This is a genomic window from Xanthomonas sp. 60, from assembly GCF_011761925.1.
In genome coordinates this window covers 1-57137 of sequence record NZ_JAASQW010000004.1, presented here as the reverse complement: position 1 = coordinate 57137, position 57137 = coordinate 1, and the positions used below count along the sequence as shown (strand labels likewise).

Sequence of the window (57137 nt, the reverse complement as noted above, 5' to 3'; positions counted from 1 at the left end):
GCCGCCACGGGCGGCCCGCGCTATGATCGGCGCTTCCTGCCGATTGCCCGCCGCCCCGATGACCACCTCCCGCCCGCTCCTGCTGACCGCCCTCGCCCTGATGCTGCCGATGGATGCAGTGCTGGCGCGCGGAAGCATCGACCTGCCGGCGTTGATCGAGTGCCGTGGCAGCGTGGCCGACCACGCCGCGCTGGCCGCCGCGCTGGCGACCCCGCTGGACGCCGTGGCCCACGGCCTGCAGCCGCTGCCGCAGGCCAACCCGTTCATGACCGAATACCGTCCGGCCCGCACGCTCACCGTGTTCGGCCAGCCGGCCGAGCAGATCGCGGTCGCCGGGGCCAGCATCATGGCCGTGCTGGATCTTCCCGATCCGCGTCCCCTGGCTGCCACGCTGAAGCTGGACGCGGCGGTGGACCAGCCGGACAAGTTCATGGCCGGCCGGGAGCTGGTCAGCCGTGACGTGACCGATCCGGTCACCGGCGAGGCGCAGATCGAATCGATCATCCTCAGCCTGTCCACGGTGCAATCGCACCCGGGCAAGACCCTGGCCGGCTGTACCTACAGCCTGGACCTGCCTGCGGAGACGGACCAGGGCGCCGCGCCGGCGCCTGCCGCGGGTGTGCCCTGACGCGGGATGAACGGTCCTGCGGGCGCGCGGAACATCCTGCTAGACTTGCGGCAACGCCCGGGTTCCGGGTGCCTTTCCCGCAGAGATGTCAGAAGACGACAGTACAAGCTCCCTCACGGAGCAGAATGAGAAGAAGCGCAGCTGGCTTGAACGCCTCACGGCTGCGTTTTCCGGTGAGCCGCATACCCGCGACGAGCTCGTGGCCGTCCTGCGTACCGCAGAAGAAGAAGGGCTGATCGCCGCCGATACGCTGAAGATGATGGAAGGGGCGATCTCGGTCGCCGAGCTCACTGTGGGCGATGTGATGATTTCGCGCTCGCAGATGGTGTCGCTGCCGGTCGAGGCGCCCTTCGTCGATCTGATGCAGCAGGTGGTCGAATCGGGTCACTCGCGCTTCCCGGTGCACGGCGAAAACAAGGATGACGTGCTCGGCATCCTGCTGGCCAAGGACCTGCTGCGCGGTGTCGTGGCCGACAACGGTCCCGGCACGGTGCGCGAACTGCTGCGCCCGGCGGTGCTGATTCCGGAAGCGAAGAAGCTCAACGTGCTGCTGAAGGAGTTCCGGCTCTCGCGCAACCACATGGCCATCGTGGTGGACGAATACGGCGGCGTGGCCGGGCTGGTGACGATCGAGGACGTGCTGGAACAGATCGTCGGGGAGATCGACGACGAGCATGACGAGGCCGAAGATCCCGCGGCCGGGATCGCGATCCAGGCCGACGGCCGCTACGTGGTCGATGCGCTGACGGCGATCGAAGACTTCAACGAGCGCTTCGGCGCGACGTTCCCGGACGACGATTACGACACCATCGGCGGCCTGGTCACCGAGGCCATCGGCCACCTGCCGGAGATCGGCGACGAGCTGGCCCTGGACCGCTTCATGTTCCGCGTTGCGCGGGCCGATGCGCGCCGCGTGCAGGCGTTCCACGTCACCGTGCTGCCACCCGACGAGCAGGAAACCGTTTGAACGACCGGATCGACGCCGGGCCTGCGCGCTGGCTGCGCAGGTACCTGGCAGGCCTGCTGCTGACGGCCCTGCTTGTCCTTGGGCTTCCCGTGCGTGCCCAGACGCCTGCACCGCAGGACCCCGCGCAGGCCACGGGCAGTGCGCCGCGCGTGGGCGTGCTCACCATGCAGCCCGGCACGGTGTTCTTCGAGCGGTTTGGCCACGACGCCCTGGTCGTGGTCGACCCCAGCGGTGAGGCCATCTCCTACAACTTCGGTTACTTCGATCCGGGCGAGCCGGACTTCATCAGCCGCTTCGCCCGCGGCGAGATGATGTATTACCTGATGGCGCTGCCGCTGCAGCAGGATCTTTCCTACTACGACGACGTGGGCCGGGGCGCGAGCATCCAGTGGCTGGACCTGGCGCCCGCCCAGGCGCAGGCCCTCGCCAACGACCTGGCCGAGCGCGCCCGTCCCGAGAACGCGCGCTACCGGTACGACTACTACACCGCCAACTGCGCCACGATGGTGCGCGACACGCTGGACAAGGCCATGGGCGGCGGCCTCCACGCCCAGCTCTCCGGTCGCTCGCGCGGCAACACCTACCGCAGTGAATCGGTGCGGCTGGCCTCGCCGGCCCTCTGGATGTGGCTGGGCTTCGACCTGGGCCTGGGCCCCTTCGCCGACCAGCCGCTGTCGCGCTGGCAGGAAGCCTTCGTCCCGATGCGCCTGGCCGACGCCCTGCGCCAGGTCCGCAACAGCGAGGGTCGTCCGCTGGTACAGCGCGAGCAGCAGCTGCTGCCGCACCGCATCGAGCCGGAACCGGCCGAGACCGCGCGCCACTGGTGGCCGTGGCTGCTGGTCGGGCTCGTGCTGGGCGCCGGTATCCTGGGCGCTCGCCGCCGGCCGCGCCTGCTGGCCGCACTGGCGCTTCCGCTGTGGGTGGGGGCCACCGTGGCCGGCAGCCTGCTGGTGTTCCTCTGGGGCTTCAGCGACCACTACGCCGCGTGGGGCAACCGCAACCTGCTGCAGGTCTCGCCGCTATGCGTGCTGCTGCTGCCGGGGGCCATCGCCCTGCTCCGCCGCCGCACGCCGGGGCGCCTGTTCCGCCTCACGCTGTGGCTGGTGGCGGCCAGCTCCCTGCTCGGCCTGGTGGTGCACTGGCTGAGCCTGCAGCCGCAGTACAACGTGCAGTGGATCGTACTGCTGCTGCCGGTCCATGCGGCGTTGGCGTGGGTGCTGGGACGCCGATCCATCTTGTCGCCGACGGTGCGCTGACGCACGATGGCGGACATGTCAGCACCCGATCCACAGATCCGTCCGCCGCTGGAGCCGGCAGGCCCCGCGCCGCTTCCCGGCAACCCCGACTGCGTCATCAACTGTGTCCATTACGACGACCAGGGAAAACGCCACGACATCGAACTCGATGCCATCAGCGAGGTCATCGCCAGCGGCAACGGCTTCGTGTGGGTGGGGCTGTACGATCCCGCCGACGCGGTGCTGCTGAAACTGCAGGAAGAATTCGGGCTGCATGACCTGGCGATCGAAGATGCCCGCAATGCCCATCAGCGGCCCAAGGCCGAAACCTACGGCAACTCGCTGTTCGTGGTGGTCACCACCGCCCAGCGCGTGGACGAGCGCATCCAGTACGGCGAGACGCACGCCTTCCTGGGCCCGCGCTTCCTGGTGACCGTGCGGCATGGTGCCTCGCTCTCGTATGCGCCGGTGCGCGCCCGCGTGGAGCGCGAACCCCACCTGCTGAAGATGGGGCCTTCGTACTGCCTCTACGCAGTGATGGACTTCGTGGTGGACAATTACCTGCCCATCACCAACGGCTTCCGCGATGGCCTGGACCTGCTCGAGCAGGACATCTTCTCCGACAGCTACAAGCGCAGCACCGTGGTGCACCTGTACGAACTCAAGCGTGAGCTCAACAAGATGCGCATGGTGGTGGCGCCCTTGCAGGACGTGCTGTCGCAGCTGCGCCGCCATCCGGCCGAAACCGGCCTGATCCCGGACGAGGTGAAGCTCTATGTCCGGGACGTGCATGACCATGCCGTGCGCATCAGCGATGTCATCGATACGCTGCGGGAAATGCTGGGTACCGCGCTGAGCGTGAACCTGTCGCTGGTCACGCTGGCGCAGGGCGAGACGGTCAAGCGCCTGGGCGCCTGGGCCGCCCTGCTGGCGGCGCCTACGCTGATCACCAGCTGGTATGGCATGAACTTCACGCACATGCCCGAGCTGGACAAGCCGTGGTCCTACCCGCTGATGATCGTGGGCGTGGCGGCGGTCTGCGTCGGCCTGTACCGGCTGTTCAAGCGCGTGCGCTGGCTGTAGACCGCCGGTGCGCGGGCGCCAGGCCACGGCCCGGCGCCGCTGCGCCCGGCCTGCTCAGGCCACGTAGATCGTCTTGATGTTCATGAACTCATGGATACCGTGTTCGGCCAGCTCGCGGCCGAAGCCGGAGTCCTTGCTGCCGCCGAAGGGCAGCCGCGCATCGCTCTTGACAATGGCATTGACGAAGGCCGCGCCGCACTCCATCTGCTGGGCGAACGCTTCACCGCGCGCCGCATCGCCGGTCCACACGCTGCCGCCCAGGCCGAAACGGGTATCGTTGGCCACGCGCAGGGCCTCGGCTTCGTCACGCACGCGGATCACCGACGCCACCGGCCCGAACAGTTCCTCGTCGTAGGCGGGCATGCCCGGCGCGACGTGGTCCAGTACGGTGGCCGGATAACCGGCGTAGGTCCCTTCCACCGGCACACCACCGGTCAGGACGCGGGCGCCCTTGGCGACACTGTCCTGCACCTGTTTGTGCAGCTCGTCACGCAGGTCCGCCCGTGCCATCGGCGCCAGCGTGGTCGCTTCATCGGACGGGTCCCCATAGCGGCGCTGCGCGGCAGCTTCGACGAACCGCTCGGTGAAGGCATCGGCGATCGCGTCCACCACGATGAACCGCTTGGCCGCGATGCAGGTCTGGCCACTGTTGTCGAAGCGCGATCTCACCGCCGCCTCCACGGTCTTGTCCAGATCCGCGTCATCCAGCACCACGAACGCATCGCTGCCGCCAAGCTCCATCACGCATTTCTTCAGCTGCTCGCCCGCGTTGGACGCGATCGAACGCCCGGCACGTTCGCTGCCGGTGAGCGTGACCGCCTTGACCCGGCGATCGCGCAGCACGTCTGCGGCCTGATCGTTGTCGATGTGCAGCACGTCGAATACCCCCTCGGGCACGCCGCCGCCCCGCACCACCGTGCGGATCAGATCGGCGCACTGCGGCACGTTGCTCGCGTGCTTGAGCAGGGCCACGTTACCGGCCATGAAGGTGGGGGCCAGGAAGCGGAAGACCTGCCAGATCGGGAAGTTCCAGGGCATCACCGCGAAAATGCAGCCGATCGGTTCGAAGCGGACGTAGCTTTTCCGTGCCTCGGTTTCGATGGGCTGCGCTTGCAGGTAATCGGCGGCGTGATCGGCGTAGTACTCGCAGACCTCCGCACACTTTTCGACCTCGGCCACGGCTTCGGTCTTGAGCTTGCCCATCTCGGTGGTCATCGCCCGCTGCAGTGCATCGCGGTGCTCGCGCAGTGAGGCGGCCACCTGGCGCAGGACCCGCCCACGCTCCTGCAGCGAGCTGCGCGACCAGGCAGGGAAGGCATCCGCCGCGGCCTTGAGCCGCGTCTCGATGCCTGGACCGTCGAGCAGTTCGTGACGATACGTCACGTCACCGGTGGCCGGATTGATGATTTCGATGGTCATGGGGGTCTCCTTCAGTCAGACCCTCATTCTGCGCCCGGGATCGTGAGCCGCACGTGGCTGCGGGCCGCCGCACGGGTCCACCGTGCCCCGGGGCCAGTCACGTCAGCCGGCTTCCTGCCGGGCCAGTTGACGGTCGCGCTGCCGTCGTTTCTCCGCGCGCGAGGTGATCGACCAGCCCACCACGGCGGCCACCGCCACGGCACTGACCATCAGCGTGGCCAAGGCATTGATCTTGGGGCTGATGCCCATCCGCACCGACGCGAACACCTTCATCGGCAGGGTGGTGGAGCTGGGACCGGCCACGAAGCTGGCGATCACCACGTCGTCCAGCGACAGCGTGAACGCCAGCAGCCAGCCGGCCATCAGCGCAGGAGCGATGATCGGCAGGGTGATCTTCAGGAACACCGTCAGGCGGGTGGCGCCAAGGTCCATTGCCGCCTCTTCCAGGGAACCGTCCAGTTCCTGCAGCCGCGAGGACAGCACCACGGTGACGAAGGACAGGGTGAAGGTCACATGCGCGATCCAGATCGCCGTGGCACCGCGCGCCGGGAACCCCGGGATGCTGCCCATCGCCACCAGCAGCGTCATCAGCGCGAACCCTAGGATGACATCCGGCATGACCAGCGGCGCGGTGATGAGCGCACCGAACGGAGACTTGCCGCGGAAGCGGCCGAAGCGGGTCATGACCATCGCCGCCATGGTGCCCAGCACGGTGGAGGCGCAGGCGGTCCAGAACGCAACCCTCAGGCTCATCCACAGCGCATCCATCAACGAACGGTCGTTGAACAGTTCGCCATACCAGCGGGTGGAGAAACCGGCCCATACCGTGGCCAGCCGCGAGCTGTTGAACGAGAACAGCATGAGCAGCAGGATCGGCAGGTAGAGAAAGGCAAAGCCCAGTGCCAGTGCCCCCCAGCCCAGCCAGCGGTAACCGCGCATCGTGCTCATGCCCCCTTCCCTTCCAGTACGCGCTGCTGCGAACGGTTGAACAGCACGATCGGCAACAGCAGCAACAGCAGCATCACCACGGCCACGGCCGAGGCCACCGGCCAGTTGCGGTTGTTGAAGAACTCGCCCCAGAGCACCCGCCCGATCATCAGCGTGTCCGGACCGCCAAGCATTTCCGGAATCACGAACTCGCCCACCGCCGGGATCATCACCAGCATGCAGCCGGCGATGACGCCCGCCCTGGACAGCGGCAGCGTGATGCGCACGAACGCCTGCCAGGGCTTGGCGCCGAGATCGTAAGCAGCCTCCAGCAGGCGGTTGTCATGCTTGACCAGGTTGGCGTACAGCGGCAGCACCATGAAGGGCAGATAGCAGTACACGATGCCGATGTAGGCCGCGACGGGGGTATACAGGATCTGCAGCGGCTGGTCGATCAGGCCGACCTTCAGCAGGAGCTGGTTGAGCAGACCGTTACGGTCCAGTATGCCGATCCACGCGTACACGCGGATCAGGAAGGAGGTCCACGACGGCAGCACGACCAGCATCATCATGATGTTGCGCGTGGACGGCGCCATCTTCGCGATGGCATAGGCCATCGGGTAGCCGATCACCAACGTCAGCAGGGTGGAAATGGCGGCGATCTTGAACGAGCTGGCGTAGGCCAACAGGTACTGTGGGTCCCGCACCAGCTGCAGGTAGTTCTCGAGGTTGAGCCGGAGCGAGAAAGCGCCCTGTTCGTACTGCAGCAGCCAGGTATACGGAGGCGAACCGACCTGGGTATGCGCGAAGGAGATCATCAGGATGATCACGAACGGCACCGCGAAGAACAGCAGCAGCCACAGGTAGGGAACGCCCACCACCAGGCTGCGCAGGCCCGGCCAGCCGCGCTTGGACGCTGCGGCCTTCATGAGGTGAGCACCACGCCATCATTGTCGCGCCAATGCACCCACACCGTGTCGCCCCAGGTCAGCGCGTCGCTGGCCCAGCGCTGCGAATTGGCGAAGTTGGCCATGATCGTGGCGCCGCTGGGCAGGCGCACGTGATAGACCGAGTGGCTGCCGAAGTAGGCGATATCCTCGATCACCCCCTGCGCCTTGTTGGTGGGCGCTTCGGGCTCGTCCTTGCCGATCATGATCTTTTCCGGACGCACCGCGAAGGCGACCGGTTGGCCCTCGTAGCAGGTGATGCCGTGGCCGATGTAGATCGGGGCCGGGAACGCCGGCGTGCGCACGGTGACGTACTCCGGAAGATCCTCGTCGATCACCCCCTCGAAGCAGTTCACCGAGCCGATGAAGCTGGCCACGAAGCGGTTGGCCGGCTGCTCATAGACGTCCTCCGGCTTGCCGACCTGCTGGATCCAGCCGGCATCCATGACCGCCACGCGCGTGGCCATGGTCATCGCCTCCTCCTGGTCATGGGTGACCATCACGCAGGTCACGCCGGAGGTTTCGATGATGTTGACCAGTTCGAGCTGCATCTGCGAGCGCAGTTTCTTGTCCAGTGCGCCCATCGGCTCATCCAGCAGCAGCAGCTTCGGACCTTTGGCCAGTGACCGGGCCAGCGCCACGCGCTGCTGCTGGCCACCGGAGAGCTGGTGCGGGCGACGCTTGGCCAGGTGCGTCATATGCACCAGGTCGAGCATCTCCCCGACACGGCGGCGGATGGCATCGCCGGCCAGGCCGTCCTGCTTGAGTCCGAAGGCGATGTTCTGCTCCACGCTCATGTGCGGGAACAGCGCATAGGATTGGAACATCATGTTGACCGGGCGCTTGTAGGGCGGCAGCGCGTCCAGGCGCTGGCCGTCGAGCACGATGCTGCCCCGGGTCGGCGCTTCGAACCCGCCAAGGCAGCGCAGCAGGGTCGATTTGCCGCTGCCCGAGCCCCCGAGCAGCGCGAAGATTTCGCCCTTCTGCACGTCCAGGCTCACATCGTCCACGGCAACGAAGCCATCGAACTCCTTGCGCAGCTCGCGGATGGACAGGTAGCCGGCGGGGTCGGTCGAGGGTGCGGCGACAGGGGCTTCCGGCAGGACTTCAACGGGCATCGGGCGGCTCCGGGCACGGGCGGTGGTCAGCAACCGTCATTGTAGAGGCCGGGGCGCCACGGCGATATGACGGGGCCGGTCGCGGTACGCCCTGCCGGCCCGGAGGCCGGCGCTACTGGATCTCGGGGGCGTCCTGCCAGCCCAGGCCGAGGCTCTTGTGCAGGCCGACATACCGTACCAGCAGCTGCAGTTGTGCCTGCGCGGCGGCGTCCTGCGCCTGCAGCCGCTGGCGCTGCACATCCAGCAGGTCGATCTGCGAGGCGGCCCCCGCCTGGCGCCGCTGCGCCATCAACGTTGCCGCCCGCTCGGCCGAAGCCTGCGCTTCGGCGGCCGCCTGGACCTGATGGCGCGCCGCGCCGAAACGCGACAACGCCGTATTGGCGTCCTGCAGCGCGGCCAGCACCGTGCCCTCATAGGCCGCCAGCCGTGCCTCGTTGCCCGCCCTGGCCTGCGCCACGCGCGCCTTGTTGACCCCGAAATCAAAGATCGACCAGCGCAGGAAGGGCGCCACGATGGTGGCCGCCGAATCACGTCCCAGATCCGAAAGCGAGCCGGCGCCAGCGCCGATGCTGCCGAACAGCGTCACCTGGGGAAAGTAGGCGGACAGGGCCTGGCCGATCTGCGCCGAGGAGGCCGCGAGCTCGCGTTCGGCCTTGCGCACGTCCGGGCGGCGGCGGATCACGGCGGCGGCATCGTCCACGGCGACCACCTGCGGCAGCGCAGGCAGCGGCTGCATGGACTGCAGGCGCGCATCCAGCGCACCGGGCTCGCGCCCGACCATCAGCGCCAGCACATCGCGGGCTTCATCGGCCTGCGCCTGGAGCGGTGGAAGTGCGGCACGCTGCTGTTGCAGCTGCGCCTGCGCACGCTCGACCTGCAGCTCTGAATCGGCCCCGCGCGCGCGCCGCTGACGGGTCAGCTGCAGCGCCTGATCCGCTGCGCGCAGATTGTCCTCGGCCAGGGCGATGCGCTGCTGGGCGCTGCGGTAACCGAGATACACCTGGGTCAACTCGGCGGCCAGCTGTACCTGCGCGTCTGCCAGCGCGGCGGCATCTGCTTCGGCCTCCGCGGCGGCCTGCTCGGACGCGCGGCGGCGCCGCCCGAACAGGTCCAGCTCCCAGCTTGCATCGAACGCGGCCACGTACAGCTCGGTGTCCAGGTCCACATCGGCGAACTGCTGGCGCAGCTGCGCGGCTTCCTGCGGACGGCCGTTGGCCTCGGCCGCACCGGCGATGCCCTCGCCCAGCTCGCGCACGCTGTCGCCCAGCGTGTCTGGTGGCTGCAGATTCACATAGCCGGCGGCCGCGCCGACGCTGGGCAGCTGCTCCGCCTTCCGCTGCCGCTGCAGCGCGCGCGAGGCCAGCACGCGGGCCTGGGCCGCACGCAGGTTGGGACTGCTGCGCAGTGCCTGTTCGACCAGGTCATCCAGCAGTGGATCCTTGAGCGTGCGCCACCACTGGCTGGGCGGTGCGGCGGGGGTGACGCCCGCCTGGCCTGCACGCACCAGGGCGGGTTGCGCCGTCGCCTCCTGCGCCACGTCGGGACGCACGTAGTCCGGGCCGAGCATGCACCCGGCCAGCAGCAGCGGCAGCGCCGCCGGCAACGGCCAGCGCGGAAAACAGGAAACAGCAGTTCGATTCGGCTTCATCAGTGCATCGCCAGCGGGACGCCCTTGGGCAGGGGTTTGAGCAGGAATACCAGCGGCAGCGTGAGCACCACGATGCCGCCGAAAATCCAGAACAGGTCGTTGTAGGCCATCACCATGGCCTGCATCTGCACGGTCTGCGCAAGCACGGCCATGCCCTGCGCAGGATCACCGAGCTGCTGGCCGTAGGCCTGCAGGGCGTCCTGCGCATAGGTGGAATTGGCGGTCACGCTGCTGCCGATCGCATCCACATGCAGCGTGGTGCGGCGCTCCTGGAAGGTCGAGATGATCGCCAGGCCGATCGAGCCGCCCAGGTTGCGCGCAGCATTGAACAGGCCCGAGGCATCGCTGGTGAACTCGCGCGGCACCGACGTGATGGCGGCCTGGTTGAGCGCCATCATCGCCAGCGCCAGTCCACAGCCCTGCAGCAGCTGGCCGACGACGAAATGCGGCCCCACGCTGTCCGGACTCAGCCCGAGGTTGACGAAGCAGGCCGCAGCGAAACACAGCATGCCGGCGAACACCATGATGCGCACATCCACCGTCTCCAGCATCTTCGGCATCAGCGGCATCAGCAGGATCGTCGGCAGGCCCGCCAGCAGCAGCACGTAGCCGGCCTGTTCGGTGTTGTAGCCGGCGATGATCGCCAGGAACTGCGGGATCATGTACATCACCCCGAACAGGATCATGCCCACCGCCATCACCATCACAAACACCGCGCCGAAACTGCGCTGGAACAGGATCTTCAGGCGGATCACCGGGTCGCGGCTGGTGAACTGCGAAAGCGCCAGCAGCGCAAAACCCACCAGCGACACCAGGCTCAGGATGATGATCAGGCTGGATTCGAACCAGCGCTCGCGCTGGCCGTCCTCCAGCACGACGGTCAGCGCCGACAGGCCGGCGGTCATGCCGACGATGCCCAGCCAGTCCGCGCGCAGCAGGCCGCCCCAGTCCGACGTTTCATGCGGCAGGCCGAGCAGGAGCAGGCCGACCAGACCAGCACAGATGGGCACGTTGATGAAGAACGCATAGTGCCAACTGACATTCTCGGTCAGCCAGCCACCCAGCAGTGGCCCGATCACCGGACCGAGGATGACCGTCATGCCGAACAGCGCCGTGCCCAGCGGCTGCTGCTGCGGAGGCAGCCGCGTGCCGACGATGGTCAGCGCGGTGGGGATCAGCGCGCCGCCGGCAAAGCCTTGGCCGATGCGGCCGGCGATCATCATCGGCAGCGTTTCGGCGAACCCGCACAGCACCGAAAACGCGGTGAACAAGGTGGCGCAGATCAACAGGAACGTGCGCAGGCCCAGCGTGCGCACGAACCACCCGGTGAGCGGAATCATCACGATCTCCGAGACCAGGAACGCCGTGGAGATCCATGTTCCCTCGGTGCCACTGGCGCCGACCTCGCCCTGGATGGTGGGCAACGCGGCATTGACGATGGAGATGTCCAGCGTCGCCATGAACGAACCGATGGTGCCTGCCGCCACCGCCAGCCAGGCACTGGCGTCGGCCTTTGCGGCAGCGGGTGCGGCCGGACGGTCGTTCATCGCGCCGCTGCGGCCTTGGCTTCGTCCTTGGTGCGGTCACGCGCCTGCTTGGCGCTGCGGGTATCGACGGTGACATCCACCGACATGCCCGGCACCAGCACGTTGCGTGCCTCCGGTCCGGCCTCCACGCGGATGCGCACCGGGACCCGCTGCACGACCTTGGTGAAATTGCCGGTGGCGTTCTGCGGCGGCAACAGGGCGAACTGGGATCCGGTACCTGGCGAAATGCTTTCCACCACGCCCTGCAGGGTGGTGCCCGGCAGCGCATCCACCTTGATCTCCGCCGGCTGTCCGGGCCGCATCAGCCCGACCTGGGTCTCCTTGAAATTGGCGCTCAGGTACAGCGCCGACACCGGCACGATGGTCATGGTGCGCGTGCCGGCGGCGATGAACTGGCCCACCTGCACGGTCTTGTTGCCCACGCGGCCGTCGATGCGTGCGCGCAGCTCGGTATCCTCGAACGCCACGCCGGCCTGCGTGGCATCGGCCTGGGCCTGCTTCAGTCCGGCCTGCGCCTGTTCGAGCTGTGCCTGGCTCGCCTCGATCTGGCTCTGCGCTCCCTCGATCTGTGCCTTGGCCGCCTCGTACTGGGCCTGGGCACGTTCAAGTTCGTGGCGCAGACTCTCCACATGTTCATGGGTGTCGGCGCCGCTGGCCGCCAAAGGCGTGAAGCGCGCCACTTCAGCGCGCGCGAAACGCAGCGAGGCGGTGGCCGCGGCAAGTTGACTGCGGGCCTGCACCAGGCTCGACTGCTGCCCCTGCACGCCCGCGCGCGCAGCGGCGATGTCGGCCTCGCGCACGGCGATCACCGCTTCGGCCTGGTCCAGCGTGGCGCGGTAGGTGCGTGGATCGATGCGCAGCAGCGGCTCGCCGGCCTTGACCCACTGGTTGTCCTGCACCAGCACCTCGGTCACATACCCGTTGATGCGCGGCGCCACGGCCACCGCATCGGCCTGCAGATAGGCGTTGTTGGTGTCCTGCAGGTAGCGCCCCACCAGCAGGTGGTAGACCAGCCACGCGATCAGGATCACCAGCACCGCTACGCCGATGATTGTCAGCGTCCAGCGCACCTTGGGATTCTTCAGCGGCGAGGGCTTCTTCGCCTCGCTGCCCTTTTCATCGTCCCGGCCGGGGCCGTTGTCCGTACCCGGCTCGCGGGTCGATCCGGGGGTTTCGTCGGTGCATTGCTTGGGGTCGGTCATCGTCGGGTCGCGGCGGTTTCAGGTGCCATACGCCAAGGTAGGGCACGCCGCGCGCAGACGGAGTGAAAACACGCCGTACACGCGGCGGCAACAGAGTCACCGCCGCATGCCGTGGATCAACGACCGGTCTTGATCTCGGTCCAGAGCCGGGTATAGAGCTTGTCGGTCTCCGGGCTGTTGATCGAATAGGTGAACATCTTTTCGGCCACGTCCGCCGGCGGATAGATCGTCGGGTCATTGCGGATCGCTTCGTCCACCAGCGGCGTGGCCTCGCTCACCGGGTTGGCGTAGTGGATGAAGTTGGTATTGGCGGCCGCCACCTTCGGTTCCAGCAGGTAATTGATGAACGCGTAGGCCTGCTCCGGGTGCTTGGCATCCTTGGGAATGGCCAGCATGTCGAACCACTGCGGCGCGCCCTCGCGCGGGATGGAATAGGCCACCTGGACACCGTTGCCGGCCTCCTCGGCACGATCACGGGCCTGGATGATGTCACCCGACCAGCCCACCACCAGGCAGGTCCCGCCGTTGGCGAGCGAGCCGACATACTGCGAAGAGTGGAAGTTCTGCACGTACGGGCGGATGGACTTGAGCAGCTCCGCGGCCTTCTGCAGGTCGGCCGGGTTGTTGCTGTGCGGATCGAGCCGGAGGTAATGCAGGGCCACCGGGATCATGTCCGCCGGCGTATCGAGCAGGGTCACGCCGCAGTCCTTCATCTTGGCGATGTTTTCCGGCTTGAACACCAGGTCCCAGCTGTTGGCGATCTCCGCGCTGCCACCAAAGCGCGCCTTGACCATCTCCACGTTGTAGCCGATGCCCGTGGTGCCGACCATGTACGGCACGCCGAACTTGTTGCCTGGATCCTGCCCGGCGATGCGCTCCATCACCTTCGGGTCGAGCTTGGCGAGGTTGGGGATCTTCGTCTTGTCCAGCGGCAGGAACACGCCGGCCTGGATCTGCCGCCCGAAGAAGTTCAGCGTGGGCACCACCACGTCGTAACCGCTGTTGCCGGCCAGCAGCTTGGTTTCCACCATTTCGTCGCTGTCGAAGACATCGTAGGTGACCTTGATGCCGGTCTGCTTCTCGAAGTCCGGAATGGTCGACTCGGCGATATAGTCGCTGTAGTTGTAGACATTCAGGACCTTGCCGTCCTGTGCCTGTTCACTGCCGCCGCCACAGGCAGCGAGCAGGACGGTGGACAGGCCGAGCGTGAGGGTGCGCAGCTTCATCGGGGTGGGCTCCGGATAACGAGGGGGGGGACCGGTGTGACCGGCGATGGGTGCCAGCCTACCCCCCATGGGGGCAATCATCCAGTGGAGGCGCCGTGCACCGGGCGTGGCAACTCAGACGTTGAGCAGCAGGAACTCGCGTTCCCAGGAACTGATCACGCGGAAGAAGGTTTCATACTCTTTGCGCTTGACCGAGATGTAGGCGCGGCAGAACCGTTCGCCCAGCAGCGCCTGCAGCTCGGCGCTCACCGACAGGCCGTCAAGGGCCTCACCCAGCGAGCGCGGCAGCGTGTAGCCAAGCTCCTTGGCGCTGCCGGTCACCGGGGCATCCGGCGCCAGCCGCTCGCGGATGCCGAGCAGGCCGCATGCCAGCGTGGCCGCCATGGCCAGGTAGGGGTTGGCGTCGGAGCCGGCGAAGCGGTTCTCCACGCGCATGTTTTCCGGCGTGTCCAGCGGCACGCGCAGGCCACAGGTGCGGTTGTCGAAGCCCCAGTGCACATTGCTCGGCGAGACCTCGCCGAAGATCAGCCGGCGGTAGGAATTCACGTTCGGGGCGAAGAACGCCATCGCCTGGGGAATGTACTTCTGCAGGCCGCCCAGGTAATTGCCGAAGACCGGGCTGAACTCCCCTTCGCCCTGCCCCTCGCCGGCGAACACGTTGCTGCCATCGCTGACCCGGATCAGGCTCTGGTGGATATGCATGGCACTGCCCGGCTCGTTTTCCATCGGCTTGGCCAGGAATGTGGCGTAGACCCCATGGCGCATGGCCGCCTCGCGCATGGTGCGCTTGAACAGGAACACCTGGTCGGCCAGGTCCATGGCATTGGCATGGGAGAAATTGACCTCCAGCTGGGCCGCGCCGGATTCGTGGATCAAGGTGTCCACGTCGAGCTTCATGGCATCGGCGTAGTCGTACATCAGGTCGAGAATCGGATCGAACTCGTTGACCGCATCGATGGAATAGGACTGCCGGGCCGTTTCCGGGCGGCCCGAGCGACCGGCTGGCGGCAGCAGGGGGAAATCCGGATCGGTGTTCTTCTGCACCAGGAAGAACTCCAGTTCCGGAGCCACCACCGGGCGCAGCCCCAGCTCGGCATAGGCATCGAGCACGCGGCGCAGCACGTTGCGCGGCGCCAGCTCGTGCGGCTCGCCGGTCTTGGTGTAGCAGTCGTGGATGACCTGGGCGGTGGGATCGGCGGCCCACGGCACCATGCGCACCGTTTCCGGATCCGGGCGCAGCATCATGTCCGAATCCGAGGGCGAGGTCAGGTCGTAGTAGTCGTCCGGAAACTCGCCGGTCACCGTGGTGGCGAAGATGCCCTCGGGCAACCGGGTTCCATAATCGTGCGAGAACTTGTCCGCCGGGATGATCTTGCCGCGGGCATTGCCGGTGATGTCCGGCACCAGGCATTCCACCTCGGTGATGCGCCGGTCCTTGAGCCAGCGCAGCAGGCTGCTCTCAGGTTCCGATTCCGGCTTGACGGTCTTCGTCCGTGTTCGAGAACTCATGGTGTTTCCTGTGCGTAGCCGTGGTGCCGCGGGCACGCCGCCGGACGCGCGGAAGAAGGGTTGGACGGTGGAGGCGCCCTCGCCGGCGGACGGCGGTACGTCCCCACGTTACCGCCTTTGTGTTGCGCGCTTCAACCGCGCCGCAGTCACGCCGCTGCCGCCATGTTTGCGCCACACTCTGTGCATGGCCCTCCCGCATCCGCCGCGCGACGACCGCGCCCCCCTCCACTGGTATGCCGCCAGCCTTCCCGCCCGACCGCACCAGCCTGCCCTGGACGGCGACAAGCGGGTCGACGTCGCGGTGCTGGGTGCCGGTTACACCGGCCTGTCAGCGGCGCTGGAACTGGCCAGCCGAGGGCTGAGCGTGGTGGTACTGGAAGCGGATGAAGTCGGCAGCGGGGCCTCGGGGCGCAACGGCGGGCAGGTCCTGTCCGGATACGGCTGCGAAGTGGACGTGCTGGAGTCACTGGTCGGGGCGCCCACGGCGCGCGAGTTGTTCGATCTTTCGCTGCACGGCGTGCGGCTGGTGCGCGAGCGCATCGCGCGGCACGGCATCGACTGCCACTGGCGGGACGGGCATGCCACCGTGCCGGTGCGGCCGCGCACCACCCGCACGCTGCGGGCCACCACCGAGCTGCTGCAGCAGCGCTATGACCACCCGGTGCAATGGTGGGACGTGGAGACACTGCGCGCCCAGCTCGACAGCCCGCGCTACCTCGGCGCCATGTTCGACCCCCTGAGCGGGCACCTGCAGCCGTTGGCCTTCGTGCGCGGCCTGGCCGACGCCGCGCTGGCGGCCGGCGCGGTGCTGCACGAACGCACGCCGGTGATCGCGCTGCTGCGCGAGCCCCGGCCCGCATTGCGTACGGCCACCGGCACGGTGCAGGCCGACCACGTGATCCTCGCCGGCAACGCGCTGCTGGCGGGCATCGCGCCCACGATCGAGCGCCGCATCATGCCGGTGGGCACCTACATGAGCGCCACCCCCGTGCTGGGTGCGCAGCGTGCGCAAAGCCTGATCCGCAACGGCATGGCCGTGGCCGACAACGACTGGGTGCTGGACTACTTCCGGCTCAGCCATGACCACCGGCTGTTGTTCGGGGGCGGCGCCAGCTACTCCGCCCTGCCTCCCCGCGGCCTGCAGCGCACGATGCGCCGCCGGATGTGGCAGGTCTTCCCGCAGCTGCGCGGCGTGGACCTGGACCATGTCTGGGGCGGTTACGTGGACATCACCCCTTCGCGCGCGCCGCACTGGGGCCGGCTCACGCCCACGATCTATTACGCGCAGGGCTTTTCGGGCCATGGCGTGGCAGCGGCCAACCTGGCCGGACAGGTGCTGGCACAGGCGATCGCCGGCCAGGCCGGTCGGCTGGACCTGTTCGAACGCCTGCCAAGGCAGGATTTCCCCGGCGGCCCGCTGCTGCGCCGCCCTCTGCTCGTCGCAATGATGTCAGCTGTCAAGCTTCTGAATCTCATTTGGTGATGGACCTCAAGTTTTTTTCCGGCACGCCGATATCAATGCCGACTCATCCTGTTCCGAGCGCCAGCCTGATGCCCGCTTTGCTGCAGCACGCGCCCGACAAGGGCCCCGGTGTCGAACCCCTTCCCCAGCGGATCCTGCTGGTGGAGAACTCCCGCGCGTTCACTTCGATGCTGCGCGAGGCCATCATCCAGCGGCTGGAGCTGCCGGTCGTGGTGGCCTCCACGCTGGCCGAGGCCGGCGCCCTGCTGGACGAGGAGGACGGTTGGTTCCTGGTGCTGACCGGGCTGGTGCTGGCCGATGGCGACCGCGACACCGTGGTGGAATTCTTCGTCTCCCGCGGACTGCCGACGGTGGTGGTCAGCGGCGTGTATGACGAGCACCTGCGCAAGCGCGTGCTCGAACGCACCATCATCGATTACGTCCTGAAAAACACCCCCGGGAGCCTGGACTACCTGGTCTGGCTGGTGCAGCGGCTGGACCGCAACCGCCGCATCGCCGCGGTGGTGGTGGATGACTCGCCGTCGGCGCGTGGCTATGCGGCCGCCCTGCTGCGCATGTACGGGCACACGGTCTACGAGGCCGCCGACGGCGCGGCAGGCCTTGCGGCCATCGACGCCAACCCGGCGATCCGACTGGCCGTGGTCGACCAGGAAATGCCCGGCATGCAGGGCGTGGAATTCACCCGGCGGCTGCGCATGCACCGCTCGCGCGATACCGTCTCGGTGATCGGGCTGTCCGGCAACACCGACCCCTCGCTGATCCCGCGTTTCCTGAAGAACGGGGCCAACGACTTCCTGCGCAAGCCGTTCTCGCGCGAGGAGTTCTTCTGCCGCGTCTCGCAGAACGTGGACCAGCTCGAACTGATCGGCACCCTGCAGGACCTGGCCACCCGGGACTTCCTCACCGGCCTGCCCAACCGCCGTTATTTCCTTGACCAGAGCCAGCGCAATCTCGTCGAACTGGATGACTGGGTGGCCGTGGCGATGATCGACATCGACCATTTCAAGCACATCAACGACACCTGGGGCCATGACGGCGGGGACGATGCACTGCGTGCGTGTGCCGCCGCAGTGGCCGCTCATGCCCGCGAAGGCGACCTGATCGCACGCTTCGGCGGCGAAGAGTTCTGCCTGCTGGTGCCGGGGCTCGCTCCGGCACAGGCCCTGGCCTATTTCGAGACACTGCGCGGGGCGATCGAAGCCCTGCGGGTACAGCTTTCCGGCACCGAACTGCGCATGACCGTGAGCATCGGCGTATGCACGCTGCGGGCGCGCGGCGACTCGCTGCACGCCCTCATCAGCGAGGCCGATCGCCAGCTCTACCTGGCCAAGGCGGGCGGCCGCAACCGTGTCAGCAGCGCCGAAGGCATGCCGGCGCGCGTACCACCCGAGGTGGTTTGATCCTGATCAACGCCCCTGCGCCGCGACAGTCGCAGAATCGGCGCGTCCGTAACGGGGAACGCGCACATGGCAGTACTGGTCTGGCAGGACGACCTCAACACCGGCATCGATGTCATCGACCGCCAGCACCTTCGCATCGTGGAGATGCTCAACCATCTCCACGTCACGCAGAAGCGCATGGAGCGGCTGGCCGTGGCGGAGGTGATCGACGAACTGGTGGACTACACGCTCTCCCATTTCGCCTTCGAAGAAGAGTTGATGGAAGAGGCCGGCTACCCCTTCTGCGCCGCGCACAAGCGCGTGCACGAAGTGTTCGGCAAGCGGGTGGCCGAGTACCGGTTGCGCTTCCAGGCCGGCGAAGAGGTCACCGACGAACTGCGTACCATGCTCTCGCGCTGGCTGTTCAACCATATCCGTGGCGATGACCAGGCCTATGCCCCACAGGTGAAGCAGCACCTCAACGCCTTCACCCGCGAGCACCAGGGCGGCAGCTGGCTGGGCCGCGCGCTCAAGCGTTTCTTCCGCTGATCCGTTTCACCGCGTGCGCGTGTCTCAGCGCACGCGGCGCTGCAGTGCAAGCAGCGCGCACAGTGTCACCAGCGCAACCACGCACAGGTAGTAGCCCACCGCCACCAGGCCGAAGCGCTCGGCCAGCCAGGTGGCCAGGTAGGGCGCCGGCGCCGCCCCCAGGATCCCGGCCAGGTTGAATGACAGCGACGCCCCGGTGTACCGGACCTCCACGGGGTAGATCTCCGCCAGGAAAGTGCCGCAGGGGCCGTAGCTCAGGCCCATCAGGAACGATCCCAGCGAGAGCAAGCCGAGGACCATCCAGGGGCTGCCGGCCTGGAACATCGGGGCCAGCAGCACCCCGAAACCGAGGATGAGACCACTCGCTACGATCATCGTGCGACGCGTGCCCCAGCGATCGCCGCAGCGCGCGGAGATCGGGATGCCCGCCGCGACGAACAGGATGCCGACCATCTGCAGCAACAGGAACTGCTCGCGGCTGTAGCCCAGCGCCGCCGTACCGTGGCCGAGCGCGAAGACGGTTATCAGGTAGAACAGCACGAAGGTGGCAAACGCACCGAGCATGCCCAGCAGCATCGCGACGCCGTGGTGCCGCAACACGGTCCACATCGGCAGCTTCACCCGCGCGTGGGCCTCCAGCGCCTTCTGGAAATCCGGCGTCTCGTGGATGTTCAGCCGGACCCACAGGCCCAGCCCGACCAGCAGCGCACTGGCCACGAACGGGATGCGCCAGCCCCACTGCAGAAACTCGTCCGGCGACATCAGGCGACCCAGCGCCAGGAAGATGCCGGCCGACAGCAGGAAGCCCAGCGGTGCGCCGAGCTGTGGAAACATGCCGTACCAGGCACGTTTGCCGGGCGGTGCGTTTTCGGTGGCCAGCAGCACCGCCCCGCCCCATTCCCCACCCAGCCCGAGCCCCTGACCGAAGCGGCACAGCGCCAGCAGCGCCGGCGCCCACAGGCCGATCTGCGCATGCGTGGGCAGCAGTCCGATCAGCACCGTGGACAGCCCCATGGTGAGCAGTGCCGCGACCAGCGTGACCTTGCGTCCGATGCGGTCACCGAAATGCCCGAACACCGCCGAGCCGACCGGCCGTGCGATGAACGCCACCGCGAAGGTGGCCAGCGACTGCAGCAGGGCGGCCTTGTCACTGCTCTCCGGGAAGAACAGGTGGGGGAACACCAGCACCGCGGCCGTGGCGTAGATGTAGAAATCGAAGAACTCGATGGTGGTGCCGATCAGGCTGGCAAGCAGAACGCGACGCGGCGAGTTGACGGGTGCGGGGGCTGAGGTAGCAGTGGCAGCGGAGGACATCGATGGGCCGGAAAGCGAAGTGCGGCCAGGATTCTGCCACGCGGCGGGGGCTGGGGGAGGCATTGGTTTCAGGGGAGACTGACGATGCGTCCTATCCGACAAACAGGGCCCACAATGTCGCGCAACAGTGGGTCCAGCACGACCGGCTACAATCACCGGTTCCGCGCCACGACCTCCCCGTACCCATGAACATCGTCGTCAAAGAAGAACTCAAGGCCTACATCGACCCGCTGACGGCGGACGAGTACGAAGCGCTGGAGCGCAGCATCCTCAGCGAGGGATGCCGCGACGCGCTGGTGCTGTGGGGCGAGGTGCTGGTCGACGGCCACAACCGCTACGGCATCTGCCAGAAGCACGGGCTGCCGTTCAATACGGTGCAGAACACCCGCTTCCAGAGCATGGACGACGTGCACCTGTGGATGATCGAACAGCATCTGGGGCGGCGCAGCGTTTCGGACTTCCAGCGCGGCGTACTGGCACTTCGCAAGCGCGAGATCCTCGGCGAGCGCAAGCGGCTGGAACAGGCTCAGCTGCAGCGCGAGAGCGATGGCGTGGCCGAAGATGCGGCCGCTGACGATGACAGCCCGCCGTGGGCGCCTGCGGCCATGCCGAGCCGTGCCGAGCTGGCGCGCGAGGCCAAGCTGAGCAGCAGCCAGATCGGCATGATCGAACGCATCCACGCACAGGCCGCTCCTGAGATCGTGGAAGCGGTGAAGACCGGCCAGCTTTCGATCAGTGCGGCTGCAGCGGTGTCGTCGCTGCCGGAGGACGAGCAGCGGGCGGCGGCGGCGGGCGGCAAGGACGAGTTGAAACAGGCGGCCAAGCGCGTACGCGAATCCAGGCGCAAGCCGCGCCCGGCCAAGGACGAAGCGGCCTCCGCACTGTCCGAGGCTGTTGAAGGGGAAACGTTGGACGCGCAGGACGCGCAGGTGCTGGAGGCGCTTGAGCAGCTTGGCGAAGGCGCGCCGGCACTGCGCGCGCGCGTGGTGGCGCTCACGCGTGAAAACGTCCTGCTGCGCGAGCAGCTGGCGCAACTGCGGCGGGAGCTGGCTGAACGTTGACGGGTGCCCGCGGTACGTCGTCACCTGCCCGCGCGCGGACCCCCGCCTGCTGACATGGCCTGCGCGGCGGGCCCGCGTAGACTGTCTGCATGGACCTGTCCTCCTCCGATTCCCCGAACGATCCGCGCCCGGCCCAGCTCCGGCGCCTGAAAGCCATTGCCCTCGGCCTGCTGCTGTTGATGCTGGCCGGCTTTGTGGTCAGCCACTGGCAGGGCGAGCGTGGCCCCTGGGCGTGGGTGTCCGCCTTCTGCGAAGCCGCCGCCGTGGGCGCCATGGCGGACTGGTTCGCGGTGGTGGCGCTGTTCCGCCGGCCGATGGGCCTGCCGATTCCACATACCGCCATCATCCCCCGCGGCAAGGATCGCATCGCCGACAGCCTCGCCTTCTTCGTGCGTGACCAGTTCCTGGAACCGCAAGCCTTGATGGACAAGCTCAAGGTCTTCGATCCGGCGTCGCGGCTGGGCAGCTGGCTGGCTGACCCGGAACGCGCGCGCCTGCTCGCCGACATGGCGCGCGGCTGGGCCGTGCAGGCACTCGATTTCTTCGACGAGGCGGCGGTCAAACGCCAGCTGCATGGCTTCGTGGTGCAGCAGCTGCGGCAATGGAATGCCGCCGGAACGCTCGGCGAACTGCTGCGCCTGCTCACCGAGGATGGCCGCCACCAGCGGGTGCTTGACGAAGGCCTGCAGCGGCTGGGGCAGTGGCTGGAGCAGCCGCAGGTCAAGGCGCGTGCCTCCACGCTGATCGTGCGCTACATCCAGCGTGAGTGGCCGAAGCTGTCCAGTACGGTGAGCTGGATCAAGCCGATCGACGAGATCGGCGACAGCCTCGCCGAACGCTTGGCGGGTGCGCTGCTGGAGGAACTGCAACAGGTCCTGGCCGAGCCCGAGCACCCGCTGCGCCAGGACTACGAGCGCTGGCTGGCCGACTACGTGGCGCGCCTGCGCGAAGACCCTGCGCTGGCCGAACGCATCGAGCAGCTCAAGCAGAACCTGATCGACCACCCGGCCCTGCAGACCTACGTGCAGGGGCTGTGGTCGCGCATCCATTCCAGCCTGCGCGAAGACCTCTCGAAAACCGATTCCGCACTTGCCGGCCATCTGCAGCGCGGCTTCGCGGCACTGGGCCGCAGCCTGTCCTCGGACCCCGCACTGCGCGAGGCCCTCAACCAGCACCTGCTGGAGGGTGCGCAACGCCTGACCCTGCGCCTGCGCGACGGGGTGACCACGCATATCGCCAGCACGGTCAAGGGGTGGGACGAGAAGCACCTGGTGGAGCAGCTGGAACTCAGCGTCGGACGCGATCTGCAGTTCATCCGTTTCAACGGCACGCTGGTGGGCGGACTGATCGGCGTAGCGCTGCACGCGGCAACGACGTGGCTGCATTTCTGAGTGATGCCAACGGCATTCCGCTCCGTCTCCAATTGCCGGGATTGATTGATCGACTGAGCAGCAGATCTGCTCGATTGCGATGGCATCGTTCGATGCCGAGGGATCTGTGACCCGCGCACCACGCGGCACCCGCTGCTGTCTCTAGCATCGTCGTGCACGTCACATCCCGTGGCAGTGACGTGCCTTCAGCGTATGCGCGAACGTGCAGGACGCGCGCTTGAAGTGGCGCAGGGAGGTTGGGCGCAGACATGCCGCTTATCTGGGGATTTACCATGAAGCGCTTCGATAGACGAGTGCTGTGCACGCTGCTGGCCGGGCTGCTGGCCGCCCATGCCGGGATCGCAACCGCAAGTGACCCTCCGTTGCAGGGCCAGGACCTTGTGTACGGCTACGACGAGATGTTCGAATTCGACACCGCACGCTGGCTGCAGGCACATGCCCCGCACCTCCAGGAGCATGCCGAGGTCATCTCGCACTGGGCTGGCTTCAGCGGTATCAGCCCAAGGGTCCTGCTGGCCCTCATGCAGGCACAGAGCAGGGTGCTGGATGCCACCCCGCCGCCCGGGGCGCTGGAGCACCCGTTCGGTACCCTCGTGCCTGCCAGCGGTTTCGACGCGCAGGTGCGGGAAACAGCGCAATCGCTGCGCGACGCGCTGTACGACGGCGCCGATCCGGGCACACGAGGCCCCGTCCGCCTGACGGCGGGCAACCCGCTCGAGCTGTTGGCCGCCTCCGATGCAGGCAAGGTCGCGCCCGCTTCGGCGTCGATCAACGAGCAGTTCCAGACGACCTACCGGGCTTTGTTCGGCGCACCACGCAAAGCCACCACCCGCCCGCCCAGGGCCACCCCGCAGGCCATGGTTCCGCCTCGTGACCTGCTGGAATTCCCCTACCCGCGCAGTACGCGCTGGCACGTCGGCGGGGCGCACACCAACAGCGGCAGCGGCAGCTTCCCGATGTCCTCGCTGGACATGTCGGTGGGCGGCTGGTGGGGCAGCAACCAGAGCGGCAACTGGGTGTCGGCATCGGCGGCCGGGCGGTTCGTCAGGCATTCCTCGTGCATGGCCGAGGTGGTGCACGCCGGCGGCTGGTCCACGACCTACTACCACATGGCGAACCTGCGCTTCGCCACGGGCGCGGAGGTGGCTTCGAACGCCGCCATCGGCAATCCCGCCAACAGCCTGTCGCAGGCACTCTGCAATGGCGGCATGTCCACCGGCCCTCACCAGCACTGGTCGCTGAAGTCCAACGGCAGTCAGCACCACCTCAACGGTGTGACACTTTCGGGCTACCTGATCACCGCGACGGGCTCCAGTTACGACACCAACTGCGCGCGCTTCAACCTGCAGGACCGGGACGGCACCCGATACTGCTCGGGGAGTTACACCAACTTCGGACCGGGCCAACCCTGAGTCTGGCGCGTGCTGGCGGGTCGCGGGTGTTCAACCGCGGCCCGCTGGCCACGGGCGAAGGTCAATCCCCTTGCTGCATCAAATGCGAATACTTATCATTGCCTGACAGCGTGGCACCAGCCAATTGCGTCGTAGTGAGACGCCCCCGCCAATGCCAACGCACCGATCGCACGCCGCCATCGGGCGCGCCGTAGGCCGCCTCCGCTGTCCAACGCACGCCGCGTTGGCCCCTTCCGATCACTTCCCGCAGGAATGCCGTGGATCGCCCGTTCGCCACCGACTCCAGGTTTCACTCGTCCTTGCCTCGCCGCGCGCGGATTGCCGCGTACTTCGCCCGCCCGGGCTGGACAGTCTTCGTCCGCAGCATGGCCGCCATCTTCGGCGGTTACGCGCTGGCGTCAGTCAGTGCTGTTTTCCTGGCGGTGGCACTGCCCGGCGAACGCGGGCAGGCGGTGCTGACCGGCATGCTGGTAGCGATCGTGGTGGCCGCATGCGCCGCGCTGTGGGCGTTCGCCACGCGTTCGGCACTGCGCGCCTGGCTGGGCATCGCGTTGCCGGCACTGGCGCTGGCCGCAGGTGCGCGTGCGCTGGGCGCCTGGTCATGAAGCAGGGATTCCGCCAGTCGATGGCGTGGCTGCACACGTGGACGGGCCTGCTGGTGGGCTGGTTGCTGCTGCTGATCTTCATGGCTGGCACGGCCAGTTACTACCGTGAAGAGATCAGCCGCTGGATGCGCCCCGAGCTTCCGGCGTCACGGGTCAGCACGGAGGTGGCCGCCCAGCGCGCGGTGCAGTTCCTGCAGGCCAATGCCGCCCACGCCGAAACCTGGTTCGTCACCCTGCCCGATGCACGCAATCCGGCGATCCGCCTGTTCTGGCGCAACCCCGAATCAATGATCAAACCGCCGGTGGAAGGCGAGCGCCGGCGGCGCGGCGGTGGCCGGTTCGGTGAGGCCACGGTGGACCCCAACACGGGCAAGGCCCTGGAGGCCCGCCAGACGCGGGGCGGTGACTTCTTCTACCGGCTGCATTTCGACCTGCACTACATCCCGGTGATGTGGGCGCGCTACCTGGTGGGCTTCTGCGCGATGTTCATGCTGGTGGCGATCATCACCGGCGTGATCACGCACAAGAAGATCTTCAAGGACTTCTTCACCTTCCGTCCGGAGAAGGGACTGCGTTCGTGGCTGGATTTCCACAACGTAAGCGCAGTGATGGCCTTGCCCTACCATGCAATGATCACCTATACCGGGATCGTGACGCTGATGGTGATGTACATGCCGTGGGGCATGAAGGCCGCCTATCCGCAGGATGAGGGCGCGTTCTACAGCGAGGCCTTTGGCGGCCTGCCAGAGATCACCACCAAGGCCGGCCAGCGCGCGGCGTCGTTGCCGATCCAGCAACTGCTCGACAGTGCCCGCCTGCAGTGGAACGGCGCGGAAGTGGCCGGCTTCAGCGTGGCCCATCCGGGCGCGGACAACGCGGTGATCGACATCCGCCAGCGCGATGGTCGGCGCCTGTCCAGCGACACGCCGGCCCTGCGCTACGACATGGTGCAGGGCACGCTGCTGCAGCGCAGTGCCGACGCCGGCGCCGCGACCGCCACGCGCGGGGTGATGTACGGGCTGCACCTGGCCCACTTCGCGGACTGGGGCCTGCGGGCGCTGTTCTTCCTCTCCGGCCTGGTGGGCTGCCTGATGGTGGCCAGCGGCGTGGTGCTGTGGGCGGTGAAGGAACGCCCGAAGCACGTCAGACAGGGCCGCATCGGGTTCGGCCTGCGGCTTGTCGATGCACTGAACATCGGCACGGTGGCAGGACTGCCGATCGCGTTCGCCGCCTATTTCTGGGGCAACCGGCTGCTGCCGGTGGGCATGGCAGGACGTGCTGACACCGAAGTGTCCGTGTTCTTCTACGCCTGGGCAGCGGCGCTGGTGACCGCGTTCGTCTGGCCGCGCCGTGCGATGTGGACCGTCCAGCTTTACCTGGGTGCGGCGATGTTCGCGCTGGTGCCGGTGGTCAACGCCGTGACGACCTTTTCCCACCTGGGCATCACCCTGCGCACCGGCGACTGGGTGCTGGCCGGCTTCGACCTGGCCATGCTTGCCTTCGGTGCGATGCTTGCACTGTGCGGTTGGCGCATGCAGCGCTGGCAGCCGCCGCTGAGCGCGGCGGAAAAGAAGAAGCGTGCCGCCGCGATGGCGCATGCGGTGCAGACCGCGGAGGCCGGCGCATGATGCTGCTTGCACTCGGGCTGTGTTTCAGCGCCTTTGTGGCGCTGTCACTGGCGACGGAAAAACATCCCTTGGCGATGCAGGGGCGAGCGCTCATCGCCACGGTGGATCGCAGGGCCTGGCGCTGGGTCGGATGGGCGCTGCTGGGGGTCGCGTTCGCGCTCTCCGTCAACGCGCGCGGGTGGGCGCTAGGGCCGGTTCTGTGGCTCGGTGCGATGACGTTGGCGGGCATCGCGCTGGCATTCGGCCTGTACCCGTACCGGCCGCACTGGATCGTGCCGGCGGCGTGTCTTGTTCCGCTGGCGGGGGCTGCCGGGCTGTTGCTGTAGCGGCCGGCCCGCCCCCCCTCGCGTCACCCCTGCAGCGCGCGCAGCTCCCACGCGCGGTGGATCCGGGCATTGCGCTCGAAGTCCGGTCCAATCGTGCGCGGGCTGATTTCACGGCACTGGGCGAATTCGGCGATTGCATTCTCTTCCAGCTTGAAGCGTCGGAAGTTGTTGGAGAAATACATGACCCCGCCCGGCGCAAGCCGCGCTACGCCCGCCCGCAGCAGCCGCACGTGCTCACGCTGCACGTCGAAATCTTCCGCACGGGCCGAGTTGGAAAACGTCGGCGGATCACAGAAGATCACATCGAAGCGTTCTTGGTCCGCCTCCAGCCAGGCCAACGCATCGGCCTGCACCAACAGATGCTGGTGACCGCCCTGGCCGTTCAGCGCAAGATTGTCGTAACACCATTGCAGGTAGGTGCCGGAAAGATCCACGCTGGTGGTGCTCGCCGCGCCCGCCACGGCCGCCTGCACACTGGCCACGCCGGTGTAGCAGAACAGGTTGAGGAAGTGCTTGCCCCGCACCTGTCCGGCCATTTCCCGCCGCAGCGGGCGATGATCGAGGAACAGGCCGGTGTCGAGGTAATCGAACAGGTTCACCCGCAGCAGCGCGCCGTTTTCGCGCACTACCAGGAACTCGTCGCGCCGCTCGAAGCGGCCGTACTTGCTGCCGCCCTTGCCACGCTCGCGTGATTTGAGCGCGACCTGTTCCGGCGGCAGCTGGAAGACCTCGCGCGCGGCGGTCAGCAGTTCGTTGCGGCGCCGGCGCACGTCGTTCTCGGGGATGGTGGCCGGCGCGGCGTATTCCTGCACATGCAGGAACGTGCGGCGCTGCCCGCCTTCTTCCTCGTAAACGTCGATGGCGGCCGCATACTCGGGCAGGTCGGCATCGTAGGCGCGGAAGCAGCTCACGCCTTCGCGCGCGCGCCAGTTCTTGAACTTGCGGAGGTTCTTCCGGATCCGGTTGGCGACCATCTGCGCGCCTTCGCTCAGTTCGCGCGGCACAGCGGGGTCACGCCGCGGCACGGCCACCGGATCGCAGATGATCAGCGCGCACTCCAGTGCACCGTTGAACATCGTGTATTTTTTGCCGGCGCGCAGGCCGGTGGCGTACGCCAGGTCATCGTTGCCGCACAGCAGGCTGGCCCGCCACTGCGGCACCGCCTTCTGCAGCGCATCGCCGAGCCGGCGGTACAGCGCCGGGTCCGCTGCCAGGCGCTCGTCGTAGGGCGGATTGCAGACCACCGCGCCGATCTCCTGCGGCGGCGACGCCAGATCCACCACATCGGCGCGGGTGAAGCGGATGGCGTGCGCCACACCGGCCACTTCCGCGTTCTCGCGTGCGGCCTGGATCGCCACCGGGTCGATGTCACTGCCGTGCACCACCGGCTTCAACGCGGCCAGGCCGGCCGCCTCGCGCTCGCGCGCCTCGGCCATCAGCGCCTTCCATACGGCCTTGTCCAGGCCCAGCCAGCGGCTCGGCGGCAGGCTGCCGTGGCGCATCAGGCCCGGGGCAACGTCAGCCGCCATCAGGGCGCCCTCGATCAACAGCGTGCCACTGCCGCACATCGGGTCCAGCAGCCCTCCCCCCGCGGCGTGCAGGCGCGGCCACTGCGCGCGGATCAGCAGAGCCGCGGCCAGATTTTCCTTCAACGGCGCGTCATGCGCCGCGCCACGCCAGCCTCGGCGGTGCAGCGGGCCACCCCCGAGATCGATGGAAATCGTCGCTCGTCCCTTGCGCAGCGACAGATTCACGCGCAGATCGGGCAGATCGGTGTTCACCGAGGGCCGTTCAAGACCTTCATCACGCATGCGGTCGACGATGGCGTCCTTGATCCGCTGCGCTGCGAAGCGCGCGTGGGTAATGGCATCGCCAGACACGTGGGCGTCCACGGCCAGCGTCATCTCCGGAAGCAGGTGTTCGTGCCACGGCAATGCGCGCACGCCGTCGTACAGCGCCTGCTCGTCCGGGCAGTCGAACTCGGCGATCGGCCAGAGCACGCGGCTGGCCAGGCGCGACCACATGACCGCACGCTGGGCCTGCGCGAGCGTGCCTTCTGCATTGACGCCGGCAATGGTGGCCGTGGCTTTGTCCACGCCGAGGGCCAGCAGTTCATCGACAAGCAGGTATTCCAGGCCTTTGGCGCAGGAGACGAAGAAATTCACAGGATCGGTTCGCAGTAGGCGGCCGCTCGCGCGGCGCAGGGAAGATCGGGGCCAGCGGCGGCCGGCGCCATGCCAAGGGCACGGGCGCCCATTGTAGTCGTTGCCGGGGATCGCCGTCGGCGCCCTGCGGCGGACCGTTTCACAGGCGGCGCAGCAGCGTCTCGAAGGCGGCGGCGGACTCGGCCACGTGGCGTTCCAGGCGGTGCCCGTCGTCGACCAGCAGCAGGGTCGCTGCACGCTGCTGCGCCCAGGCGATGACCTCGGCGGCCGGGATCAGCTCATCGCCCCACGCGTGCACGATGCTGGTCGGCACCGCGGCCGCCTCCAGCGCAGGCATCGGCCCCATGTGTGTGGGCGGCACCATCAGGAACAGTCCGCGCACCGGCACCTGCAGTGAGGCGATGGCCGAAACATAGGCCCCCAGACTGGACCCGGCCAGCACCACCGGGCCGCGCGCGGCCGCCGCAGCGGCCTGGTCGATCAGCCGCTGCAGGCGCGCCGGCACATCGCCGACACGGCTGATGTCGCGGCGTGCGTCGAGGTCGGTGTAATCAGGGCGTTCGTGGGTCCAGCCCAGCCGCTCGGCGACATCGGCCAGGGCGGTGACCTTGACCGCATCGGGTCCGCTTTCAAAGCCATGGGAGAGGATGCAGTGGCCGGTGCTCATGCGCATACCGGCGGCAGGTCGTGATCAGCGCTCATCGCGCAATGCTAGCATCGCCGCATGCCCGACTTGACGCTCCCCCTGCTCCTGCCCGACCTGCAGATCCAACCGCTGCCGTACCACGATCTGCTCGAAACTCGTCCGCCGCAGTGCCTGCGCCGAGTGGTGATCCATTGCACCGAACTGCCGGATCTGGCAATGGCGCGGGCCTATGGCGAGCAGGTCCGCTATCCCACAGGCACGGGTAACAGCGGTCACTTCTACATCGATCGCGATGGCAGTGTGCTGCAGTACGTCGCACCGGACCGCATCGCGCATCATGTGCGGGGCCTCAATGCTGAGTCGATAGGCATCGAGCTGGTCAACCGCGGACGCTGGCCCGAGTGGTTCGACAGCCGGCATCAGGCAATGGACGAGGCCTATTCCCACGTGCAGCTGCAGGCCCTCGAGCGCCTGCTCCTGGCGTTGTGCGACCGCTATCCGTCGCTGCGCGAGATCGCCGGGCATGACCAGCTTGATCGCGAACGGCTGCCGGCCAGCGACGATCCTTCGCGGCTGGTGCAGCGCAAGCGCGATCCCGGCCCGCTGTTTCCCTGGCCGCGCATCCTCGCAGCAGTGCCATTGCAGCCGTTGACGGATGCCTGAGCGGCTGGCGCAGTAGCCGATGTCAGGCGCTGGCCGTGGCCACCGGACGCGACGGATCGGTGATCCAGCCACTCCATGAATCGGCGTAGACCCGCGCGCCGTGCAGGCCGGCATGCTCCAGCGCCAGCAGCAGGTGGCAGGCGGTGACGCCCGAACCGCACATCACCACCACGCGGTCAGGCGCGTTCGCACCCATGGCCGCCAGCAGCTCGGCGCGAAGCTCTCCGGCCGGTCTCAGCCGCCCCTCTGCGACATTGAGGGCGAAGGGCCGGTTGACCGCGCCGGGCACGTGGCCGGCTACCGGGTCCAGCGGCTCGACCTCGCCGCCGAATCGCTCCGGTGCGCGGGCGTCGAGCAGCCAGCCCGGCGCGTGTTTCAGCCGCGCGGCGATCTCCTCGACGCCGACGATCTGACGCATGTCCAGGCTGCCGGGATAAGGCGGCAGCGGGTCGACATCGGTGATGTCACCGGTCAACGGCAGGCCGTCCTGCTGCCAGGCGGCGACCCCACCGTCCAGCACCGCCACGCTGGCGTGCCCCATCAACCGCAGCAACCACCACAGCCGGGCGGCGGCCATGCTGCCGTCGCCTTCGTCATAGACCACGACCTGGGTCTGCGGGCCGATGCCCAGACGGCCCAGCGTTGCCGCGAAGGCGGCGCTGTCCGGCACCGGATGGCGGCCATGCCCTTGGCGCTGCAGGTCGGAAAGATCATCATTGAGATCGGCGAAGACCGCACCGGGCAGGTGGCCGGCCAGGAACAGTGCGCGGCCGGCACGGCTGTCACTGAGCGCGAAACGGGCGTCCACCACGCGCAGCGAGGATGTGGCGCGGGCATCGACGATGCGCAGCTGCGCGGCATCCAGTGCGTCGGCGAGGGTAGCCACATCGACCAGCGTGGTCCACGGACGTTCAACAAGGTTCATTGCAGTTTCTCCAGGCGGCGCCGCAGGTTGTAGAGGATGGCCGCCGTGGCGCCCCAGATGCGCTGGCCCGGCCAGCTGTATTCCAGCACATGACGCACCCTGCCCCGATGGACCAGCTCCACCTGGCGCAGGTTTTCCGGTGCGAGCAGGTAATCCAGCGGCACCTCGAAGACATCGGCCACCTCGTCCGGGGACGGAATGGGGGTGAAGCGCGGATCGACGACAGCGACCACGGGAGTGACCCGGTAGCCGGTGATGGTCACCAGCGGATCAAGGTAGCCGAGGACATCGGCCTGTGCGCGCTGCAGCGCGATTTCTTCCTCGCTCTCGCGCAGCGCCGCGGCCGCCGCATCGGCATCGTCCGGCTCGGTGCGCCCGCCCGGGAAGCCGACCTGTCCCCCGTGCGTGCGCAGCGCTTCGGTGCGCCGGGTCAGGATGACCTGCAGGCCGTCCGCGCGCGGGACCAGACCCACCAGCACGGCCGCTTCGACCAGTCCGCCAGCGGGCAGCAGATCACTCAGCTCGCTGCGGTTCCAGCCATCACCTTCCGGCGCAAGGGCCGGCGGATGCAGGGCGTCCAGCAGCCGCGCATGGCGCGCTGGCGGTGACTGCAGATTGCGGCGCAGCTGCTCGCGCAGGGGCAACGCCCGCTGCATCAGGTGCTCGCGCTCACGCTCGCTCATGCGTGGCCACCGTGCGATTTCATCGATGTGGCGCAGGCATCCGACGCAGCAGCGACGGCTGTCGAGTTCACAGATACCACTGCAGGGACTGGGCACGCCACGCGCCGTTTCTTCCATCAGATGCACTGCCCCACAGTAACCCGAACCGCTGCGCCTTGACACAGGGTATGTCGTTTGCGCACGTCGCGGCGGCAGTCCCCCGCGTGGGCGACACGCAGCGGGAAAAAGGAAGGCGCGCCGGTGGAGACCACCGGCGCGCCCTGGTGCTGTGCCTTGCGGGCGTCCAGCCTTTATTACTTGACGCTGACCAGCTTGATCTCGAACTGCACGGCCACGTTCGGCGGGAACGGGGTACGCGGATCGGCACCGTAGGCCTGCTCCGGCGGCAGGGTGACTTCCCACTTCGAGCCGGCCGGCATCTGCAGCAGGGTGTCACGCATCGCCTTCATTTCAACCTGGCTCAGCGGCATGGCAGGAATCTGCTGCGCCGGACGGGCTTCGGTCGGGCGCTGGCCGTACGGGAACGGACCGGCCACTTCCAGCTGCACGGTGCTGGAAGCGGTGGGCTTGGCACCCGAGCCGGCTTCGATCACGCGGTACTGCACGCCGCTGGCCAGCGTCTGCACGCCGGACTTGGCCTTGTTCTGGTTCAGGAACTGGGTGCTCTTGGTCTTGTTTTCGCCCGCCGCCTTGTCGTACTCGGCCTTGGCGGCCTGGGCACGGCCCTGCTCGCGCTTCTGGAAGGCTTCGACGGCCGGACGCAGCTGCTCGGCGGTAATCGCCGGCTGCTTCTTGGCGTAGGCATCCTGCAGGCCCTTGACCACCGAGTTGATGTCCAACTGCTCACCGCGACCGGTCAACTCTGCAAGGTTGTTGCCGTAGTCGTAGCCGAAGTAGTAACTCAGCTTGCCCTTCTCGGACGCGATGTCCTGGGCGAACGCATTGCCCGTCAGGGCCAAGGCCGCGACGGCGACCGCGATAGAACGCAACTTCATCAAACTATTCTCCAGGGGTGGTAACTCAGAGCGGGATGTACAAAGCCATTCGCCGCCCTGAGGCGACGGGTTAGGATAGCCGCCGCAACGGTGAATCGCCACTAACGACGCAGGTTTGACCTGACTGCGTTTCAAGAGTTCAACGTCACTTTTTTTTAACGTATTGGAGTTTGTGTGGGCCACGCCTTGGTGCAACTGTGGTTTTGGGCGCAACGACGCCGGGTCTGGCCGGTCCGGACGGGGCGGTGTGAGGAGACAAGAACCTGTGGAGTGGTCCCGGGGGGCGCACGGCGGTGTCCGCCGCCACAGCGGTGGATGCGACAGACGAGAGGGGTAATTCGTACTGGAGGTCCGGTTTCTGCTAGCGCCGCAATCCCGTGGTGTGCCCGGCTGCGCGGCAAGGGCTGAGCATGGCGCGCCTTCCGGATCCCACCCTGCTGCATGCCCGCCTGCTGGCCGACGACCTGGACGGCGCGCTGCAGGCCGGCCTGATGGACTTTCCCACCGACGCTGACGGCGCGGCGACGCCGGAGCAGGCCGCGCGGATCCTGGCCGCGCAGACGCAGCTGCGTCGCGCCTGGGAGGCGCGGGAGCGGTACCGTGCGCGAACCGTGCGCCTGGCCCGACGCGCTGCCGAGCGCGATGCACGACGCACCCCGCCACCTGCGCCGGATGGCAAGGCCGCTCTGCCCTCGGCCGCCGCTGCCATCCTGGCCCGGGCCAAGGCCCGCGCCGCCGGGCGGGTTGACTGATGGCCCGCGTTGCCGCCACGCCCGGGCCGGTCCGGCGCTCGACGAAAATGCCACGCGCCGACGTCGTGGAGATGTTCTCGCGCCTGCGCGAACTCAACCCGCATCCGAAGACCGAGCTGGAATACAGCTCGCCATTCGAGCTGCTGATTGCCGTCGCCCTGTCGGCGCAGGCGACCGACGTCAGCGTCAACAAGGCCACCCGCCGCCTGTTCCCGGTCGCCAATACACCGGCTGCCCTGCTGGCGCTCGGTGAAGAGGGGCTCAAGCCCTACATTTCCACCATCGGCCTGTTCAACGCCAAGGCGAAGAATGTCATCGCCGCCTGTGCGCTGCTGCTCGAGAAACATGGCGGTGAGGTGCCACGCGACCGGCAATCGCTGGAGGCACTGCCGGGCGTGGGCAGAAAGACCGCCAACGTGGTCCTCAACACCGCCTTCGGTGAACCGGCCATGGCGGTGGACACGCATATCTTCCGCGTTTCCAACCGCACCGGCCTGGCGCCGGGAAAAGACGTGCGCGCGGTGGAGGATGCGCTGCTCAAAGCGGTACCGTCCGAGTTCCTGCTCGACGCCCACCACTGGCTGATCCTGCATGGTCGCTATGTCTGCAAGGCGCGCCGGCCGGAGTGCCCGAACTGCGTGATCCGCGATCTGTGCCGGTTCAAGGACAAGACGCCGGCCCCCTGATCCGCCCCGGACGGTCTGCAACGCCGGCGCAACGCACGCGTCACATGGGGCGCCTTCCGGCGCGCAGCCCTTGCCGCTGCGCGATCCCGGGCGGGCGCACATGGCAGGCAATTTGTCACATTTACGCAATCTTCACGTTCTAGCCTGCGCGCATCTTCCCACCTGCCTGCAAGGCTCATCCATGAAACTGCATCATCACCTTCTGACTGCTGCTGTGGTCGCTGCGCTGTATGTGCCGACCGCCCACGCCGAAGTCGCCCTTGATGTCTTCGGCGGTTCGGAGATCACCTTCGAAGGCCTGGTGCAGGCCGACGGCAACTGGTTCGACAACGATGTCGCCGACCTCAACGGTGGCGATGCCGCCAACGGCAAGAACAGCGAGTTCGAGATGCGCCGCGCCGAACTGGTGCTGAAGGGCAAGGGCCCGGGCAACATCGAGTGGGTGGCCGGTTATGACGCCAAGGCTGACAAGTACCTGGACGTCAATGCGCGCTACAAGCTGATGGGCAACGCCGCGCACTTCGTGCAGGTCGGCCAGTTCAAGCAGCCCAACAGCCTGGAAGAACTGTCCAGCACCAAGAACAACGACTTCATCGCCAAGGCGGCCGTCACCAACACCTATGCCGTCGCACGTCGTCTCGGCGGTGCCTACAGCTACGGCCAGGACAACTGGTCCCTGACCGCCAGCGCCTTCGGTCGCGAGCTGACCCGCAACCTCGCCCACGGCAGCGGCTACGGTGCGCGCGGCACGTTCGCGCCCATCAATGAGAAAGGCCAGGTGCTGCATTTCGGCCTCAGCTACGTGGACTACGATACCGACGCGGACAGCCTGCGCGTGCGCGCCCGTCCCAATGCGGACCTGGCCACGGTGCGCCTGGTCGACAGCGGCAACCTGATCGACACCGACCGCGTGCGTACCATCGGCGCCGAGGCCATGTACTTCCAGGGTCCGTTCAAGGCCCAGGCCGAGTACTACACCAGCCGTGCCAAGCGCTATGACCACAGCAACTACAGCAGCGACGGCTACTACGTCAGCGGCGTGTGGAACGTGACTGGTGAGACTTGGAGCTACAAGGGCGGCACCCCGGGCACCGGCCTGCCGGACAACCCCGCCGGTGGCCAGTGGCAGCTCGGCGTGCGCTACGACCACATGGATCTGAACGATGGCAACCTCGCCGCCAATCCGGTGGCCGGTCGTCCGCCGATCGTCGATGGCGTGCTGGGCGGCAAGATGGATGTGTGGACCGTCGGTGCCAACTGGTACCTGCGTTCGAACTTCAAGCTGATGCTCAACTACGTGATGGTTGACAGCCAGAAGTACAGCTCGAGCACCCGTACCTTCGTCAACGACGATCCGAACATCCTCGAAGCCCGCGCGCAGTTCTTCTGGTAAGCACCGACGGCACGCGCACGCGCGGCAGGGCCACGGCCGTGCCGCCGCGCTGCGCGGCCCCCGCTGGCATCCCCCACCCATGTCACACCTGCGTCATATGACAGACCTGTCCGTGTCACGGATTGGTTATGGAATAGGCGCCGAAACGACAGGCAGCCGCCTGTCACCCTACCGAGGAGTTTCTCCTGTGATCCACGCCTTCAAATCGCGCGCCGCTGTCGCCCTCCTGGCTGCATCGTCCGTATTCGCCGCCAACGCCGCCGATGTGACCGGCGCCGGCGCCTCCTTCATCTACCCGGTGATGTCCAAGTGGTCCTCGGACTACAGCACCGCCACCGGCAAGCGGGTGAACTACCAGTCGATCGGCTCCGGCGGCGGTATCGCGCAGATCAAGGCGGCGACCGTTGATTTCGGCTCCTCCGACGCCCCGCTCAAGCCGGAAGAGCTGGCCGCGGCCGGCCTGGCCCAGTTCCCGTCGGTGATCGGCGGCGTGGTGCCGGTGGTCAATGTTGCCGGCGTGGCGCCGGGTGCGCTGAAGCTGGACGGCCCGACGCTGGCCAACATCTTCCTGGGCAAGGTCAAGATGTGGAACGACCCGGCCATCGTCGCGCTCAACGCCGGCCTGACCCTGCCGGCGCAGAAGATCACCATCGTGCACCGCTCGGACGGCTCGGGCACCACCTTCAACTTCGTCAACTACCTGTCCAAGGTGAGCCCGGAGTGGAAGAGCGCGGTCGGTGAAGGCACCTCGGTGCAGTGGCCGGCCGGCATCGGCGGCAAGGGCAACGAAGGCGTCGCCGCCTACGTCAAGCAGATCAAGGGCGGCATCGGCTACGTCGAACTGTCCTATGCCCTGCAGAACCGCATGGCGCATGCATCGCTGAAGAACGCCGCCGGTCAGTTCGTGCAACCCTCCGATGCGTCCTTCGCCGCCGCTGCGGCCAGCGCCAACTGGGGTGCCACCAAGGACTTCTACCTGGTCATGACCAATGCCCCGGGCGCGCAGTCCTGGCCGATCACCGCCACCAACTTCATCCTGATGCGCAAGCAGCCCAAGAGCGCTGCCAGCGCCAAGGCCGCCCAGGACTTCTTCCGCTGGGTCTACCGCAACGGCGACGCACAGGCCAAGCAGCTCGATTACGTCCCGCTGCCGGACACCCTGGTGCAGCAGATCGAAACCTACTGGACCCAGAACCTGAAGTACTGATCCACCGCAGGCAAAGGGGCCGGCGGGGACTCTCTCCCTCCGCCGGCCCCACCCGGGCGCGCGACCTCACGGTCCCGCGCCCTTTTTTTTGCCCCGGATGCGATGAGCGTTTTATTGAAGCCGCAAGGCCCTTGCATGGTTACTCATGAGACGCCCCGTCTGGGGTGCTCCCGGGAGAAATCATCATGCAGGAACTGGAGTTCTTCGATCTGAGCGAGCGCATCTCCACGATCACCGAGGAAGATGAGATCCACCATGCTGGATGAGCTTCAGAGCGTGCGTGCCTGCCTGGGTCCACGCCCATTCCATGCGCTGGTATTCGACACCTGCCACCGCCGCATTCCACATTTTGTATCGGAGGTCGCACCCTTCGTCCGCTCGCCGCGCCTGGCGCTGATCGCCCGCTTTCATGATGCGTCAACGGCGTCCAATGCGCCGATCTGATGCTGCAGGCGTTGCCGCCGCCCTTACCGTGGTCGTCATATGGGCGGCAAGTTTCTCCTTCGCCCGCCAGGCGATTGAACATCTTGGTCCATGGGTGTTCAGGCTGTACAGCATTGGGCTTGCAATCATCCCCCTGTTGACATTCTTGAAACCCGCCCTCACTTCGCTGCGGGCGCTGGAGGCCGATCCGGCGCGCCGGATCCTTCTCTCCACGTGGATCACCGGGACCCTCGTCGCGACAGCCAACATGGTCGCACTGGCGTGGTACCCCGCCACCACCGTTCTCGCGCTGATGTACACCATGCCGGCCTTCACGAGCCTGCTGGATATGCGACGGTCAGGCGTGTGGTCGCTGCGCTCGGCGGCCGCACCCGCTGCGGCATTGCTCGGGGTGATCATGGTCGCCTCCAGCGGTGGGCCATTGCACGGTGCAGGCACCGTGCTGGTGTTGGTCAATGCGCTGCTATGGGCGACAGGTACCCGACTCGCGGGCACAGCCTCCGCCCTGATGCCACCGCAACAGATCGCCGCATTGCAGATCTTCATTGCACTGATGTGCGCCGTTCCCCTGGCGATTCCCGATCTGCTGACAGGGACACGCGTGCGACCTTCGGGCATGGACCTGGCAGGGATCGCGTGGGCCGGACTGCTGAACGGTGCGTTGGTATTCTGGCTCTGGTACACGGCGATCGCCCGGCTGGGCGCAGTCAGGGCGGCGTGGTTCACCCTGTTGGTCCCGCTGCTGGGCAGCGCCATTGCGACGGGCCTTTTCGGCGAGGTCATGGATGGGCCCCAGCGATCAGGTCTTGCCCTCATCTGCGCGGGCATCGTGATCCATCTGGTCGACAGACGGCGCCGTGGCCAGGACGCATGAAAATACTTGGACCGGCATTCCATCTTTCTCATTTGACCTTGAGAAAGATGATCCCTGTCATCTGAGTCATCAGGCTGTAACAAAAACATCATTTCATAGCGGCAACCGCTGGCTCGGCCAGCACAATCCGCTATGGAGTGACGCATGAAACTGCAGACGGCCGGCCTGGCCACCCTTTCGCTGGCCCTTGCCCTCGCCCTGTCCGCGTGTGGCGGCAGCGGCGAGCAGACCGCGCAGCAGCCTGCCGGCAACGGCCAGACCGCCGCCCCGGCGGCGGGCGCGCAGACCTCCGCCGAAGTTTCCGGTGCTGGCGCGTCCTTCATCTTCCCCCTGGTCTCCAAATGGTCGGCCGATTACAACGCCGCCACAGGCGCCAAGATAAACTACCAGTCGATCGGCTCGGGCGGCGGCATCGCCCAGATCAAGGCCGGCACGGTGGACTTCGGTTCCTCCGACAAGCCGCTGAGCAGCGAAGAGCTTGCCCAGGCCGGCCTGGCCCAGTTCCCCTCGGCCATCGGCGGCGTGGTGCCGGTGGTCAACATCGACGGCCTGGCGCCGGGCCAGCTGCGCCTGAGCGGCACCGTGCTGGCGGACATCTTCCTGCGCAAGATCACCACCTGGAACGACCCGGCCATCGTGGCGGCAAACCCGGGCGTGGCCCTGCCCGACGGCAAGATCACCCTCGTCCACCGCTCCGACGGCTCCGGCACCACGTTCAACTTCACCAATTATCTCTCCAAGGTCAGCGCGGACTGGAAGAGCAAGGTCGGCGAAGGCACCTCCGTGCAGTGGGTCGACGGCGTGGGTGGCAAGGGCAACGAGGGCGTGGCCTCGTACGTGAAGCAGATGAAGGGATCCATCGGCTACGTCGAACTGGCCTACGCGCTGCAGAACAGCATGCCCTACACCGCCCTGCAGAACGCGGCAGGCACCTGGGTGCAGCCCAACGCGGAGAGCTTCGCTGCCGCCGCCGCCAGCGCCGACTGGGCCAGCGCCAAGGATTTCAACCTGGTGATCACCAACGCGCCCGGTGAGCAGGCGTGGCCGATCACCGCCACCAACTTCATGCTGATGCAGAAGCAGCCCAAGGATGCCAAGCGCAACCAGGATGCGCTGGCCTTCTTCAAGTGGGCCTTCGAAAGCGGCCAGGCCCAGGCCAACGAGCTGCACTACGTTCCGCTGCCGGCCGAGCTGGTGACGCAGATCGAAGCGTACTGGGCCACTGAACTGAAGTGATGCACGCAGGGCGCCCACCCCGTGTGGGCGCCTCTTCCGCACGACCGCGTCACCCTGCCCTCCACATGGCTGCGCCGCCCATCCCATGAATGCCATCGCCCCGCCTGTAGCCGAACTTTCCACGCGCGACCTGCGTGATGCCCGCAACGACCGTATTTTCCGCTGGGTGCTGGTCAGCACTGTTGTCTTCGTCCTCGTCGCCCTCGCCTGCGCGGCGCTGTCCATGCTGTGGGGTGGACGCCACGCGCTGGAAACGCAGGGCCTGAGCTTCTTCTACTCGGCTGACTGGAACCCGGTCGAGAACAAGTACGGTGCGCTGGTGCCCATCTACGGCACGCTGGTGACCGCGCTGATCGCGATGGTGATCGCGGTGCCGGTCAGCTTCGGCATCGCCTTCTTCCTCACCGAGGTCGCACCGCGCTGGCTGCGCGGCCCGGTCGGCACGGCCATCGAGCTGCTGGCGGGCATTCCCTCGATCATCTACGGCATGTGGGGCCTGTTCGTGCTGGTGCCGATGATGACCGAGTACGTCACCCCGTTCCTCAACGACACGCTGGGGCAATGGCCGGTGATCGGTCCGGTGTTCCAGGGCCCGCCCCTGGGCATCGGCATGCTCACCGCCGGCTTCGTGCTGGCCATCATGGTGATTCCGTTCATCTCCTCGGTGATGCGCGAAGTGTTCCTGACCGTCCCCACCCGCCTGAAGGAGTCCGCCTATGCGCTGGGATCCACCAAGTGGGAAGTGAGCTGGGACATCGTGCTGCCGTACACCCGCTCGGCGGTGATCGGCGGCATCTTCCTGGGCCTCGGCCGTGCCCTGGGCGAGACCATGGCAGTGGCCTTCGTGATCGGCAACAGCGTGCGCCTGACGCCTTCACTGCTGGAACCGGGCACCACCATCGCCGCGCTGATCGCCAACGACTTCGGTGAGGCCACCGAAACCTATCGCTCGGCGCTGCTGCTGCTCGGCTTCGTGCTGTTCATCGTCACCTTCGTGGTGCTTGCGATCGCCCGCCTCATGCTGATGCGCCTGTCCCGCAAGGAGGGCAACTGATGTCCAGCTCCGTCAATCCGCTGTACCTGCGCCGTCGCATCGGCAACGTGATCGCCATCCTGCTCTCCTGCGTCACCGCGCTGTTCGGCCTGTTCTTCCTCGGCTGGATCCTCTGGACACTGTTCGCCAAGGGCCTGCCGGGCATCAACTGGGCGCTTTTCACCCAGATGACCCCGCCGCCGATGCAGGAAGGTGGCCTGGCCAACGCGTTCTACGGCAGCGCGGTGATGTGCGCCATCGCCATTGCCATCGGCACCCCGCTGGGCGTGCTCGCCGGCACTTGGCTGGCCGAGTACGGCAACTTCCGCAAGGCAGGTACCGTAGTGCGCTTCGTCAACGACATCCTGCTGTCGGCACCCTCCATCGTGCTCGGTCTGTTCATCTACACGTTGTTCGTGATGCAGACCGGTGGCCGCTTCTCCGCCTTCGCTGGCGCGTTGGCCCTGTCGTTCATCGTACTGCCCGTCGTCGTGCGCACCACCGATGAAATGCTGCGGCTGGTGCCCTCGCAGATGCGCGAAGCGGCGCTGTCGCTCGGCATTCCACAGTGGAAGGTGACCGTGCAGGTCCTGTACCGCAGCGCCTCGGCGGGTATCGTGACCGGCATCCTGCTGGCGCTGGCGCGCATCTCCGGCGAGACCGCGCCGCTGCTGTTCACCGCTTTCGGCAACCAGTACTGGAGCAGCAACGTGTTCCAGCCGATGGCCTCGGTGCCGGTGGTGATGAACCAGTTCGCCGGCAGCCCGTATGAATCCTGGCAGGTCCTGGCCTGGGCAGGCGCCCTCGTGCTCACCCTCTTCGTGCTGCTCATCAGCCTCGGCGCGCGCGGCATCCTGCTGCGCAACCGTATCTCCCATGACTGACCTTTCCGCGGACCCTGCCATGAACGATCTTTCCAACGCCGTGCCGATGCAGCGCATCGTGGTGCCGTCTTCGCATGAATCGCTGTCCACGCCGGCGCCGGTCAAGCTGGCGGCGCGCGGACTGGACTTCTACTACGACAAATTCCATGCGCTCAAAGGCATCGAGCTGGAGATCCCGGAGAAGCGCGTCACGGCGCTGATCGGGCCCTCCGGGTGCGGAAAGTCCACCCTGCTGCGCATCTTCAACCGCATCTACGCGCTGTATCCCAAGATGGAAGCGCGCGGCGAAGTACTGCTCGACGGCGAGAACATCCTGTCACCGAAGTACCCGATGAACCGCCTGCGCAGCAAGGTCGGCATGGTGTTCCAGAAGCCGGTCCCGTTCCCGATGACCATCTTCGAGAACGTGGCCTACGGCATCCGCCACCACGAGCGCCTGTCCAAGGCGGACATGAACGACCGGGTCGAGCACGCCCTGCGCCAGGGCGCGCTGTGGGACGAAGTGAAGGACAAGCTCAACCAGAGCGCACTGGGCCTGTCCGGCGGACAGCAGCAGCGCCTGTGCATCGCCCGCGCCGTGGCCCTTCGCCCGGACGTGCTGCTGCTGGATGAGCCGACCTCGGCGCTCGATCCCATCTCCACGAGCCGCATCGAGCAGCTGGTGGAAGAGCTCAAGCATGACTACACGATCGTGATCGTCACCCACAACATGCAGCAGGCTGCACGTGTGTCCGATTACACCGCCTTCATGTACCTGGGCGACCTGATCGAGCATGACCGCACTGAAGTGATCTTCTCCCAGCCCTCGAAGCAGCAGACCGAGGATTACATCACCGGTCGTTTCGGCTGATGCCGGACCACGAACTCCTGGAACAGACAGCATGAGCATTCCCAACGACCACATCGTCAAGAGCTACGACGAAGAACAGCAGCGCCTGGTGGCTGAAATCGTGCGCATGGGTGAGATGGCCGTGGCCCAGCTCGAGGCGTCGATGGATGTCATCGAACGCCGCGATGAGAACGCCGCTCAACGCATCATCGCCAACGACGAGGCGATCGACGCGCTGGAGCAGCAGATCAGCCACGACGTGATGCGTCTTTCGCTGCGCGGACCGATGGCGCGCGACCTGCGTGAGATCCTTGCCGGCCTGCGTATTCCCGCCGACATCGAACGCATCGGCGATTACGCCGCCAACGTGGCCAAGCGCTCCATCGCGCTGTCCAAGGTGCCGCCGTTGCCGCAGATCCAGGGCATGCGCGCACTTGGACGGCTCGCCGCGCAACAGGTGCGCCGTGCCATCGAGGCTTACCGCGACAACGATGTCGAGGCCGCGCTGGCGCTGCGCGAGGACGATGCCCGGCTGGACGCGCAGTACACCGCGCTGTTCCGCGAGCTGCTCACCTACATGATGGAAGACCCGCGCAACATCACCCCGTGCACCCATCTGCTGTTCATGGCCAAGAACCTGGAACGCGTCGGCGATCACGCCACCAACATCGCCGAGAACGTGTGGTTCCTGGTGCACGGCGAGCAGCCGCTCCCGCCGCGTGAAAAGCGCGACGAGACCTCAAGCACCGACCACGTCTGAGTCCGCCCTGCCCCGGCCACCGCCCCGGGCGGTGGCCGTCCTCGAGGGGACGCGCCCGCTCCGGAGGCCCTCCTCGCCTCGGCGTTGACGCTTTCAACGTAGCCCTTCGACGTGAAAAGACAGAACAGCCGCGTGCGCGCTTGCGTGCCGCGGCTGTTGTGCTGTGCGGGACCGGCCTGGCGTGAACGTTGCCCGCGGCCATCTGCGCCACACGCAGACCCCGCGCCTGTCGTATCTGGCAACACCGGGCTGAACGTCCACCGGCCAGCCGCCCACGCAGACAGCGAACACGCGGATTTTCCGGCAGCTCGGGACGGCCGCTGCCCGAACTCTCCGCGCCGACGCACGCGCCCATGTAACCAAGGGCTTCTGCCTTCCAGTATCCGTCCCGCACTCGGTACGCCATCAGTAAACAGGCCAACGTTCTGACGAAATGTTGAAGTCTTGGGGAGGATTCCGAGAGATGCCGATCGGCAACCTCTCTCCACCACGCCGAGTGCATGGTTCCCACCCACTGGAAAGGAAACAACGCGATGAACATCTCCAACAAGCACCTGAATCTTCTCGCCACCGGCGCCCTGGTCGTTGGACTGGGCATGGCCAGCGCGGCCTCTGCACTGGGCAACCACGAACTGGGCCACGGCTACCAGGTCGCGGTGGCCTCCGTCGACAGTCACAAGGCGGCTGAAGGCAAGTGTGGTGAAGGCAAGTGCGGCGCCAGCAAGGGCAAGCAGGCCGAAGGCAAGTGCGGGGAGGGCAAGTGTGGGGCGACCAAGGGCAAGCAGGCCGAAGGCAAGTGCGGCGAAGGCAAGTGCGGCGCTGACAAAGGCAAGGGCGCTGCCAAGGCCGCTGGAAAGCACTGACGTGTCCCGCGACGCCTCTATCGCCCGGCTGCCGCTGCCCCACGCGGCAGCCGGGCTTGGCCTCCGCCGCTCGCTGCTGGACGCGCTGTTGCAGGCGCCTGCAGGGGACTTCGATTTCCTTGAGTGCGCGCCGGAGAACTGGATCCACGTCGGCGGTCGGCCCGGCGAGCAGCTCGCCGAGCTGAGTCACCGCCACCGCCTGACCTGCCATGGCCTGTCCCTTTCGCTGGGCAGTACCGCGCCACTGGACACCGTACTTGTCGGCCAGATCGGCCGGTTCCTCGATACCCACCACGTGCCGCTGTACAGCGAGCACCTGAGCTACTGCAGCGATGAAGGGCATCTCTACGACCTGCTTCCCCTGCCTTTCACCGAAGAAGCGGTCCGCCATACGGCAGCGCGCATCCGTCAGGTGCAGGACATCCTGCAGCGGCGCATCGCGGTGGAGAACATCTCCTATTACGTGTCTCCCGCCCCGTGCATGGACGAGTTGACGTTCGTCCGCGCCGTGCTCGCCGAAGCGGACTGCGACCTGTTGCTTGACGTCAACAATGTGTTCGTCAATGCCTTCAACCACGGTTACGACGCCGACGCGTTCATTGCGGGCCTGCCCGCCGAACGCATCGCCTGCCTGCACGTGGCCGGTCACCATGACGAATCCGCTTCACTGAAGATCGACACGCACGGTGCGGACGTCAACGATCCGGTGTGGCAGCTGCTTGAACGCACCTACCAGCGCTTCGGTGCGCGCCCCACGCTGCTGGAGCGTGACTTCAACATTCCGCCCTATTCCCAGCTGCGCGAGGAACTGCAGACCGTGCAGCGGCTGCTCGCCCTGCACACGGGAGCCGCCCATGCATGAACCCGTCGCCCCGCTGCAAGCGATGCAGCACGCCTTCACCCATTACCTGAGGGATCCTGCAGCACAGGCCCCGTCCACGCTCGATGCAACCCGGATGGCCATCTATCGCCGGCTCATCCGCGGCAATCTCACCGGACTGCTGGAAAACGCATTTCCGGTCTGCGTGACGCTGCTGGGCCCGGAGGCCTTCGATGCCCTGGTCCTGGAGTTCCTGAAGGCGCATCGCAGCCAGGCGCCGCTGTTCACCGAACTTGCCGCCGAGTTCGTGCAGTGGCTCCAGGCCCACAGTGCGCTGCCGCACCCTGCGCTGGCCGAACTGGCGCACTACGAGTGGGTGGAGACGGCGCTGTACCAGATGGACGCGCGTCCGCTGCAACCGCTGTCGGCCGCGCCCTTGCTCGATCAACCCCTGCAGTGTTCCCCGCTGGCCTGCGCCCTGTTCTATCACTGGCCAGTGCACCAGCTCGGTGCCGGGCCCGCACCGGACCGCCCTCCTGCCGAGCCGACCACGCTGCTGGTGCGACGCGACGGGCAAGGACAGGTCCGGTTTTCCGTACTCGGCGCCCTGGCCGCGCAGCTCCTGCATGCCATCGGCGCCCGCCCGGGCCGGACCGGCGCCACCTACCTGGGTGAACTGGCGCAGTTGCACGGTCTGGATCCTGACGCACTGCAGAGCCCGTTCTGCACCCTGCTGCAGCAGCTCAGCGCGCAGGGTGTCATCGGTCAACCGTCCCCTACCCTCGATCCACAGGAGGCCTGACATGAAGACGTCGTTACCGCGTGCCATCCATGGGCAGCTTGACCTGCTCGCACCCTGGCTGGCCCCGCTGGGCCTGCGCATTCTGCTGGCGTGGGAGTTCATCGAAGCGGGCTGGATGAAATGGCAGGGTGAAAACTGGTTCGCTGAAATCCAGATGGATTTCCCTTTCCCCTTCGATCTGCTGCCGCCTGACCTCAACTGGACCCTGGCCGCCGCCACCGAACTGCTGGCCGGCACATGCCTGCTGCTGGGACTTGGCACCCGCGTGGCTGCCGCCAGCCTGCTGGCGGTGACAGTGGTGGCCACGGCGGCGGTGCACTGGCCGATGATGTACGAAGGACTGGATGGCCTGCTGATGGGCTATGCCATCACCGATCAGGGTTCCGGCAATTTCAAGTTGCCGCTGCTGTTTGTGGCCATGCTGCTGCCGCTGCTGTTCGGCGGTGCGGGCCGTGTGAGCGTGGATGCGTGGTTCGCCTCGCGCCCCGTGCCCGCTCAGCCTTCGCCGCGCCTGCATCCGGCCACGGTGCCCGTCCTGCTGGGTGCGGTGGCCGTTCTGGTGGCCTGGCTGGAGCCTGTCGCCGGCGGCGTGTGTGCGCTGCTTGCGCTTGCGGCCGGTGCCGTGGCGATCAGCCGACGCGCAAAACAGGCCCAGGCGAGCCTGTCTGCTAGAATTCAGCGATGACTCAACCCCCCGTGCCATCTTCCACCGACGCCGCCGGTCCGTCTCCTGCGCCCCTGTTCCGCCCGATGTCACAGCGCTTCCGAGGCTTCCTGCCGGTCGTGGTGGACGTGGAGACCGGGGGCTTCGACAGCCGTCGCAACGCGCTGCTCGAGATCGCTGCGGTGCCGATCGAGATGGACGAGGACGGGTACCTGTATCCCGGCGAGACCGCCAGTGCGCACGTGGTCCCGGCGCCGGGGCTGGACATCGACCCCAAGTCGCTGGAGATCACCGGCATCGTGCTGGACCATCCCTTCCGGCTGGCCAAGGAAGAGAAGGCCGCGCTGGACCACATCTTCAATCCGGTCCGCGCGGCGATGAAAAAGCATGGCTGCCAGCGCGCGATCCTGGTGGGCCACAACGCGCACTTCGATCTCGGCTTCATCAACGCCGCGGTCGAGCGCACCGCCCACAAGCGCAATCCGTTCCACCCGTTCAGCGTGTTCGATACGGTAACGCTGGCCGGGATCGCCTATGGGCAGACGGTGCTGGCGCGCGCGGCCGCCGCCGCCGGCCTGGGTTGGGACGCCAACGAGGCACACAGCGCGGTGTATGACACCGAGCAGACAGCAAAGCTGTTCTGCACCATCGCCAACGCCTGGCCGCGCTGAGCGGCAGCGGCGGGCCAGCGCAGCTCAGCCGATGCTGGTGCGGTCGCGACCATCGCTCTTGGCGCGGTACAGCGCCCGGTCGGCGCGCTGGTAGAGCAGCTTGGGCGTGCGGTCGCCGGCATCCATCTCGACCAGACCGGCACTGAAGGTGACGCGCAGGCCGGCCACGCCGGCCCAGTCCGCGCGGTCATGGAACAGCCCGCGCAGGCGGGCGCAGACCTGGGCGGCCTCCTCCAGCCGCGTGTCGTTGAGCAGCAGGGCGAACTCCTCGCCGCCGGTCCGCGCAGGCATGTCCGAATCCCGGCAGGCCGAGGCCAGCAGGTCGGCAACCTCGGCCAGGACGGTGTCACCCACGCTGTGCGAGTGACGGTCGTTGACATCCTTGAAGTGGTCGATATCCAGCACCACCAGGCATAGCGGGTGGCCACTGCGCTGCGCGCGGGCGAAGTCGCGCGCCAGCGCTTCGTCGAACGCCCGCCGATTGGGCAAGCTGGTCAGCGCGTCCTCGCGGGCCTGGCGTTCGAAGGCCTCGCTCTGCAGCGCCAGCCTGTCCACCAGCTGGCTCTTCTCGGCGTTGAGCGCCTGCAGGTTCACCGTCTGCGACTGCAGGTCACGGGTGGCCTCGTCCACCAGGCGCGCCAGGCGGATGTTGCTCATCTTGTAGCGATTGATCAAATACAGGTACAGCGCCACCAGCGCGGCCAGCAGCAGCCCACCGAGCAGTGCCTGGACGCTGTGCCGCTGCCACCAGAACGGCTCGACCGTGAACGACCACAGCGCCTCGGTGTCGCCCCAGGCACCGCCCGGATGCGCGGCCGCCACATGCAGGGTGTAATCGCCCGGCGGCAGGCCGATGAACTCCACGCTGCGCTGCTGTCCGCGCTCCACCCAGCCGCTGTCCAGTCCGTCAAGGCGCGTACGGTAGCGGATACGCTCGGACATCAGGTAGCTCAGGCCGACGAAACTGACGGCCAGCCGCTTGCCGCCCTCGATCCGGTTGCGGTCGGCGCCTTCCCAGTGGATGGTCTGACCATCCACCTGCACCGCCTCGATCGCCGCCGGCGGCGCCAGGCGCTCGCGGAAGCGCTGCAGGCGCAATGGATCGACCGTACTGAGCCCACCGGCGGTGACCACCCAGAACGTGCCATCGCGGCGCAGGATCGCCGCCGGACCGGAGCTGCCGTTGGCCTGCGAGTTGGCCATGCCGTCAATCTCGTTGTAGCGCTCCACCGTCACACTCGGTGAACGTCCATCGGCCACTTCATTGAGCATGCTCATGTCCGTGCGCAGGACGCCGCGGTTGCTGCTGATCCACACATTGCCCACGCGGTCGGGCACCAGCTGGAAGACCGTGTCCACCGGCATGCCCTGCTCCAGGCCGACGCGCGCCAGCCGGCCCTGCTGGTAGCGGTACAGGCCGCGGTCGCTGCTGATCCACATGGCATCGCCGATCTGCTGGAAGCCGAAGACGCTGCGGCCGCCGCCCAGCGCGGTGAGGTCGATGGCCTGCACGGTGTTGCCACGCAGTACCCGCACGCCTTCGATCGTACCGATCCAGAGATCGTCATTCCGGTCATGGGCCAGCGCGGTGACCAGGGCGGTTGGCAGCCCCGCCGCCTTCGGCACGCTCACCCCCCCGGCGTCGATGCGCACCACGCCCTTCTGGGTGCCCGCCCACACCACGCCCTGGCGGTCCACGCTCATGGCCCGGATGTTGCCACCGGGCATGCCCTCTTCCACATCGTAGGTATGCAGGCGGCGGCCCTGTGGATCCAAGCGGAACACGCCGTCACCGAATGTGCCGACCCACAGATCGCCCTCGCGCCCCTGCGCCATGCTCAGCACCGAGGGCGCCTTGCCGCCGCGGTTGTTGAGCGGCACCGGGCTGAAACGACCCTCCCGGTCGCGGCGGTCGAGCCCGCTCGCGCTGCCCACCCACAGCACGCCCTGCCGGTCTTCGAGCACGGTGCGCACGTACTCGCCGCTCAGCCCGTCACGTTCGGTGAAGCTGCTGAAAAGGGTCTCGCGCAGGCGGTACAGGCCGCCGTTGGCGCCTACCCAGATGCTGCCTTCGGCATCTTCGCGCAGGCTCACCACGCGGCCTCCGGGGAGATTCAGGCCGGCCGGCAGCCGTTCCAGGCCGTGCCGGGAAATCCGCAGCAGCCCCTGGTTCTCGGTGCCCAGCCACAGATCGCCATGACGGTCCTGCAGCATCGCCGTCATGTGGATCTGCCCGGGAATCCGGTGCTCCAGCACCAGGCGGTCTTCCTGCAATCGGTAGATTCGCTCACCGGCAACAATCCACACCACCCCATCCGGCGCGCGGTACGGCCACACCAGGCCTTCGCCCACGCCCCAGGCGGCGGGCGCGCGCTTGAGCACGCCATCGTTGTCGCGCAGCACCAGCCCGTCCAGCGTGCCCACCCATACCCGGTCCTGCGCATCGACCACCATCTTGGTGAAGCTCAGCGCCATGGGCAGGTCGGCCGGCGGCGGCTGGTACTGGAAGCGGCCGTCGGGCTCCAGCGCGCCCAGCCCCTTGCCCTCGTAAAGCAGCCACAGGCGGCCATGGCTGTCCATGTCCATGTCGTTGATCAGCACCTGCGGGCTGTGCGCTTCGCGCGGACGCACGGTCCAGCGGCCGTCGGCGGCACGGTAGGTCACGTTGCCGCGGGAGTCGCTGATCCACAGGCCACCCTGGCGATCCACCAGCAGCGCACCGATGCCGTTGTCCGGGACGCCGGGGCGCGTGCTGCGGTCGAACACGGTGAAATCCAGGCCGTTGTAGCGCACCAGGCCTTCCCAGGTGGCGAACCAGAGGTGGCCTTCGGGCGTCTGCGCGATGTCGCGCAGCGAGTTGTGCGGCAGCCCGTTGCGCGAGGTCCAGACATCGATGGCGTAGTCGCGCAGCGGCGGCGAGCCGCTCTCGCTGCGTGGCTGTGCCAACGCCACAGGGACCAGCGCCGACAGCAGCCATGCCAGCGCGAGCAGCCATGACAGCGCCTGTCCCAGCCCCATCGGCTCCCTGTTCGCCTCGACTGCAACGCCCTCCCCCACGCAGCGCATCATCGTCCCGGCAGTCTCCGCGGCACGCGGGCGCACACCCGCACGCTCACGCGTGGGGCACCCGGGGTGTCCAGGGGGCAGAAGGTCTGGTGCATGCGGCGGAGCGTCGTCAGGAACGCGCATGATAGGCAAATCCGCACGGTGATGGGGCTCAGCCCGATGGGCGGTCGCCGTTCCGGCGCGGGCGGGGCCAGTGCACGCGCGCCTCCAGTCCTCCCTCGGCGCGGTTGTGCAGGCTCAACGTCGCGCCATCCTTTTCGGCCAGCGCCCGCGCGATGGTCAGCCCCAGCCCGGCACCACCGGTCTGGCGTGAACGCGAGGTCTCCAGGCGCACGAAGGGATCGAACACGGCCTCCAGTTCGTGTTCGGCCAGTCCGGGTCCATCATCGGCAATGCGTACGGTCAGCCCGTCGGCGTCCTGGTCGGCGCGCACCCAGGCCTGGTGGCCATACATCAGCGCGTTGTCGAGCAGGTTGGCGAACAGGCGCCGCATGGCAAGCGGGCGGAGCATCGGTACTGCGCCGCAGCCGGCCTGGAACTGTGCCGACGCACCGGACTCCACCGCATCCTCCACCAGGCTTTCCAGCAGCGAATCCAGGTCCAGCGGCGCCTTCTGCTCGGCGCTCTCGGCACTGCGCGCCAGTTCCAGGCCTTCGCCGATCAGCGCCTGCATGGCCGCCAGATCCGCGACCAGCCGCTCGCGCAGCGCCTCGTCGGCAACGTTCTCCAGGCGCAGGCGCAGCCGGGTCACAGGGGTCTGCAGGTCATGGGTGATGGCTGCGAGCATCTGCGTGCGTGCCGAAAGGTGCCGCTGCAACTGCTGCTGCATGGCATTGAAGGCCTGCGCCGCACGCCGTACCTCCAGGGGGCCGGTCACCGGCATGGGCGCCCGCTGCAGGTCCGCGCCGAGGTCCTGCGCGGCAGCGGCCAGGCGCTGCAACGGCGCACTGGCCATGCGCGCAACCACATAGGCCAGCACGGCAATGGCGAGCACCAGCAGGCTCAGGAACAACGGGTCCACCGCCAGCACCCCATTGTGCGCCACCGCCGGCGATTCCAGCGCCAGGGCCAGGGTGGTGCCATCGGTGAGGGTCAGTTCGACTGCGCGGCAACGGGGCGGGACGAAGGCCGGATCATGTTCGCGCGGCGTGCGTCTGCGGTGCTCATGCGGCGGCAGCAGCTCGGCCAGCCGTGGCAGGCAGGAACGAAACGAGGTGAACCGCACCTGCGCCGAGGCGACCGGGCCTGGCCGTGAGGCGAGCATGTCCATCAGCGCCACGTCCTCGCGACCGCGCCGTGCGCCGGCGGGCAGCTGCCGCACGCTCGGCCCGCCGGTGGCGAGCAGGCGCTGGCGCAGTTCCGGATTTTCGTCGAGCAGGTTGACGAAGCCCTGCAGCCGGTCCGCGATGCGGGTCTGGTTCTGCCGCTCGAATTCCTGCTGCCGTTTGGTGCCGGCCAGCAGCGTGGCCCCGACCGCCGCCACGCTCATGCCCAGCATCAGGATCACGAACAGCCGTCCCACCATGGAGGCAAAGAACCGGCGCAGCCCGCTCATTCCAGGGTGACCGCCGTTGCCAGGACATAGCCTTCGTTGCGTACGGTCTTGATCAGACCATCCGGTCCGCCATCGTCGCCGAGGCGGTTGCGCAGCCGGCTGACCTGCAGGTCGATCGCCCGATCCTGCGCTTCATAGTTGCGGCCGCTGCTCAGCGCCACCAGCTGCTCGCGCGAGAGCACCTTGTTGGCATGCGCCACGAACACCCGCAGGAGGCGGAATTCCGCGCCGGACAGCACCACGACGCGACCATCGGGATCAACCAGGTGGCGGTGCTCGAGATCGAACAGCCAGCGCGAGAACCGCGCCCGGCGCATCGCCAGCGGCTCCATGTTGGCCGGCAGCGCCTCGGTCCGGCGCAGCACGTTGCGGATGCGTGCCAGCAGCTCGCGCGGCTCGAACGGTTTGGCCAGGTAATCGTCGGCGCCCATCTCCAGGCCAAGCACGCGATCGATCGGCTCGGCACGCGCGGTGAGCATGATCACCGGCGTGGCCGAGCGCGCGCGCAGGTCCCGGCACAGCGTCAGGCCGTCTTCGCGCGGCAGGTTGAGGTCGAGCACGATCAGGTCCACGTGCTCCCGCTCCAGCACCTGGCGCATGCCCACGCCATCGGCCGCTGTACTCACCTGGTAGCCGGCACGGCCGAGCTGTTCGGCGAGCAGGCTGCGGATGTCGTTGTCGTCATCGACGATGAGCAGGCGGTGCATCGGGTTCACGGTCTCCATGACGCAATCATCCCCTGTCGGCCGCTGAACCGCACGCGGGGCAATGCATTCCACTGTATCTGAAACGATTGCCGATACACATTGAAACACCCGCAGCGTGCGGATGTTACATACAGACACATGCTGAGCGTTGAGAACGTCATGCAGGGCTTCGCACAATAGCTGCGACGCCGCCGCCGCGGCCTGCCGAGTCGCCCCGCCCGTGAAATTCCGCTTGCTGCCCCGTACCCGCCGCGGTCGTTTCCTGCTTCTCGCCGTCGCCCTGGTGCTCATCGCGTTGGGCATCGCCTCAGCGCTGCGCAAGCCCGCTGCTCCCGCGTTGGCCACCACGCCCGTCACCCGCGGTGACATCCAGCAGACCGTGGAAGCCACCGGCACCATCGATGCCTTCAAGCGGGTCAGTGTCGGCGCACAGGCCTCCGGCCAGGTCAGATCACTCAAGGTGCAGCTGGGCGACACGGTGAAGGAAGGCGACCTCATCGCCGAGATCGATGCCACCACCCAGCAGAACGAAGTGCTGCGTGCCGAGTCCACCCTGCAGCAGCAGCGGGCGCAGCTGGCGATACAGCAGGCATCACTGCGCAAGGCCGAGCTCGACCATGCCCGGCAACGCGAGATGCTGGCCGCCGAGGCCACGTCACAGCAGGAATACGACGCGGCCGAAGCGCAGCTGCGCACCGCCCGCGCGCAGGTGCAGTCGAGCCAGGCGCAGATCGCCGGCAGTGAAACCGCCGTGTCCACGGCGCGCGCCAACCTGGCCTACACCCGCATTCTCGCGCCGATGGATGGCACGGTGGTGGCGGTGGTGACCGAGGAAGGCCGCACCGTCAACGCCAACCAGACCGCGCCCACCATCGTCATCCTGGCGCGGCTGGACGTGGTCACCGTCAACGCCGAGATCTCCGAAGCGGACGTGGTCAAGATCAGGGCCGGCATGCCGGTGTACTTCACAACCCTGGGCGATCCGGACCGCCGCTACACCGCCACGCTGCGGCAGATCAACCCGGCACCGGCGTCGATCGCGAACGAAAGCTCGTCCAGCTCCAGCTCGTCAGGGTCAAGTTCCACCAGCGCGGTCTATTACAACGCGCTGTTCGATGTGGAAAACCCGGATGGCACGTTGCGCATCGACATGACCGCGCAGGTATCGGTGCTGCTGAAAGAAGCCAAGGGCGTACTGATGGTGCCCTCGGTCGCACTGGGACCGAAGGGCCGCGACGGCACGCGCCGCGTACGGGTGGTCGGCGCCGATGGCCTGCCGCAGCCTCGTGAAATCAAGGTAGGCATCAACAACGGCGCCTCGGCAGAGGTGCTGTCCGGTCTGGCCGAAGGCGAGCGGGTGGTGGTCGGTGAAGCCGGTGCAGGCACCGGCGCGGCCTCGCCCGGGCGCGGCAGTGCCAGCGTGCGCATGGGTCCGCCGATGGGTCGCGGCCGATGACACCGCCCCTTCTGCGCCTGCGCGACCTGCGCCGGGAATTCCCCGCCGGCGAGGACACCATCGCAGTGCTGCGCGATGTGCACCTGGACATCCATGCCGGCGAAATGGTGGCCATCGTGGGCCAGTCCGGCTCCGGCAAGTCCACGTTGATGAACATCCTCGGCTGCCTGGATCGGCCCACCCGCGGCAGCTACCAGGTGGCCGGGCGCGAGACCGGGCAGATGCAGGCCGACGAACTGGCCGAACTGCGCCGCGAACATTTCGGCTTCATCTTCCAGCGCTACCACCTGCTGGGTGACCTCGATGCCCGTGGCAACGTGGAGGTGCCCGCGGTGTATGCCGGCAGTCCGGGCGAGCAGCGCAGCGCGCGGGCCATCCAGCTGCTGCAGCGGCTTGGTCTGGGCGACCGCATGCACCACAAGCCCGGCCAGCTGTCCGGGGGCCAGCAGCAGCGCGTGTCCATCGCGCGGGCGCTGATGAACGGCGGCGAGGTGATCCTGGCCGATGAGCCCACCGGTGCCCTCGATACGCGCTCGGGCGAGGAAGTGATGGGCATCCTCGGCGAGCTGCACGCCGAAGGCCACACGATCATCATCGTCACCCACGACATGAGCGTGGCCGAGCATGCCCAGCGCATCATCGAAATCCGCGACGGCGAGATCATCGGCGACCGCCGCAACGAGAAGGCACCGAGCTACCGCGCGCAGCGCGCGCCAAGCATCGGCGCCGGCAAGGGCAGCACCTGGCGGGCCACGCGTGACCGTTTCACCGAAGCGTTCCGCATGGCGCTGCTGGCGATGAACGCGCACCGCCTGCGTACCTTCCTGACCATGCTGGGCATCATCATCGGCATCGCCTCGGTGGTTTCCGTGGTGGCACTCGGCAACGGTTCACAGCAACAGATCCTGCAGAACATCAGTTCGCTGGGCACCAATACCATCGATGTCTACCCCGGGCGCGGGTTCGGCGACATGCGCTCGTCCCGCGTGCAGACCCTCAAGGGCAGCGACGCTGAGGCGCTGGCACAGCAGAGCTATGTCGACAGTGCCACGCCCAACGTCTCCACCTCGGTCACCGCACGCTACCGCAACCAGTCGGCGACGGCCTCGGTGAGCGGCGTGGGCGAGCAGTTCTTCCGGGTCAAGGGCGTGGGCCTGGTCGCTGGCAGCCTGTTCGATGCCGAGGCCGTGCGCACGCTGGCACAGGTTGCGGTGATCGATGAAAACACGCGCACACAATTCTTCCCGGACAGCGATCCGGTGGGCCAGGTGATCCTGCTGGGCAAGGTACCGGTGCGGGTGATCGGGGTGGCCAAGCGACAGGGTTTCGGGTTCGGCGGCAGCACCAGCCTGGGGGTCTGGGTGCCCTATACCACCGCGATGTCGCGGATGCTGGGGCAGCGCTCCATTTCCGGCATCACCGTGCGCGTGCGCGATGACACCCCGATGGACGCCGCGCAGGCGGCGATCACCCAGCTGCTCACACTGCGCCATGGCAGCGAGGATTTCTTCCTCAGCAACAGCGCCGAGATCCGCCAGACGATCGAGCAGACCACGCGCACGATGACCCTGCTGATCGGTGCGATCGCGGCCATCGCCCTGCTGGTCGGCGGTATCGGCGTGATGAACATCATGCTGGTGTCGGTGACCGAGCGCACTCGGGAAATCGGTGTTCGCATGGCGGTCGGCGCGCGGCAGAGCGACATCCGCCAGCAGTTCCTGATCGAGGCGGTGCTGGTCTGCCTGCTTGGCGGGCTGCTGGGGGTGAGTCTGGCGCTGGGCGTGGGCTGGGCGTTCGGACGCCTGTCGAGCGAGTTCAGCATGGTGTTCTCGACCGCGTCGATCGTCGCAGCGTTCGCCTGTTCGACATTGATCGGCGTGGCGTTCGGCTTCCTGCCGGCACGCAGCGCGGCCCAGCTGGACCCGGTAGAGGCGTTGGCACGCGAATGAGGTTACCCATGCATGTTTTCCGTTCCGGGCCGTCGCCCGTGATCCTGGCCGCGGCCCTGCTGGCCTCGCTGGCCGGCTGTGCCAGCTCCGGCCGCTATCCGGTGCAGGCACCGGTCGTCGCTGCCGTGTACGGCCGCGGCGACGCGGCGCTGAACGCGCCGGTGCAGGCACCGCGCAGCGCGCTGGACGGTGCGGCGCCCGCTGATGTGCGTCAGGACGCGTGGTGGACCGGCTTCGGTGATCCGCAGCTGGACCGGCTTGTCGACCAGGTACTGCGGGTCAACAACGCCCTGGCCGTTGCCAGCCTCAACGTGCAGCGTGCCCGCCTGCAGGCCGGCCTGGCCGCCAATGCGGTCCGGCCGCAGCCGTCGTTGTCCGGGCCCACGTACAGCACCTCGCGGGCGATCGACCGTTCGGCTGATTGGCAGCGCACTGGTGATTACAGCGTCGGCGCCTCGCTGCAGTGGGAAGTGGATCTGTGGGGTCGGCTGCGCACGCAGCGCGACATGGCGGTGTGGGCGGCCCAGGCCTCTGAGGAGGATCGCCAGAACACCCTGCTGCTGGCCATTGGCGATGCGATCACCTACTACTGGAACCTGGCCTACCTCAACCAGTCTGTCGCCGCGGGTGAAGCGGACCTGGCCCAGGCACAGCGCACACTGGAGCTGGTGGACGCGCGTTTTTCCGCCGGAGCGGCCTCTGGGCTCGAGGTACGCCAGGCGCGGCAGGCGCTTGAGTCCCGGCGCAGCAGCCAGAGCGCGCTGGAGCAGCGCCGGGTGGAGGTGCGCAATGCGTTGACCGTGCTGCTCGACGGCACCCCGTGGCCGCAGGCTGACGAACCCCGCGACCTGCGCGCCGCCCGCAGTCCGGCCATTGGCGAAGGTGTGCCGGCCGACCTGCTCGCACGCCGGCCGGACCTGCGTTCGGCCGAACTGCAGCTGCGCAACAGCCTGCTCGCCATCCGCGTGACCGCGACCAGCTACTACCCCACGTTGAGCCTGACCGGTGGCGTGACCACCCGCGGTCCCTCGTTGGGCGAGGTCCTGCGCAATCCGGTCGCCACGCTGGGTGCGGGGCTGGCCCTGCCCTTCCTCAACCTGCAGCGCGCGCAGCTCAACACCGACCTGGCCGGCACCGACTACCAGATTGCGGCCACGCGTTTCCGACAGACCCTGTATACCGCCCTTTCGGAGGTCGACGACGCCTTGTCCGCGCGCGAACAGCTTGCACGCCAGGTGGCGGCCTCACAGGCGTCCTACGATGAAGCGGTGGAGATCGAACGTGCGCAGGAGGTGCGCTACCGCGTGGGCGCGTCCAGCCTGCGCGATTGGCTGGAGGCACAGCAGGTGCGGCGTAATGCCGAGCTGACCCTGGCGGGCGTGCGGCAGAATCAGCTCAACAACGATGTGACGCTGTTCAAGGCGTTGGGTGGCAGTGCGGCGGCGGCGAGCTCGGACGTTGAGCGTGAGCGGGCGGCGAACGGCTGAGCCCCTCGTGGCGGTGGGGGGTTTCTGAGTTTCTGTGGTTTGGCTGGGCGGGTGGAGGCGGCGGGGGACGGCAAAAGCTGCATCCTGCGTGCCTCGCGTCGCGCCATCCCTGGCGCGACACGCCCCCACCGCCCCCACCCGCCCAGCCCCCGACAGTCTCCGTGCGCCGCCACGGATGAAAAAATAAAAAAGCAAAAGCAAAAGCATCGGCAGCCCGTAAGCCTGCTTTTGCTTTTGCTTTTGCTTTTTTTCTTATTCCCGTGGTGGATGCAGAACTGTCACAGGGCTGGGCGGTGGGGTTGGGTGGGGGCGTTGAGC

The 57137-nt window shown here is 67.4% G+C and carries 51 protein-coding genes; 33 read left to right on the top strand and 18 right to left on the bottom strand.

What is annotated here, in order from left to right; all coding sequences use genetic code 11:
- Nucleotides 1-58 precede the first annotated feature (58 nt).
- From FHY09_RS09890 to FHY09_RS09875, 4 genes are all read left to right on the top strand, one after another.
- Nucleotides 59-628, top strand: a complete 570-nt coding sequence (locus FHY09_RS09890) for a hypothetical protein (RefSeq protein WP_456362770.1) — start codon at nt 59-61, stop codon at nt 626-628.
- Between the two features lie 85 nt (nt 629-713).
- The gene (locus tag FHY09_RS09885; protein WP_166926712.1) at nt 714-1595 is read left to right on the top strand and encodes a transporter associated domain-containing protein; all 882 of its coding nucleotides are present in this window, start codon (nt 714-716) and stop codon (nt 1593-1595) included.
- Between the two features lie 53 nt (nt 1596-1648).
- Nucleotides 1649-2851 (top strand): lipoprotein N-acyltransferase Lnb domain-containing protein, encoded by a 1203-nt coding sequence (locus tag FHY09_RS09880; RefSeq protein WP_456362788.1) that lies wholly within the window; start codon nt 1649-1651, stop codon nt 2849-2851.
- Between the two features lie 15 nt (nt 2852-2866).
- Complete coding sequence (locus FHY09_RS09875) at nt 2867-3913, top strand: magnesium and cobalt transport protein CorA (protein WP_166926710.1); 1047 nt, start codon at nt 2867-2869, stop codon at nt 3911-3913.
- A 54-nt stretch (nt 3914-3967) separates the two neighbouring features.
- On the opposite strand, the gene FHY09_RS09870 is transcribed toward FHY09_RS09875, so the two are convergent.
- The 9 genes from FHY09_RS09870 to FHY09_RS09830 all read right to left on the bottom strand — a co-directional run bounded on the left by FHY09_RS09870 (nt 3968) and on the right by FHY09_RS09830 (nt 15456).
- On the bottom strand, nt 3968-5332 hold the full coding sequence (locus tag FHY09_RS09870) for an NAD-dependent succinate-semialdehyde dehydrogenase (RefSeq protein WP_166926708.1): 1365 nt from the start codon (nt 5330-5332) through the stop codon (nt 3968-3970).
- Nucleotides 5333-5434: 102 nt separating this feature from the next.
- Nucleotides 5435-6280: an ABC transporter permease subunit gene (locus FHY09_RS09865; protein WP_166926706.1), complete on the bottom strand. Its 846-nt coding sequence runs from the start codon at nt 6278-6280 to the stop codon at nt 5435-5437.
- The gene (locus FHY09_RS09860) at nt 6277-7188 is read right to left on the bottom strand and encodes an ABC transporter permease subunit (RefSeq protein WP_166926704.1); all 912 of its coding nucleotides are present in this window, start codon (nt 7186-7188) and stop codon (nt 6277-6279) included. The genes FHY09_RS09865 and FHY09_RS09860 overlap by 4 nt, the downstream gene beginning before the upstream one ends.
- Nucleotides 7185-8324 carry a polyamine ABC transporter ATP-binding protein gene (locus FHY09_RS09855; RefSeq protein ID WP_166926702.1) on the bottom strand — a complete coding sequence of 380 codons (1140 nt, stop codon included), beginning with the start codon at nt 8322-8324 and terminating at the stop codon, nt 7185-7187. The genes FHY09_RS09860 and FHY09_RS09855 overlap by 4 nt, the downstream gene beginning before the upstream one ends.
- 112 nt (nt 8325-8436) lie before the next feature.
- Nucleotides 8437-9972 (bottom strand): efflux transporter outer membrane subunit, encoded by a 1536-nt coding sequence (locus tag FHY09_RS09850; protein WP_166926700.1) that lies wholly within the window; start codon nt 9970-9972, stop codon nt 8437-8439.
- Nucleotides 9972-11519: a DHA2 family efflux MFS transporter permease subunit gene (locus tag FHY09_RS09845; protein ID WP_166926698.1), complete on the bottom strand. Its 1548-nt coding sequence runs from the start codon at nt 11517-11519 to the stop codon at nt 9972-9974. Before FHY09_RS09845 ends, FHY09_RS09850 begins: the two co-directional genes overlap by 1 nt.
- The gene (locus FHY09_RS09840; protein ID WP_166926696.1) at nt 11516-12721 is read right to left on the bottom strand and encodes an HlyD family secretion protein; all 1206 of its coding nucleotides are present in this window, start codon (nt 12719-12721) and stop codon (nt 11516-11518) included. The genes FHY09_RS09845 and FHY09_RS09840 overlap by 4 nt, the downstream gene beginning before the upstream one ends.
- 116 nt (nt 12722-12837) lie before the next feature.
- On the bottom strand, nt 12838-13947 hold the full coding sequence (locus tag FHY09_RS09835; RefSeq protein ID WP_166926694.1) for a polyamine ABC transporter substrate-binding protein: 1110 nt from the start codon (nt 13945-13947) through the stop codon (nt 12838-12840).
- A 114-nt stretch (nt 13948-14061) separates the two neighbouring features.
- Nucleotides 14062-15456, bottom strand: a complete 1395-nt coding sequence (locus FHY09_RS09830) for a glutamine synthetase family protein (protein WP_166926692.1) — start codon at nt 15454-15456, stop codon at nt 14062-14064.
- 184 nt (nt 15457-15640) lie between these two features.
- Here FHY09_RS09830 and FHY09_RS09825 point away from each other — a divergent pair, with 184 nt between their 5' ends.
- The 3 genes from FHY09_RS09825 to FHY09_RS09815 all read left to right on the top strand — a co-directional run bounded on the left by FHY09_RS09825 (nt 15641) and on the right by FHY09_RS09815 (nt 18867).
- Nucleotides 15641-16939 carry an NAD(P)/FAD-dependent oxidoreductase gene (locus tag FHY09_RS09825; protein ID WP_166926689.1) on the top strand — a complete coding sequence of 433 codons (1299 nt, stop codon included), beginning with the start codon at nt 15641-15643 and terminating at the stop codon, nt 16937-16939.
- Between the two features lie 68 nt (nt 16940-17007).
- Nucleotides 17008-18339, top strand: coding sequence for a diguanylate cyclase (locus FHY09_RS09820; RefSeq protein WP_166926687.1), 1332 nt, complete (start codon nt 17008-17010; stop codon nt 18337-18339).
- A 66-nt stretch (nt 18340-18405) separates the two neighbouring features.
- Complete coding sequence (locus FHY09_RS09815; protein WP_166926685.1) at nt 18406-18867, top strand: bacteriohemerythrin; 462 nt, start codon at nt 18406-18408, stop codon at nt 18865-18867.
- Nucleotides 18868-18891: 24 nt separating this feature from the next.
- On the opposite strand, the gene FHY09_RS09810 is transcribed toward FHY09_RS09815, so the two are convergent.
- Nucleotides 18892-20181, bottom strand: coding sequence for an MFS transporter (locus FHY09_RS09810; protein WP_166926683.1), 1290 nt, complete (start codon nt 20179-20181; stop codon nt 18892-18894).
- A 185-nt stretch (nt 20182-20366) separates the two neighbouring features.
- Here FHY09_RS09810 and FHY09_RS09805 point away from each other — a divergent pair, with 185 nt between their 5' ends.
- The 6 genes from FHY09_RS09805 to FHY09_RS09780 all read left to right on the top strand — a co-directional run bounded on the left by FHY09_RS09805 (nt 20367) and on the right by FHY09_RS09780 (nt 26604).
- Nucleotides 20367-21242 (top strand): ParB N-terminal domain-containing protein, encoded by an 876-nt coding sequence (locus FHY09_RS09805; protein WP_166926681.1) that lies wholly within the window; start codon nt 20367-20369, stop codon nt 21240-21242.
- 89 nt (nt 21243-21331) lie between these two features.
- Nucleotides 21332-22633 carry a DUF445 family protein gene (locus FHY09_RS09800; RefSeq protein ID WP_166926679.1) on the top strand — a complete coding sequence of 434 codons (1302 nt, stop codon included), beginning with the start codon at nt 21332-21334 and terminating at the stop codon, nt 22631-22633.
- Between the two features lie 272 nt (nt 22634-22905).
- Nucleotides 22906-24045: a M23 family metallopeptidase gene (locus FHY09_RS09795; protein ID WP_166926677.1), complete on the top strand. Its 1140-nt coding sequence runs from the start codon at nt 22906-22908 to the stop codon at nt 24043-24045.
- Nucleotides 24046-24344: 299 nt separating this feature from the next.
- Complete coding sequence (locus FHY09_RS09790) at nt 24345-24650, top strand: DUF3649 domain-containing protein (RefSeq protein WP_456362769.1); 306 nt, start codon at nt 24345-24347, stop codon at nt 24648-24650.
- On the top strand, nt 24647-26278 hold the full coding sequence (locus tag FHY09_RS09785) for a PepSY-associated TM helix domain-containing protein (RefSeq protein WP_166926675.1): 1632 nt from the start codon (nt 24647-24649) through the stop codon (nt 26276-26278). The genes FHY09_RS09790 and FHY09_RS09785 overlap by 4 nt, the downstream gene beginning before the upstream one ends.
- Nucleotides 26275-26604: a DUF3325 domain-containing protein gene (locus tag FHY09_RS09780; RefSeq protein WP_166926673.1), complete on the top strand. Its 330-nt coding sequence runs from the start codon at nt 26275-26277 to the stop codon at nt 26602-26604. The genes FHY09_RS09785 and FHY09_RS09780 overlap by 4 nt, the downstream gene beginning before the upstream one ends.
- A 23-nt stretch (nt 26605-26627) precedes the next feature.
- On the opposite strand, the gene rlmKL is transcribed toward FHY09_RS09780, so the two are convergent.
- The gene (gene rlmKL / locus FHY09_RS09775) at nt 26628-28769 is read right to left on the bottom strand and encodes a bifunctional 23S rRNA (guanine(2069)-N(7))-methyltransferase RlmK/23S rRNA (guanine(2445)-N(2))-methyltransferase RlmL (protein ID WP_166926671.1); all 2142 of its coding nucleotides are present in this window, start codon (nt 28767-28769) and stop codon (nt 26628-26630) included.
- Nucleotides 28770-28908: 139 nt separating this feature from the next.
- On the bottom strand, nt 28909-29436 hold the full coding sequence (locus FHY09_RS09770) for an alpha/beta hydrolase family protein (RefSeq protein ID WP_166926668.1): 528 nt from the start codon (nt 29434-29436) through the stop codon (nt 28909-28911).
- A gap of 57 nt (nt 29437-29493) precedes the next feature.
- On the opposite strand from FHY09_RS09770, the gene FHY09_RS09765 reads away from it, so the two are divergent.
- Nucleotides 29494-30078, top strand: coding sequence for an N-acetylmuramoyl-L-alanine amidase (locus tag FHY09_RS09765; RefSeq protein WP_166926666.1), 585 nt, complete (start codon nt 29494-29496; stop codon nt 30076-30078).
- A gap of 22 nt (nt 30079-30100) precedes the next feature.
- Here the strand turns inward: FHY09_RS09765 and FHY09_RS09760 are convergent, their stop codons facing one another.
- The 3 genes from FHY09_RS09760 to FHY09_RS09750 form a co-directional block, all read right to left on the bottom strand.
- Nucleotides 30101-31003 (bottom strand): sulfurtransferase, encoded by a 903-nt coding sequence (locus FHY09_RS09760; protein WP_166926664.1) that lies wholly within the window; start codon nt 31001-31003, stop codon nt 30101-30103.
- Nucleotides 31000-31803, bottom strand: a complete 804-nt coding sequence (locus FHY09_RS09755) for a CoA pyrophosphatase (protein WP_166926662.1) — start codon at nt 31801-31803, stop codon at nt 31000-31002. The genes FHY09_RS09760 and FHY09_RS09755 overlap by 4 nt, the downstream gene beginning before the upstream one ends.
- A gap of 176 nt (nt 31804-31979) precedes the next feature.
- The gene (locus tag FHY09_RS09750) at nt 31980-32681 is read right to left on the bottom strand and encodes an FKBP-type peptidyl-prolyl cis-trans isomerase (protein ID WP_166926660.1); all 702 of its coding nucleotides are present in this window, start codon (nt 32679-32681) and stop codon (nt 31980-31982) included.
- A 404-nt stretch (nt 32682-33085) separates the two neighbouring features.
- Here FHY09_RS09750 and FHY09_RS09745 point away from each other — a divergent pair, with 404 nt between their 5' ends.
- The 16 genes from FHY09_RS09745 to rnt all read left to right on the top strand — a co-directional run bounded on the left by FHY09_RS09745 (nt 33086) and on the right by rnt (nt 46599).
- Complete coding sequence (locus FHY09_RS09745) at nt 33086-33433, top strand: hypothetical protein (RefSeq protein ID WP_456362787.1); 348 nt, start codon at nt 33086-33088, stop codon at nt 33431-33433.
- Nucleotides 33433-34119: an endonuclease III gene (gene nth / locus FHY09_RS09740; RefSeq protein WP_166926656.1), complete on the top strand. Its 687-nt coding sequence runs from the start codon at nt 33433-33435 to the stop codon at nt 34117-34119. Before FHY09_RS09745 ends, nth begins: the two co-directional genes overlap by 1 nt.
- Nucleotides 34120-34300: 181 nt before the next feature.
- Complete coding sequence (locus FHY09_RS09735; RefSeq protein ID WP_166926654.1) at nt 34301-35512, top strand: OprO/OprP family phosphate-selective porin; 1212 nt, start codon at nt 34301-34303, stop codon at nt 35510-35512.
- Nucleotides 35513-35699: 187 nt separating this feature from the next.
- A complete protein-coding gene (gene pstS / locus FHY09_RS09730) occupies nt 35700-36719 on the top strand; it encodes a phosphate ABC transporter substrate-binding protein PstS (protein ID WP_166926652.1) in 1020 nt (339 codons plus the stop codon).
- Nucleotides 36720-36974: 255 nt separating this feature from the next.
- Nucleotides 36975-37163 carry a hypothetical protein gene (locus FHY09_RS09725; protein ID WP_166926650.1) on the top strand — a complete coding sequence of 63 codons (189 nt, stop codon included), beginning with the start codon at nt 36975-36977 and terminating at the stop codon, nt 37161-37163.
- Nucleotides 37150-38037, top strand: coding sequence for a DMT family transporter (locus FHY09_RS09720; protein ID WP_166926648.1), 888 nt, complete (start codon nt 37150-37152; stop codon nt 38035-38037). The genes FHY09_RS09725 and FHY09_RS09720 overlap by 14 nt, the downstream gene beginning before the upstream one ends.
- A 144-nt stretch (nt 38038-38181) precedes the next feature.
- The gene (gene pstS / locus FHY09_RS09715) at nt 38182-39273 is read left to right on the top strand and encodes a phosphate ABC transporter substrate-binding protein PstS (protein WP_166926646.1); all 1092 of its coding nucleotides are present in this window, start codon (nt 38182-38184) and stop codon (nt 39271-39273) included.
- A gap of 85 nt (nt 39274-39358) precedes the next feature.
- The gene (gene pstC, locus FHY09_RS09710) at nt 39359-40327 is read left to right on the top strand and encodes a phosphate ABC transporter permease subunit PstC (protein WP_166926644.1); all 969 of its coding nucleotides are present in this window, start codon (nt 39359-39361) and stop codon (nt 40325-40327) included.
- Nucleotides 40327-41190, top strand: a complete 864-nt coding sequence (gene pstA, locus FHY09_RS09705) for a phosphate ABC transporter permease PstA (protein WP_166926642.1) — start codon at nt 40327-40329, stop codon at nt 41188-41190. Before pstC ends, pstA begins: the two co-directional genes overlap by 1 nt.
- Nucleotides 41191-41209: 19 nt before the next feature.
- Nucleotides 41210-42040 carry a phosphate ABC transporter ATP-binding protein PstB gene (gene pstB, locus FHY09_RS09700; RefSeq protein WP_166926639.1) on the top strand — a complete coding sequence of 277 codons (831 nt, stop codon included), beginning with the start codon at nt 41210-41212 and terminating at the stop codon, nt 42038-42040.
- 31 nt (nt 42041-42071) lie between these two features.
- Complete coding sequence (gene phoU, locus FHY09_RS09695) at nt 42072-42779, top strand: phosphate signaling complex protein PhoU (protein WP_166926637.1); 708 nt, start codon at nt 42072-42074, stop codon at nt 42777-42779.
- 533 nt (nt 42780-43312) lie between these two features.
- The gene (locus FHY09_RS09690) at nt 43313-43642 is read left to right on the top strand and encodes an HvfA family oxazolone/thioamide-modified RiPP metallophore (RefSeq protein WP_166926635.1); all 330 of its coding nucleotides are present in this window, start codon (nt 43313-43315) and stop codon (nt 43640-43642) included.
- Complete coding sequence (locus FHY09_RS09685) at nt 43629-44504, top strand: HvfB family MNIO-type RiPP peptide maturase (RefSeq protein ID WP_456362786.1); 876 nt, start codon at nt 43629-43631, stop codon at nt 44502-44504. Before FHY09_RS09690 ends, FHY09_RS09685 begins: the two co-directional genes overlap by 14 nt.
- Complete coding sequence (locus tag FHY09_RS09680; protein ID WP_166926633.1) at nt 44497-45264, top strand: HvfC family RiPP maturation protein; 768 nt, start codon at nt 44497-44499, stop codon at nt 45262-45264. Before FHY09_RS09685 ends, FHY09_RS09680 begins: the two co-directional genes overlap by 8 nt.
- A gap of 1 nt (nt 45265) precedes the next feature.
- The gene (locus FHY09_RS09675) at nt 45266-45949 is read left to right on the top strand and encodes an HvfX family Cu-binding RiPP maturation protein (protein WP_166926631.1); all 684 of its coding nucleotides are present in this window, start codon (nt 45266-45268) and stop codon (nt 45947-45949) included.
- A 65-nt stretch (nt 45950-46014) separates the two neighbouring features.
- A complete protein-coding gene (rnt, locus tag FHY09_RS09670) occupies nt 46015-46599 on the top strand; it encodes a ribonuclease T (RefSeq protein WP_166926966.1) in 585 nt (194 codons plus the stop codon).
- A 24-nt stretch (nt 46600-46623) separates the two neighbouring features.
- Here the strand turns inward: rnt and FHY09_RS09665 are convergent, their stop codons facing one another.
- The 3 genes from FHY09_RS09665 to FHY09_RS09655 all read right to left on the bottom strand — a co-directional run bounded on the left by FHY09_RS09665 (nt 46624) and on the right by FHY09_RS09655 (nt 51945).
- Nucleotides 46624-49617: a ligand-binding sensor domain-containing diguanylate cyclase gene (locus FHY09_RS09665; RefSeq protein WP_166926629.1), complete on the bottom strand. Its 2994-nt coding sequence runs from the start codon at nt 49615-49617 to the stop codon at nt 46624-46626.
- A 199-nt stretch (nt 49618-49816) separates the two neighbouring features.
- Nucleotides 49817-51220 (bottom strand): ATP-binding protein, encoded by a 1404-nt coding sequence (locus FHY09_RS09660; protein ID WP_166926627.1) that lies wholly within the window; start codon nt 51218-51220, stop codon nt 49817-49819.
- Nucleotides 51217-51945, bottom strand: a complete 729-nt coding sequence (locus FHY09_RS09655; protein ID WP_166926625.1) for a response regulator — start codon at nt 51943-51945, stop codon at nt 51217-51219. Before FHY09_RS09655 ends, FHY09_RS09660 begins: the two co-directional genes overlap by 4 nt.
- Before the next feature lie 202 nt (nt 51946-52147).
- Here FHY09_RS09655 and FHY09_RS09650 point away from each other — a divergent pair, with 202 nt between their 5' ends.
- Genes FHY09_RS09650 through FHY09_RS09640 form a run of 3 tightly spaced genes read left to right on the top strand, consistent with a single transcriptional unit; the run spans nt 52148 to nt 56819 of the window.
- Nucleotides 52148-53383: an efflux RND transporter periplasmic adaptor subunit gene (locus FHY09_RS09650; RefSeq protein ID WP_166926623.1), complete on the top strand. Its 1236-nt coding sequence runs from the start codon at nt 52148-52150 to the stop codon at nt 53381-53383.
- Nucleotides 53380-55332 (top strand): MacB family efflux pump subunit, encoded by a 1953-nt coding sequence (locus FHY09_RS09645; protein WP_166926621.1) that lies wholly within the window; start codon nt 53380-53382, stop codon nt 55330-55332. The genes FHY09_RS09650 and FHY09_RS09645 overlap by 4 nt, the downstream gene beginning before the upstream one ends.
- An 8-nt stretch (nt 55333-55340) precedes the next feature.
- Entirely contained in the window at nt 55341-56819 is a 1479-nt protein-coding gene (locus FHY09_RS09640; protein ID WP_456362768.1) for an efflux transporter outer membrane subunit, read from the top strand.
- Nucleotides 56820-57137: the final 318 nt, after the last annotated feature.

Coding starts and splice junctions, on each gene's coding strand:
- rnt (WP_166926966.1), top strand. CDS start 46,015: ATGTCACAGCGCTTCCGAGGCTTCCTGCCGGTCGTGGTGGACGTGGAG.
- FHY09_RS09795 (WP_166926677.1), top strand. CDS start 22,906: ATGAAGCGCTTCGATAGACGAGTGCTGTGCACGCTGCTGGCCGGGCTG.
- FHY09_RS09830 (WP_166926692.1), bottom strand. CDS start 15,456: ATGAGTTCTCGAACACGGACGAAGACCGTCAAGCCGGAATCGGAACCT.
- FHY09_RS09835 (WP_166926694.1), bottom strand. CDS start 13,947: ATGAAGCTGCGCACCCTCACGCTCGGCCTGTCCACCGTCCTGCTCGCT.
- FHY09_RS09675 (WP_166926631.1), top strand. CDS start 45,266: ATGAAGACGTCGTTACCGCGTGCCATCCATGGGCAGCTTGACCTGCTC.
- FHY09_RS09640 (WP_456362768.1), top strand. CDS start 55,341: ATGCATGTTTTCCGTTCCGGGCCGTCGCCCGTGATCCTGGCCGCGGCC.
- FHY09_RS09690 (WP_166926635.1), top strand. CDS start 43,313: ATGAACATCTCCAACAAGCACCTGAATCTTCTCGCCACCGGCGCCCTG.
- FHY09_RS09850 (WP_166926700.1), bottom strand. CDS start 9,972: ATGAAGCCGAATCGAACTGCTGTTTCCTGTTTTCCGCGCTGGCCGTTG.
- FHY09_RS09680 (WP_166926633.1), top strand. CDS start 44,497: ATGCATGAACCCGTCGCCCCGCTGCAAGCGATGCAGCACGCCTTCACC.
- pstC (WP_166926644.1), top strand. CDS start 39,359: ATGAATGCCATCGCCCCGCCTGTAGCCGAACTTTCCACGCGCGACCTG.
- FHY09_RS09770 (WP_166926668.1), bottom strand. CDS start 29,436: ATGAGCACCGGCCACTGCATCCTCTCCCATGGCTTTGAAAGCGGACCC.
- FHY09_RS09720 (WP_166926648.1), top strand. CDS start 37,150: ATGCGCCGATCTGATGCTGCAGGCGTTGCCGCCGCCCTTACCGTGGTC.
- FHY09_RS09855 (WP_166926702.1), bottom strand. CDS start 8,324: ATGCCCGTTGAAGTCCTGCCGGAAGCCCCTGTCGCCGCACCCTCGACC.
- FHY09_RS09750 (WP_166926660.1), bottom strand. CDS start 32,681: ATGAAGTTGCGTTCTATCGCGGTCGCCGTCGCGGCCTTGGCCCTGACG.
- FHY09_RS09800 (WP_166926679.1), top strand. CDS start 21,332: ATGGACCTGTCCTCCTCCGATTCCCCGAACGATCCGCGCCCGGCCCAG.
- FHY09_RS09665 (WP_166926629.1), bottom strand. CDS start 49,617: ATGGGGCTGGGACAGGCGCTGTCATGGCTGCTCGCGCTGGCATGGCTG.
- FHY09_RS09805 (WP_166926681.1), top strand. CDS start 20,367: ATGAACATCGTCGTCAAAGAAGAACTCAAGGCCTACATCGACCCGCTG.
- pstB (WP_166926639.1), top strand. CDS start 41,210: ATGAACGATCTTTCCAACGCCGTGCCGATGCAGCGCATCGTGGTGCCG.
- FHY09_RS09885 (WP_166926712.1), top strand. CDS start 714: ATGTCAGAAGACGACAGTACAAGCTCCCTCACGGAGCAGAATGAGAAG.
- FHY09_RS09655 (WP_166926625.1), bottom strand. CDS start 51,945: ATGGAGACCGTGAACCCGATGCACCGCCTGCTCATCGTCGATGACGAC.
- FHY09_RS09845 (WP_166926698.1), bottom strand. CDS start 11,519: ATGAACGACCGTCCGGCCGCACCCGCTGCCGCAAAGGCCGACGCCAGT.
- FHY09_RS09765 (WP_166926666.1), top strand. CDS start 29,494: ATGCCCGACTTGACGCTCCCCCTGCTCCTGCCCGACCTGCAGATCCAA.
- FHY09_RS09725 (WP_166926650.1), top strand. CDS start 36,975: ATGCTGGATGAGCTTCAGAGCGTGCGTGCCTGCCTGGGTCCACGCCCA.
- FHY09_RS09870 (WP_166926708.1), bottom strand. CDS start 5,332: ATGACCATCGAAATCATCAATCCGGCCACCGGTGACGTGACGTATCGT.
- FHY09_RS09785 (WP_166926675.1), top strand. CDS start 24,647: ATGAAGCAGGGATTCCGCCAGTCGATGGCGTGGCTGCACACGTGGACG.
- FHY09_RS09755 (WP_166926662.1), bottom strand. CDS start 31,803: ATGGAAGAAACGGCGCGTGGCGTGCCCAGTCCCTGCAGTGGTATCTGT.
- FHY09_RS09890 (WP_456362770.1), top strand. CDS start 59: ATGACCACCTCCCGCCCGCTCCTGCTGACCGCCCTCGCCCTGATGCTG.
- FHY09_RS09815 (WP_166926685.1), top strand. CDS start 18,406: ATGGCAGTACTGGTCTGGCAGGACGACCTCAACACCGGCATCGATGTC.
- FHY09_RS09645 (WP_166926621.1), top strand. CDS start 53,380: ATGACACCGCCCCTTCTGCGCCTGCGCGACCTGCGCCGGGAATTCCCC.
- FHY09_RS09840 (WP_166926696.1), bottom strand. CDS start 12,721: ATGACCGACCCCAAGCAATGCACCGACGAAACCCCCGGATCGACCCGC.
- FHY09_RS09825 (WP_166926689.1), top strand. CDS start 15,641: ATGGCCCTCCCGCATCCGCCGCGCGACGACCGCGCCCCCCTCCACTGG.
- FHY09_RS09810 (WP_166926683.1), bottom strand. CDS start 20,181: ATGTCCTCCGCTGCCACTGCTACCTCAGCCCCCGCACCCGTCAACTCG.
- FHY09_RS09820 (WP_166926687.1), top strand. CDS start 17,008: ATGCCCGCTTTGCTGCAGCACGCGCCCGACAAGGGCCCCGGTGTCGAA.
- pstA (WP_166926642.1), top strand. CDS start 40,327: ATGTCCAGCTCCGTCAATCCGCTGTACCTGCGCCGTCGCATCGGCAAC.
- phoU (WP_166926637.1), top strand. CDS start 42,072: ATGAGCATTCCCAACGACCACATCGTCAAGAGCTACGACGAAGAACAG.
- pstS (WP_166926646.1), top strand. CDS start 38,182: ATGAAACTGCAGACGGCCGGCCTGGCCACCCTTTCGCTGGCCCTTGCC.
- FHY09_RS09735 (WP_166926654.1), top strand. CDS start 34,301: ATGAAACTGCATCATCACCTTCTGACTGCTGCTGTGGTCGCTGCGCTG.
- FHY09_RS09660 (WP_166926627.1), bottom strand. CDS start 51,220: ATGAGCGGGCTGCGCCGGTTCTTTGCCTCCATGGTGGGACGGCTGTTC.
- FHY09_RS09780 (WP_166926673.1), top strand. CDS start 26,275: ATGATGCTGCTTGCACTCGGGCTGTGTTTCAGCGCCTTTGTGGCGCTG.
- FHY09_RS09865 (WP_166926706.1), bottom strand. CDS start 6,280: ATGAGCACGATGCGCGGTTACCGCTGGCTGGGCTGGGGGGCACTGGCA.
- FHY09_RS09760 (WP_166926664.1), bottom strand. CDS start 31,003: ATGAACCTTGTTGAACGTCCGTGGACCACGCTGGTCGATGTGGCTACC.
- nth (WP_166926656.1), top strand. CDS start 33,433: ATGGCCCGCGTTGCCGCCACGCCCGGGCCGGTCCGGCGCTCGACGAAA.
- FHY09_RS09860 (WP_166926704.1), bottom strand. CDS start 7,188: ATGAAGGCCGCAGCGTCCAAGCGCGGCTGGCCGGGCCTGCGCAGCCTG.
- FHY09_RS09875 (WP_166926710.1), top strand. CDS start 2,867: ATGTCAGCACCCGATCCACAGATCCGTCCGCCGCTGGAGCCGGCAGGC.